The 45895-nt window shown below is 69.2% G+C and carries 31 protein-coding genes, 1 other RNA gene and 2 pseudogenes; 13 read left to right on the top strand and 21 right to left on the bottom strand.

Going from position 1 to position 45895, the window contains the following annotated elements:
- From ACWCRB_RS28625 to ACWCRB_RS28615, 3 genes and pseudogenes are all read left to right on the top strand, one after another.
- Positions 1-318 (top strand): hypothetical protein (locus ACWCRB_RS28625; protein ID WP_450998782.1); only part of this gene is annotated, 318 nt, incomplete at its 5' end.
- Positions 315-2585 carry a UvrD-helicase domain-containing protein gene (locus tag ACWCRB_RS28620; RefSeq protein WP_450998781.1) on the top strand — a complete coding sequence of 757 codons (2271 nt, stop codon included), beginning with the start codon at positions 315-317 and terminating at the stop codon, positions 2583-2585. The genes ACWCRB_RS28625 and ACWCRB_RS28620, both read left to right, overlap by 4 nt.
- Before the next feature lie 143 nt (positions 2586-2728).
- A pseudogene (locus ACWCRB_RS28615) lies at positions 2729-3260 on the top strand (CYTH domain-containing protein); the annotation flags it as partial.
- A 59-nt stretch (positions 3261-3319) separates the two neighbouring features.
- Here ACWCRB_RS28615 and ACWCRB_RS28610 read toward each other — a convergent pair.
- The 8 genes from ACWCRB_RS28610 to ACWCRB_RS28575 form a co-directional block, all read right to left on the bottom strand.
- On the bottom strand, positions 3320-4252 hold the full coding sequence (locus tag ACWCRB_RS28610; RefSeq protein ID WP_450998786.1) for a hypothetical protein: 933 nt from the start codon (positions 4250-4252) through the stop codon (positions 3320-3322).
- Between the two features lie 31 nt (positions 4253-4283).
- A complete protein-coding gene (locus tag ACWCRB_RS28605; RefSeq protein WP_450998780.1) occupies positions 4284-5408 on the bottom strand; it encodes an AAA family ATPase in 1125 nt (374 codons plus the stop codon).
- Positions 5405-6706 (bottom strand): DUF262 domain-containing protein, encoded by a 1302-nt coding sequence (locus ACWCRB_RS28600; protein ID WP_450998779.1) that lies wholly within the window; start codon positions 6704-6706, stop codon positions 5405-5407. Before ACWCRB_RS28600 ends, ACWCRB_RS28605 begins: the two co-directional genes overlap by 4 nt.
- Before the next feature lie 25 nt (positions 6707-6731).
- A complete protein-coding gene (locus tag ACWCRB_RS28595) occupies positions 6732-7919 on the bottom strand; it encodes a hypothetical protein (RefSeq protein ID WP_450998778.1) in 1188 nt (395 codons plus the stop codon).
- A gap of 267 nt (positions 7920-8186) precedes the next feature.
- Positions 8187-11555 carry a type ISP restriction/modification enzyme gene (locus ACWCRB_RS28590; RefSeq protein WP_450998777.1) on the bottom strand — a complete coding sequence of 1123 codons (3369 nt, stop codon included), beginning with the start codon at positions 11553-11555 and terminating at the stop codon, positions 8187-8189.
- Positions 11556-12441: 886 nt separating this feature from the next.
- A complete protein-coding gene (locus ACWCRB_RS28585; RefSeq protein WP_450998776.1) occupies positions 12442-12987 on the bottom strand; it encodes a hypothetical protein in 546 nt (181 codons plus the stop codon).
- Positions 12984-14171 (bottom strand): helix-turn-helix domain-containing protein, encoded by a 1188-nt coding sequence (locus ACWCRB_RS28580; RefSeq protein WP_450998775.1) that lies wholly within the window; start codon positions 14169-14171, stop codon positions 12984-12986. Before ACWCRB_RS28580 ends, ACWCRB_RS28585 begins: the two co-directional genes overlap by 4 nt.
- A 138-nt stretch (positions 14172-14309) precedes the next feature.
- Positions 14310-17543, bottom strand: coding sequence for a DNRLRE domain-containing protein (locus tag ACWCRB_RS28575; RefSeq protein ID WP_450998774.1), 3234 nt, complete (start codon positions 17541-17543; stop codon positions 14310-14312).
- Positions 17544-18129: 586 nt separating this feature from the next.
- On the opposite strand from ACWCRB_RS28575, the gene ACWCRB_RS28570 reads away from it, so the two are divergent.
- Together ACWCRB_RS28570 and ACWCRB_RS28565 are read left to right on the top strand one after the other, a co-directional pair.
- Positions 18130-26040 carry a ricin-type beta-trefoil lectin domain protein gene (locus ACWCRB_RS28570; protein ID WP_450998785.1) on the top strand — a complete coding sequence of 2637 codons (7911 nt, stop codon included), beginning with the start codon at positions 18130-18132 and terminating at the stop codon, positions 26038-26040.
- Between the two features lie 78 nt (positions 26041-26118).
- Positions 26119-26736, top strand: coding sequence for a hypothetical protein (locus ACWCRB_RS28565; protein ID WP_450998773.1), 618 nt, complete (start codon positions 26119-26121; stop codon positions 26734-26736).
- 5 nt (positions 26737-26741) lie between these two features.
- On the opposite strand, the gene rnpB is transcribed toward ACWCRB_RS28565, so the two are convergent.
- From rnpB to ACWCRB_RS28550, 3 genes and pseudogenes are all read right to left on the bottom strand, one after another.
- An RNA gene (rnpB, locus tag ACWCRB_RS28560) (RNase P RNA component class A) lies at positions 26742-27173 on the bottom strand.
- 67 nt (positions 27174-27240) lie between these two features.
- A pseudogene (locus ACWCRB_RS28555) lies at positions 27241-28071 on the bottom strand (DMT family transporter); the annotation flags it as partial.
- Positions 28068-28934, bottom strand: coding sequence for a helix-turn-helix domain-containing protein (locus ACWCRB_RS28550; RefSeq protein WP_450998772.1), 867 nt, complete (start codon positions 28932-28934; stop codon positions 28068-28070). The pseudogene ACWCRB_RS28555 and the gene ACWCRB_RS28550, both read right to left, overlap by 4 nt.
- An 88-nt stretch (positions 28935-29022) precedes the next feature.
- Here ACWCRB_RS28550 and ACWCRB_RS28545 point away from each other — a divergent pair, with 88 nt between their 5' ends.
- Positions 29023-29784 carry a MerR family transcriptional regulator gene (locus ACWCRB_RS28545; RefSeq protein ID WP_450998771.1) on the top strand — a complete coding sequence of 254 codons (762 nt, stop codon included), beginning with the start codon at positions 29023-29025 and terminating at the stop codon, positions 29782-29784.
- On the top strand, positions 29781-30401 hold the full coding sequence (locus ACWCRB_RS28540; protein ID WP_450998770.1) for a hypothetical protein: 621 nt from the start codon (positions 29781-29783) through the stop codon (positions 30399-30401). The genes ACWCRB_RS28545 and ACWCRB_RS28540 overlap by 4 nt, the downstream gene beginning before the upstream one ends.
- Here ACWCRB_RS28540 and ACWCRB_RS28535 read toward each other — a convergent pair.
- Positions 30352-31839, bottom strand: a complete 1488-nt coding sequence (locus tag ACWCRB_RS28535) for an RNB domain-containing ribonuclease (RefSeq protein ID WP_450998769.1) — start codon at positions 31837-31839, stop codon at positions 30352-30354. The two genes, ACWCRB_RS28540 and ACWCRB_RS28535, sit on opposite strands and share 50 nt — an antisense overlap.
- A gap of 88 nt (positions 31840-31927) precedes the next feature.
- Between ACWCRB_RS28535 and yaaA the strand changes: the two genes are divergently transcribed.
- Together yaaA and eda are read left to right on the top strand one after the other, a co-directional pair.
- A complete protein-coding gene (yaaA, locus tag ACWCRB_RS28530; RefSeq protein WP_450998768.1) occupies positions 31928-32710 on the top strand; it encodes a peroxide stress protein YaaA in 783 nt (260 codons plus the stop codon).
- A 168-nt stretch (positions 32711-32878) separates the two neighbouring features.
- Positions 32879-33520 carry a bifunctional 4-hydroxy-2-oxoglutarate aldolase/2-dehydro-3-deoxy-phosphogluconate aldolase gene (eda, locus tag ACWCRB_RS28525; protein ID WP_450998767.1) on the top strand — a complete coding sequence of 214 codons (642 nt, stop codon included), beginning with the start codon at positions 32879-32881 and terminating at the stop codon, positions 33518-33520.
- Here the strand turns inward: eda and ACWCRB_RS28520 are convergent.
- From ACWCRB_RS28520 to ACWCRB_RS28510, 3 genes are read right to left on the bottom strand one after another with little or no spacing between them, the layout of a single operon-like run.
- On the bottom strand, positions 33506-34768 hold the full coding sequence (locus ACWCRB_RS28520) for a bifunctional RNase H/acid phosphatase (protein WP_450998766.1): 1263 nt from the start codon (positions 34766-34768) through the stop codon (positions 33506-33508). The two genes, eda and ACWCRB_RS28520, sit on opposite strands and share 15 nt — an antisense overlap.
- Positions 34769-34804: 36 nt before the next feature.
- Complete coding sequence (locus tag ACWCRB_RS28515) at positions 34805-35548, bottom strand: zinc ribbon domain-containing protein (RefSeq protein WP_450998784.1); 744 nt, start codon at positions 35546-35548, stop codon at positions 34805-34807.
- On the bottom strand, positions 35545-36450 hold the full coding sequence (locus ACWCRB_RS28510) for a Nif3-like dinuclear metal center hexameric protein (RefSeq protein ID WP_235479531.1): 906 nt from the start codon (positions 36448-36450) through the stop codon (positions 35545-35547). The genes ACWCRB_RS28515 and ACWCRB_RS28510 overlap by 4 nt, the downstream gene beginning before the upstream one ends.
- Before the next feature lie 199 nt (positions 36451-36649).
- Here ACWCRB_RS28510 and ACWCRB_RS28505 point away from each other — a divergent pair, with 199 nt between their 5' ends.
- Both ACWCRB_RS28505 and ACWCRB_RS28500 read left to right on the top strand, forming a co-directional pair.
- Positions 36650-37822 carry a hypothetical protein gene (locus tag ACWCRB_RS28505; protein WP_450998765.1) on the top strand — a complete coding sequence of 391 codons (1173 nt, stop codon included), beginning with the start codon at positions 36650-36652 and terminating at the stop codon, positions 37820-37822.
- Positions 37823-37918: 96 nt separating this feature from the next.
- Positions 37919-38086: a hypothetical protein gene (locus ACWCRB_RS28500; RefSeq protein WP_389351094.1), complete on the top strand. Its 168-nt coding sequence runs from the start codon at positions 37919-37921 to the stop codon at positions 38084-38086.
- An 86-nt stretch (positions 38087-38172) separates the two neighbouring features.
- Here the strand turns inward: ACWCRB_RS28500 and ACWCRB_RS28495 are convergent, their stop codons facing one another.
- From ACWCRB_RS28495 to ACWCRB_RS28485, 3 genes are all read right to left on the bottom strand, one after another.
- On the bottom strand, positions 38173-39111 hold the full coding sequence (locus ACWCRB_RS28495) for a 3-oxoacyl-ACP reductase (protein ID WP_450998764.1): 939 nt from the start codon (positions 39109-39111) through the stop codon (positions 38173-38175).
- Between the two features lie 25 nt (positions 39112-39136).
- Positions 39137-40213: a Zn-dependent alcohol dehydrogenase gene (locus ACWCRB_RS28490; RefSeq protein ID WP_450998763.1), complete on the bottom strand. Its 1077-nt coding sequence runs from the start codon at positions 40211-40213 to the stop codon at positions 39137-39139.
- Positions 40214-40341: 128 nt separating this feature from the next.
- Positions 40342-41205, bottom strand: coding sequence for a MaoC/PaaZ C-terminal domain-containing protein (locus ACWCRB_RS28485; protein WP_450998762.1), 864 nt, complete (start codon positions 41203-41205; stop codon positions 40342-40344).
- A gap of 292 nt (positions 41206-41497) precedes the next feature.
- Between ACWCRB_RS28485 and ACWCRB_RS28480 the strand changes: the two genes are divergently transcribed.
- Positions 41498-42829: a sensor histidine kinase gene (locus ACWCRB_RS28480; protein ID WP_450998761.1), complete on the top strand. Its 1332-nt coding sequence runs from the start codon at positions 41498-41500 to the stop codon at positions 42827-42829.
- 5 nt (positions 42830-42834) lie between these two features.
- Positions 42835-43467, top strand: a complete 633-nt coding sequence (locus ACWCRB_RS28475) for a response regulator (protein WP_450998783.1) — start codon at positions 42835-42837, stop codon at positions 43465-43467.
- A 49-nt stretch (positions 43468-43516) separates the two neighbouring features.
- Here ACWCRB_RS28475 and ACWCRB_RS28470 read toward each other — a convergent pair whose 3' ends face one another.
- From ACWCRB_RS28470 to ACWCRB_RS28460, 3 genes are all read right to left on the bottom strand, one after another.
- Positions 43517-44323: a class I SAM-dependent methyltransferase gene (locus ACWCRB_RS28470; protein WP_450998760.1), complete on the bottom strand. Its 807-nt coding sequence runs from the start codon at positions 44321-44323 to the stop codon at positions 43517-43519.
- A 267-nt stretch (positions 44324-44590) separates the two neighbouring features.
- Entirely contained in the window at positions 44591-45427 is an 837-nt protein-coding gene (locus tag ACWCRB_RS28465) for a hypothetical protein (RefSeq protein WP_450998759.1), read from the bottom strand.
- The coding region (locus tag ACWCRB_RS28460; protein ID WP_450998758.1) for a SigE family RNA polymerase sigma factor at positions 45427-45895 on the bottom strand (469 nt) is incomplete at its 5' end. The genes ACWCRB_RS28460 and ACWCRB_RS28465, both read right to left, overlap by 1 nt.

The following is a 45895-nucleotide window of genomic DNA, read 5'->3' as shown; positions in this document are numbered from 1 at the left end:
GAGGAACCGGGGCTCACGGATCTCGCCCACGCGCTGGCCGACGCGGCGGTGCCCGCACCCGAGGACGGCTACGAACTGGACGGCCACGGCTGGCAGGCCGAACTGGCGTGGCCCGCCGCCCGGATCGGCGTGGTCCTCGCCCCCCGCACGGACGGCGACGAGTCCGACTACGAGGCACAGGACCGGGACAAGGCGTTCTCGGCGGCGGGCTGGACGGTCCGCACCGCCGCCGAATGGGACCCGGCGGCGATGATCGCCCGGCTCACGGAACGACGGCACGACAGCGACACCATCAAGGACGGGGAGCCGAAGCGATGAACACCTCGGGCGTCACACTGCGCCTGCTCGACAAGGCCGACAAGGAGATCCTCAAACTCCCCCGCACGGTCAAGGGCGCGTTCTTCGACTTCCAGCACAAGTTCCGGAGCAACCCCCACACCACCGGGCTCAAACTCCAGCAGCTCAAGGGCGACAGCAGGCTCTGGTCGGCGCGCGTCAACGACGAGTACCGGGCACTGCTGCTGCGGCTCGCCGACGACGACTGGCTGATCGTCTCCGTCAAGCACCGCAAGGACGTCTACAACCGGCTGTCGTACGGCGTCAACCAGGTCACCGGCGGCATCGAGTACGTGGACCTGGAGGTGGTCGAGGACAGCGTCCTGCGCCGCCTCCCCACCCCGCCCGCACCGGCCCCCGCGCCCGCTGAACCGGCCGCGCCCGCACAGCCGGAACCCGTGCGGCCGTTGTTCGCCGACTGGTCCGACCAGCAGTTGTCGGACCTCGGTGTCGCCGAACCGCTGCTGCCCGTCATCCGCACCCTCGCCACCGAGGACCAGCTGCTCGGCCTCGTCGAGTACGCCCCGCAGCTCACCGGTGAAGTGCTGCTCGCCCTGTTCGACGGGGCGTCGTACGACGACGTCCTCGACCAGGTGACCCGGCCGGTGGCCGCCACCGAGCCGGTCGACCCGGACGACTTCGAGGCCGCGGCCCAGCGGCCGGCGACGGTCGTCACCACAACGGACGACGCCCTGCGGGAGGCCCTGGAGAGCGGCGACTTCGGCCGCTGGAAGGTCTTCCTCCACCCCACCCAGGCCAGGCTGGTCGAACGGCGCTACAACGGCCCCGCCCGGGTGGGCGGCGGCCCCGGCACCGGCAAGACCATCGTCGCCCTGCACCGGGTGCGGCATCTCGTACGGAAACTTCCCCCGGGCCGGGACAAGCCGGTCCTCCTGACCACGTACAACAAGAACCTCGCCGCCGACCTGCGCTCCCGGCTGCTGGAACTGGGCGGCGAGGAGCTGCTGAGCCGGGTCGAGGTCAGCCACGTCGACCAGCTGGCACTGCGCATCGTCCGCGAGGCCGAACCGGGCAGCGGGAAGCAGGCCATCGACGACAGTCAGGCCGTACGCGAATGGCGTGGACTGCTCGACGAGTTGGGGGAAGACTCCTGGGACGCGGAATTCCTGCACGACGAGTGGACGCAGGTCATCCTCGGCCAGGCCGTCGGCACCCGCACCGACTACTTCCGGGCCCGGCGCGCCGGACGAGGCAGGAGCATCGGCCGCGCCGAGCGCGCCGAGATCTGGCAGCTCGCCGAGCGCTTCACCCAGCGGCTCGACCGGCTCGGGCGGCAGACCTGGGACCAGGTGGCAGAGCGTGCCGCGCGGCTGGAGATGGGCCGCGAACAGCGCATCCAGAACATCGCCCGACAGCGGGAGGAGACGGGCGGCCTCGATAACATCCACCTCCAGGACGGCTCAGGAGGCTGGCTGCGCCACCGGTACCGGCACATCGTGGTGGACGAGGCGCAGGATCTCCGCCCCGCCCACTGGAAGATGCTGCGCGCGATGGCCCCTCGCGGCGCCGACGACCTGTTCCTGGTCGGCGACACCCACCAGCGCATCTACAAGAACCAGGTGACGCTGGGCAGCCTGGGTGTCAACATCCGGGGTCGGTCCTCGAAACTGAGCCTGAGTTACCGCACGACGCGACAGATCCTGCGCTCTGCCCTCGGCGTGCTGGGCGAGACGACGTACGACGACCTCGACGGCAGCGAGGAAACGCTGGCCGGCTACCGGTCGGTGCTCAGCGGTGGGCTGCCGGCCGGGCACGCGTTCCCGGACTGGGCCTCCGAACGGGAAGGCGTGGCCGCGCTCATCAAGGAGTGGGACGCCGACACGGACATGGCCATTCCGCACGAGCAGATCGCGATCTGCGTGCCGACGAATCAGATGGCGGCCGAGGTGGCCTACACGCTCAAGCTGCACGGCATCGACTCGGTGGAGATCCGTTCCGACGGCCCGCACGGTTCCACCGGCGTGCACATCGGCACGATGTTTCGATTCAAGGGGCTTGAGTACCAGCGAATGGTCATCGCGGGCGTAGCAGACGGACTCGTGCCACGCGAAGCCGTCAACAGCCTGCGTGACAGGGACTCTGCCCGTTATCGGCACGAGATTCAGCGGGCTCGATCCCTGCTGTTCGTGGCGGCGACAAGAGCACGCGACAGTGTGGACGTGTTCTGGCACGGGAAGCCCAGTCCGTTCCTGGACCACTCATGGGCAGCCGCAGAATCCGGTTCATGATGCCCATCGGGTCTCGCCGCGTCGGCATCGAGCACTACACCTCACCGAGAACGCTCAGCCGCCACTTCAGCGACCAGTGGCGCGTGCCGTTCCTCGCTGCCCACGTGCCGAATTAACCGCCGAAACGAAGGAACATGGAGCCCATGAAGCACGAGTACGAGGCCAGGTTCCCGACATCGACGTCGCCGCGCTCCAGACCAAGCTCGCCGACCTCGGCGCCACGCAGACCTTCCCCCGCGCCCGTCTCACCTGGAAGATCTTCGAGAACGACGTCCTCGACGCCGGCCAGTCGATCCGGCTCCGCGACGAGGGCACACGCTCCACGCTGACGCTCAAGCACGTCACCGACGCCACGCGCATCGACGGCCCCACCCAAATCGAGACCGAAGTCAGCGACCTGCCCGCCATGGCCGACATTCTCCGTGGCCTCGGCCTGCGAGAGGTCCGCTACCAGGAGAACTACCGCGAGAATGGCACCTGGGCGAGGTCGCCTTCGACTTCGGCACCTGGCCGGACCTGCCCGCCTTCGTCGAAATCGAAGACCCCGACGAAACGTCGGTCCGTGAGGCGGCCGCCCTGCTCGACCTCGACTACACCGCTGCGCGCTTCGGCAGCGTCGACGAGATCTACAAGAGCGAAGCCAGCACCAGCACCGGTCGAGGCTGCGTTGCCGACGCTCCCGGGCCAAGAAGCCGCGGGCGCCGGAGGGGCAGGAGATGCTCTTCCGAGGAAGGTCAGAGATCCGGGCGAATCTTGCCGCCGATGTGCGCGATGCGGATCTTGCCTTCCTCCCCAATCAGCCGGAAGTGGATACGGCCGGCTCCCGGGGTGAAGCGGGCGTGGAGGTGGAAGGTCTCCCATTTCCCGTCCAGGTCCTCGAACCGGCACACGCGCTTGCGTGTCTCGCCCTCAGGCGTCACCTTGCTCTGCCATTCCGGTTCGGGCGTCGCGGCCGGGTCCCACACCGCGGCCGCAGCGTCCAGCCGCTCCAGGCAGCGCCGTACGGGCACGACCCAGCGCGGGTCCAGGTCGGTGAGCTGGGCTTCGGTGCGTGGCAGGAACTGGAGGTGCGGGTACAGGTCGGCCTTGCGTTCCCAGATCTGGCGGCCGGTGGCCGCTCTGGCCAGGCTCGACTCCCGGATCCAGGACCGGTACTCGTCGACATGCGGCTCGGAGGACACGTGCCGGACGTCGACCGTCTCGTGCGCGAACTCCAGGGAGCCGTCGTCGAGTTCGACCAGTTCGCTGCGTTCGAGACCGACTGTCGGCTTCTGCCACTCATGGGCGACCGGAAGGCTGACCGCGATGCCGTCCATGAAGTGCGCGGCGCCCAGGCCCAGGACCTTCTCGCCCTCATGTCGGTATTCGAGGTGGCCATCGGCGTCCGGCGTCGGGTAGACGCTGCGGACCGGCGATCTGTTCTGCAGGCCCAGGAGTCGCTGCCAGCGGGCGTGGTTCTTCGGGCTGCTGCCGATCCACTTGCCGACCGGGTAACCCTCGGCGATCTCCAGTGACTTGAGCTCGGTCTCGCTCACCAAGGAGGTCTCAGCCGGGTCCTCTTTGGCGATGGCACGCACAGCGTCGACGAAGTCGGCCATGGCCCGCTCGGCGCGGGCCGGGTCGCAGGCGGTTGTCCAGGATTTCTCGTTCAGGAACAGCTGTGGCATTTCTCCCCCTTGGTGACCCGTTGGCCCGTCATCAGTCCAGCAGTTGGTCGAGCGAGTTCTCCCACTCGTCGAAGAACCCTTCTGGCCACTGGGCGAGCATGCCGTCCTTGTCGACGCGGGGGGTGATGACTTCGGCGCCGGAGCCGTTGCCACGGAAGAAGTGGATAACGGCGTCGTCCGGCTGCAGGGCCCCTCGTTTGACGGCGAGGCGTACGCCGTTGAGGACGTGATCGCTGTGGGTCTCGACGACCATCTGTGCTCCGGTGGCAGCGGCCGCGGAGATCAGGGCCGCCATCCTGCTCTGCCCCTTGGGGTGCAGGTGGGCTTCGGGGTTCTCCAGCAGGATCAGGCTCTCGGGGGTGGCGCTAAGGCACGCGACCACGATGGGCAGGGCGTACGTGAGGCCGAAGCCAACGTTCGTGGGGCGGCGGCGACGGGTGGCGTTGATACCGGCGGTGCCGCCAAAGCCGTAGGAGAGGCGGACGAAGTCGGTGCCTTCGACGGCGGAAGCCTGGAGATTCACGCCGGGGCAGAGTTCCTGCATCCAGGCGACGGTCTGGTCCAGGAGCTGGGGGGAGGGGGCGTCGGGGTGGCGGAGCGGGCCGTCGGGGACCTCGCGTTCGGCGAAGTGACGCAGGTAGTTGACCGTGTGTTCGCCTCGGACGCCGAGGAATCCGCGGTCGATGGCGACCTGACGGGACCGCGGATACGTGACGGCCGGTGTGATGCGATCAGCGTGAAGGTACTGGAAAGGCGTGTCGAGGAACTGCGGGAGCTCCGACGACACCGACGCCTGCATCACGTCCTCGTCGGGCTCCTCCGAGTCGTACAACGCGACGAAACGGATCGACTCACCTGCTTCGATGACGAGACCCACCACGGGAGCGTCCGAGTCCAGCAGGTCGTCGGCGGGGCCGAAGTCATCGTGCAGGACATCGCGCGCGGTGCCCAGCTCCACCAGCTCACCGTTGAGCAGCAGCCCGGCCACGGCACCCGTCGACCGAGCGTTCTCGAACGACTGGCGCAGCAGGGCGAGGGCCTGGAGAACGCTGCTCTTACCGGACGAGTTCAGGCCTGTGAGCAGGGTCAGCGGTCCCAGGGGGAGCTCGAGGCGAGGGAATGCCTTGAAGTTGACCAGGGTGAGTCGGGTGATCACTGTCGGGCGTCTCCGTGGTCGAGGAGGTCTTCGAAGAGTTCCTGCACGGCGTCGAACCGCTTCCGTACCTTCTTGGGGTCGCCGGTGGCCACGGAGATGGACCGTTCGAACTCCGTGTCCTCCATGAGGTCCGCGAAGGCATCCAGGGCGTCCAGCTCCCGCAGCCTGTTGTGTTGGCCATCGCTGAGCCCTGCCAGATTCACCGCGATGGTCTCGAAGAGGGCTTTGTTGATGGGCGACTTGCGCTGCTGGCCCGCGCGGAACTTACGGAAGGCGTGGCTACCGAAGATCGTCTGAGCCGCCGTCATGGCACTGGTGAACTCGTACCGCAGATGGTCCTCGTCCACAGGCTCCAAGCGGTTGATGCGGTGCATGGCTTCCGCGAGGAAGCCGTCGAAATCACCGGTGCGGTATCCCTCCGGAGGGATCAGCCGGAAGGCCAGGAAGCGCAGCACCATCTCGCGGTCAGCCATACGGTCCCCGACGACGCTGTGGCCGGTGGCTGTGCGGAATTCCTCGGACTCGGCCAGCTCCGCGAGGAGGGCCCTGGCGCGGCCGGGGATCAGCGCATGCCGGATTTCTTGCCGAGTGAGGGGCTCACCACCAGTGTTGATCCGGGCGAAGACGTTGAACATGACCGGCTCTGGGGTACCGCGCCGGATGACATGGACGACGACCTCCGTCTCGCGCAAGCGAATCTGGAGCTTGCCGGAGAGGTCGTGGAAGCCCGCTCCCGCGAAATTGAGAAGGTACTCCAGGCCCTTCAGTCTCAACGGCGGAGCGTTGACAGTCTCAGCATCGAGGAAGCGCGCAATCGAGGTCAGGCGCTGGATGCCATCCACGATGGCCCAGCTGCCGTCCTTCTGCTCGGCGGCGTAGAAGGACGGGATGGGAATGCGCAGAAGCAGTGACTCGATCAGGCGGCTCTGCTTCTCGTCCGTCCAGATGCCGGCCCGGCGCTGGAAGTCGGGGGCGAGGTCGATCATCTCGTTGCGGAGCCTGGAGAGCAGCAGGTCGACCGTGGAGTTGCGGGTCTCGATGTCGATGTGCTCGGGATCGAAGGGCGAGGTGATCTGGTCGACGCCCTCGTCGGTGTCCTCCCGCTCGACGTCGGTGGGCTGACCGTCGGAGGCGGTCTCCCGGAGGAAGAGAGCGTCCACGTCGAGGACGCCCTGGTCCCCCGTCACGTCCTGGTATCGCTCGAACACCGATCGCCGGTCCCGTGTGCGCCCCTGGCTGCTGTCCTCCAGCGCGGCCATGCGTCTCGTCGCCCTCGCCCTCGTGTCGTGCCGGCTCACCCGTCGGTCCTCGTCGTCTCTCACCCTACCGGCCGTGATCCTGCGGTAACGGCTGTGCGGTCGGCGCAGTGGGGCAGGGGGTGCTCGATGCCGGTACCGGTCGATTCGACTCCTCGTCTGTCGGCTCCAGTGCCGCGTTGTCGGTGGGCGAGCCGCCGAAAAGAAGTTCCCTGGCGCGGTGCAGGGCTTCTCGGAGCGGCGGGCAGATCAGGGCGACACTCGCCAGGCCTGCCGCTGCGAGCAGATCCGAGGCGACTCCCCCGCCCGGGAAAAGGACCGCCCCGGCAAGAAGACCCACGGCCACCGCGAGCCTGCCCGCTCCTGCCAGTAGGCGGTTCCTGAGCGGCTCGGTCGCGGCGCCTGCCTCGTCGGGTTCCGGTGTGTCCGCGAGGAGCCGGGGGTCGACGATCACGAGGCTGTCGCGCTGTGCGCGCGGGACGCAGCTGTGGCGCAGGGCGCCGGCGACGAGCCGTGACAGGTCACGTACGGCGGTGCCACGGTCAGGTCCCTCGCCGAAGAGGTAGCGCTGGTTGCCGTCGGCGAGTGCCGCGACAAGGTGTTCCGTGGTCTGTCGTACCCGTGCGCGGGTGGCCGGCGGCATGGTGCGGGTCCCGTGCCGGGCTTGGGCACGCAAGGCGTCGCAGAGTCGTCCGAACAGCTTGCCGTGGACGTCGAGCGCGGAGTCCTGTGCACGGCGTCCGGCCGGGATGAGCAGCATCTCCAGGAAGCGGATCGCCTCCACCGTGAAGGCCCCGGCCGCGTCGGAGACCGCGGCGGCCCGTTCGTCGGCGGCCATGAGCGTGATGGAGACGGCGCCGAAGCCGGCGATCGCAGCGAACATCCAGAAAGGCGTGACCGTGGTCCGGGCAAGCGACGTCGCCCACCAGAAGGGAAGCACGACGGCCAGGAGGGGTACCGCCTGAAGCAGTACGGACACCCACCGACCGGCGACGATGCGGTGCCACCGGTCGAAGAGTTGGTCCCTGTCCGGCCTCTCTTCCGCCGGAACGCCCCTACGCTCCAACTCCGCGAGCAGTGCCTCGGCGCGCTTCTCGCCCGCGCCGCGCCAGATGCGCCGCACACCGGGTATGCGGTACACCCCGTCACCCAGCACACGAGAGCGGGACCGCCACAGTACGGCTATCCACACAGCCTCGAAAAAGGTCCACCAGCCCCAGAGGTATGCGAGGTTTCCGAATTCCGTCCGCGTCATGACGAACAGACTCGCAGACGGCACTGACAGTCACGCCAGGGCGACTTCGCACCAGACGGTCTTGGTGTACGAAGCGCCGCAGCTCATTGCCCTGGTCACCGAACCTGCGCTGGTCACCGGGTTCACCTCCGCCCCGGAAGGCATGCCCTCTCTGTGCGGCAGACGCGTCACCGTCATCAAGATCCGACACACAAGACGGCGTCAGACAGTTCCTCTCGCTGACGGCCTCCCGACGCTCCGCCCATGACACCGGGGCAGGCAGCAGCTCTACGGATCTTGTCGCTTTCTGCGGGACGCCTGCGTGGCACCGGATTTCGTGCTCCTCCGTGGCCGCGTGGGAGCGGCGGCCGGAGAGCCCCTCTCTGCGGTGAGTGGCCTTACGGCATGCGGCTCGCGCGCCTCGATTCCCTCGGTCCCGGGGATGGGGTCGGTCTGTATCGGCGCGGGAGCAGAACGACGGGCGGTTTCCGGGACGGGCAGGACGTTCCGACGCTGCAATTCGGCAACGCTGACGAGCGATGCCATGAGAACCCGGTCGAGCAGCTCGTTCTGAGCTGACTGCAGCTCGACCAGATGCCACAGGACGGCCAGCACGTACTGGAGTTCCTCGCTCCAGGCGGGTAGCCACCGCTCGGGCCGGATGCGGTCCAGCTCGCTGACGGCCCTGCGGGACCTCGGCCCCGTCCGGCGTCTCAACCAGCCGTCGAGAACGTTCTGTCCGCTGACCTGATAGTCCCGCATCTCTTGAGTCACCGGCCCGAAAACGCCTTGGCCGAAGTGGAGTTCGAGACGGTCGGGATCGTGGACGAAGCTCTCGGGCAATTCGTCCCTGCCGACCTGTCTCCGATACGTGATCGCCGGCTGTGCGGTCGTCCAGACCTCTTGGGGCGTACCGGGCCTCCCGGCCACCGGGTCCACGAGCCTCTCTCCGAAGGTGGACGCCCAGATCACCTTCCGCCCGATGTGCAGCGCCTCCGACCACAGGGCGGCGTCGCCGGTGAGTGGTATGCGGACGCCGTTGGTGGTGAGTTCGTCGTCAAAGCGGGACCGGAAACCGGGGTGGGCCGTGATCGCGGCGATGTACGCGAGCAAGTCCTCGGCGGATACAGGCAGACCACCGAAGGAATTACGAAGGTGCTGGAGAAGGCCGGGGGTCACATTGGGGCTGCCGTCCTTCTGCAGGAAGGGGATCACCCTGCCGCCACCCCAGCCGGCGAAGTGGTGCATGTCCGGCATCAGCGCGGTGAACAGAGTGGCGGGACCGTCACCGAACCGTTCGGAGTGCAGCTCCACGATGTGTATCTGGCCCTCGGCCCGGTTCTCCCACAGCTCCGGCGAACATCTGTCGAGGACCCTGTTGTCCGGGATGATCCACTGCCGATCGAAAGGGCGGAAGGCCACTGGCACCGGTTCCGGACACTCGGGACCTGCCTCCAGCATCGACCGCCTTCGCTGTGCGGAGCCCGGTAGCGGCTTGACCGGCAGGTCGACGGTACGGCCGCCCTTGGTCTCCCTGAACAAGGCACGCTTCTCGGTGATATCCGTCTCGGCGGTCAACCTCCGCCACCGGGAACGCAGCATGTCGGGGTCCGGGGAGTAGACCCACGTCCGCTTGGGCAGGATGCCGGGCACTGTCCATGGCAGCAGATCATTCAAAGCGGGATACGTGTCCCACGCTCCGAGTGCCGCGGGCGTGAACGGGGCGTGGGCGTCCTGTCGCACCGGACGCCACTGGTCGCTGTCCGGCCCAAGAGCCTCGAGCTGCGCGTACTTCTCCTCACGAGTGCTGCCGTCCAGGGCTACGTACCTGATGTGGGCAGGTTCGGTGTCGGCCCTGCTGCGAACGAACACGGCGATCGCCAGTTGCTGCTGAACGCCCTCGAAGAGGCGTGTCCGCAAAGGCGGCTGGATACCCTCCGGACTGAGGTCGATGATCCAACCCTCGGAACAAGTCTCACGCAGGTACTTCCTCATCCCTCGGAATCCGGGCCCGCTGAGGAAGCCCGCGGTACTGATGAAGGCGACGATTCCGCGGTCCGACTCGGAACGGTGCTGTTCGAAGACCTTGAAGGTGGCCCAGCGCCAGAAGTAGACGTACAGGTTCTTGAGCTTGTTCTCGTGCACTCCGTTTCTGCCACCGAGGCGGAAGGCATCGAGCAGAGGTGCTTTGTCATCCCCCACACAGCCTTTCTCTACCCAGCCGCCCTCCCCCTCGGCTCTCTCCCGGTCCGGCGGGTTGCTGATCATGACGGTGACCTTCTGCTCGCGCTTGATCCAGTCCGCCTTGCGGGTGTTCTCGACCAGAGGATCGCCATCGGGCAGGAACGTGAAGAGCGTGGCCCTCTCGTAGGGGTCTGCGAGGGTGTCGGCGAGATGGAGCCGCAGATCGCCGAGTTGAGTGTCGGTGACCTGCTTGCGGAGGGTCTGGGTGATCCTCATCTGGGCGACCGCATAGGCGGCCATCTGACGCTCGAAGCCGATGAGCCGACCCGCCAGCTGTTCCACCGCTTCGCCGCGGAAACCTTCCCCGCGGCGGGAACGTTCTTCGGCGACCCTGTCGATAATCTCGCTCAGGAATGTGCCGGTGCCCATGGCAGGGTCGACAATCGTCACCTGCTCGTCCGCGAAGCCCTCCACGCAGCCCAGGCGGGTGCGCAGGACGGCGTCAGTGAAGCGGACCATCTCCTTCACCAGACGGGGCGGGGTGTAATACGTGCCGGAGCGTTTACGCAGCTCACGGTCGTATTCCTGGAGGAAATCCTCGTAGAGATGAACGTGGGCATCGGGCGTCCGGGCTCGGATCGCCTCCCAGTCGACAGCATCGATAACCTGCACGAGCGTGTCGATGCGGCGGGCGAACTCGGCGTCCACCGTCTCCGTCAGCAACTGCAGGGCTCGGCCCATGACCGTGTTCTCGGCCTTCAACTCACGTGCAACGTCAACGAAGTTGCGGTCGGCGAGCGGTACGTTCTCGATACGGGCCAGCAGCAGGGCGAAGGCGATCGTCTGGGTGTAACGGTCGGCGAAGAGGTGGTCGGGGTCTTGTCCATCGGTTGACGGGAAGAGCACCTTGCTCCAGTGGTGCGCCAAGGCGGTGAAAGGCTTGGGCGCCCGCCGCCGGCTGCGAGGACCGTCTGGCGTTCTACGTTCGAGAGCAAGCTGCTCCAGTACCTCCTCTCGCAGGTACTGGCACAGCGGAGCGATGGACGACACCAACTGGCTGACGGTGGTGACGCGTTTGGGCTGCCACCCGAGAAATTCCCGCAGTAGATCCCGAAACGCCGCTCCGTCGGCATCGCCGGGACGCAACCGGTTGCCGGACCGGTACAGATCACCTTCGAAACGAACCGTGCGAAGAGGCCGCGAACCGCCTCGGTACAGGCACCAGGTGTGACCGTTGCTGTACAGCACGTTGGGCAACCGCCGCATCAGCTCCCACTGCTCACGGTCCCGCTTCGTGAAGCCGTCGGGCGTGACGTCGTGCCTGGGGGCCTTCAGCTCGAGGAAGCCGGTGATGCGCCCCGAGGTCTCCACCGCGAAGTCCGGACGCACCCGGGACTCGGGCAAGGAATACTCAGGATGAAGGCGAGGACTCAGCTTCCAGCGTGCCCCGAAAGCCTCCACCAGCTTCGCCACCGGCGGGCTGATGGACGCCTCTGTGTCACTGACCCGCAGGCGCTCCCTGCACTCGGAACCAAAGTCCGCCACGAGAGCCCGTATCCACTCCTCCGGCATCTTGTCCCCCTCCAAGCTGTGGACGCGGACGGTGGATCACCACAGCCACAGCTTGTTGGAGGCGAAACGACCGGCTCAGTGCGCAAGGGGGGCGCGCGAGGGGCACAGACGGCGCATTCCGTGACCACTGGGAAACCAGGGGCGGGTGTTGGCCGGGAAGAGACAGCTATGGCCGAAGTTGACCTTGCCCGTTACCGAGGCGTCGTAGTGGAAGTGCACACGGGACGCAACGGGGTTGCACTCGCCGACACGCCGGAGCGCCTTCATATACACGAACTTCAACGGGTCGGCCTCAGGCGGGAAAGCGCGCTCGGCGCGCCCCTTCCGATTGCTACCGACGTGCTGGAACTCCCTCATTCATTCCTCAACGCAGCGATTCACGGTGTGCGAATCACCGAGGCGAGCGGACCCCGCTGCCCCACCTCTCAAAAGCGCATACAGGTGCCTGCCGCCATCCGAAGAAACCCAACTGCCGGGAGTCAGTACCGTCACGGAAACTCTCGTGGCAGCACAGGCATGATGACCTAGAGGCCATCACTCCGCTTCTTGAGAGAACAGGCTGCCCCTCCTCACCCTGGGGAACTACCGCCTGTGCTTCCCCTCGCATCGGGGAGTCCGTGACTACTGGAGTTCGCCGACGTCCTGGACCATCCCATGTTCAAGGTCGAGACGACCGTATCCCGTCGAGGTCGGCCGGATCGGATCGCGCAGAACTCCGGCGCCCGAGGCACTGTGCTCGGCGGCGCCCAGGAGGCGGAGGCGAGAGCCAGTACCTGCAGGGCCCGCCTCAGCGCAACAGGTCCTCCGCCCTGTGCGGAACCCCCCGCAGGTGACGTCCAGCCTGCTCCATCCCCAGGAGAAGGCGGTGACCATCGTCCGCCATGACAAGTCCCCCCACGACCGCCTCCCGCACGAGATCGACGGTGTCCTTGACGCAGATCCCCTTGCGCCGCGCATAGTGGCCAGCTTCGCCGTCGTCAGTGATCCACACAGAGTTTCCGAACCCGCTGCGATGCTCGATGACGACCAGTGTCTCCGCCTCACCCAGGTGCTGCAGGGGCCGGGTCGGAGACCCCGCGAAGACGACGCGGCGGATGCGGTCCACCAGGACGGTTTCGGCCGGGTCGTCGATCTCGATGGGCTCGCCGAGCCATCCGTCGGCTAGCACTTGGCTCAGCTTCGGCCAGTACCGTTTCGACTGCTCGGCCTCGGCCGCGACAGCCTGGGTCCAACGGCCGCGGCCGTCGAGAACCTTCTCCAGAAGGCTGAGGCGGTCGACGGCGGAAAAATTGCACAGCACGGTGTTGTCGGGAAACCAACAGTGGCGCGTCATGGCTGGAAGACCAGGTCCCCTTCGCCCACGTCCGTATCCGTAGTGGATGTCGCGCCCTCTGGTGGAACCGGTTCGGGTTCGAGCAGCTCGCGCATCCTGTCCACGTCCACGCCTGTGTACGCGGCCAGCGGGCGGAGGGTGGTGTCGCCGGCGAGGTATGCCTCATACAACAACTGTGCGGGGCGGAAAGGCAGTCGTCTGGCCAGGGCCCACGTCTTGTTGGCCTCGAAGAGGTCGCTCTGTCCGGTGAGCCAGTGGCAGGTCTGGGTCGTCAGGCCACGCAGTTTGTTCGCCGTCTCCGGTGCGATGACGCCCAACTGCACGAGCCGTGCCGCGAGAGCGCTGGGTGACACCTGGAAGTGCACAACCAGTGTGGTGAGTTGCTCGTCCGTGAGGTCGCCTTCCTGCACCGCGGAGCTGATTTCGCTCCGGGGCATCAGAAGGTTGGCGGCGAACACGTTGGCGCGTACTTCCGTCAGGTCCTTCTGGTGTCCCGGGGACAGGTGCGTCTCCGTCAGCAGGTCCTGGGCGTCCCTGGCCAGAATGTGCCCGAGCTCGTGGGCAAGAGTGAAACGCTGACGCGTCGGCACATCGGTTCGGGCGATCATGACGAGCCGGAATCCGTCTGCCTGCCAGGCAGCCCCGTCGATTCCCTCCGGCAGACCGATCTTCGCCACGTCGACACCGAAGGCGTGCTCCATGGCCTGGAGCAGATCGGCGGTGTCCAGGCCACCGACGGCGGACGACCCGGTGGCGGCTAGTCGGGCGAGTGCGTCCTCAGCGAGGGCCACGCCCTGATCGACGTAGCGCTTGAGGTCCGAGCGGACCGAGGGCAGCTCCGGCAGTTCGGGCGAAAGACCCAGGAGGTCGATCACCTCGTGTGCCGTGGTGAACCTTTCGACGAGGTCCTTGAGTCTTCCTCGGCCATGCTCGTCGACTGCTGGTGCGCTGGTACGGGCCGCGATGATGGGGCGCAGCGGTTCTCTGCCGGTCAGCAGCCAGTCGACTGTGGTGCCGCCGAACTCGGCGATCCGGGCGAGGTCGAGAGACGTGAACCTGCGAACGCCACCGAGGGACTTCGACAACTTGTCGGGGGTCAGCCCGATGGTCTCGGCGAATGCCGCCTGACTGACCGAAGCCGCTGCCATGACTTTGCGTACACGATCGGTCACAGACTCAGCCATGCGTTCACCATATGGGCCAGATGCGAAAATCGCAACACGTCAGCGGATTGACGTCGAGAAGCCCATGAAAGGGGCGAGCCCCCGGCGCCACACAGCAGCGCCAGAGGCTCACTCGTTCACGCCGGAAGGCGGATCAGCTCACCCGAAGGCCAGCTTGTCGTTCCACCCCGACCCAATAACGGTCTTCACCGGAGCGTTGGTGTTGGTCGTGGACGGGTGATAGACGGACATGTGCCCGTCAGAAGCAAACCGAGCCCAAATATCCGGAATCCCATCCTCGTTGATGTCCGGAACCCCAACAGCGGCATTCACATTGGCCTCAGTCCAACTGGTCCCGAACGCCTCATCCCCGTTAACGGCGCTAGCCGCAAGCATCAGCGAGTTGAGATCAACGCTCCCCGCCCCCGCAGCCCCCACCTTCCCCCGCCGCAGATACATGCTCCCGTTGTCCAGGTTCCGCCACAGCAGGTCCGCGATCCCGTCCTTGTTCATGTCCGCGAGGTTGACCACGTCCCGTCGCGCCCACGCATCCGCGTTCATCAGCGTCGCCGTCTGAACACTGCCCCCCGTATACCCGGACAGCACCCAGAACCCCGCAGCCGTACGCAGCACCAGGTCCGGCAACTTGTCCCCAGTTACATCCCCCAAAGCCTTCAGCTGAGTCCAAGTAGAAGGAGCCGGCGCATTAGACGGCAGCCGGATCTTCATCCGCTGCCCCACGTCGAACGAGCCGTACCCATCGCCCGGGTACAACCAGAAGCCGCCGTCCGGAGTACGGGCGAACAGGTCCGTCGTGCCGTCACCGGGGTACGTGTCCTGGTAATGCGCGATCAGCGCCGCCTTGTTGCCCAGCGTCGACGCCGCGTCGTACCAGTGGCCCGGCGGATTGAGTGTCACCGTGCCATTGGCGCTCCTGCTGTACGACGAGATCAGGGAGCCGTACAGCTCGCCGTCCGGCTTCTGGCCCGCGTAGGTCCGCAGGGCGCCGGCCGCGTCGATGACCATCAGGTCGGGGGTGCCGTCGCCGCCCGTGTCGCCGGGGGTGTCGGCGTTCTCCTTCGGGGGGACGTACGTCGTGTAGTCAGTGCGCACGCTCGGGTTGCCCAGGGTGTCGTAGGCGTACACCTGGAGGGTGTTCGGGCCGGCGTTCAGCGGTTGCAGGTCCGGGACCGTGGCGAGCCCGTTCGCGTCGGCGTTGACCGACTTCGGGCTGACCCCGCCCCACGCGTACTGGAATCGCACAGCGCCCGGTGACTCGAACGTGATCGGGCCGGTCGTGCCGAAGTTGACCTTCGCCCAGGTGGTGCCGCTCGAAGTCGCCTCCAGGAACACGTCACTCGTGACCTCGGGCTGCGACGGACCGCTCGGGTCGACCGTGATGCGGCAGGGCTCCGTGCCCGGCGGGTAGTTGGTGGACGTCGCGCCCGCCAGGTCCTCGCCCAGGGCGTCCCAGGAGAACGTCGTGTTGGTCGTGATGTCCTTCAGGCGGGCGTCGGTGACCGGGATGGTCAGCGAGGCAGTGCCGCCGGACGCGCCGATGGTGACGTATGTGCCCGCCGGGACCGTGCCGCCCGTCTTCCAGAAGCGGAAGCGGACCTTGCTCATGTTGTTGTCGGGGTCCTTGGCGGTCACCGACAGCGTGATGTTGGTCTTGCCGACGGTGATGCCCGCGCCCGGTCCGGGTGTGCAGGCGCCGCCGGGCTTCGAGGCGCCCTTGGTGGGCTCGGACGGCGGGCGGTTGTAGACGGCCTCGATGGTCGCCGAGGTCGCCCTGAACTTGCGCCAGGTCTGGGTGTCCGACTCGCTGGTGGCCCGCATGCCGAGGGTGACGGTCGAGTGACCCTTGTCCGTGGCGTACTGGGCGGCGTCCTTCACGTTGAAGGCCTCGTAGTCGTCCGGGCAGGACGACGCCGACCAGCCGTGTGCGAAGGACCTGCGCTGGAGTTCGTCGGACCAGCTCGGCTGCGCGTTCCAGGTCGTGCCCGACGAGATCGAGCCGGTGCGCCAGATCTGGAACTCGCGGTTGGTGCACGACCAGGAGTGGTTGTTGAGCACCTTGAAGGTCGCGCTGGTGATCTCCGCGCCCTTGATGCTGCTGGACCAGTCCATCCGCCAGAAGGAGCGGGCGGTGCCGTTGGTGTCGTCCTCGTGGCCGACGCGGGCGTCGGAGGTGCCGGAGGAGAAGTTGGTGCCGTTGAAGAAGCTGGTGCTGGGGTACGGCTTGTAGGCCACCGTCCACGCGTCCCAGCCGGGGTTCAGGGGCGGGTCGACGTACAGCGGGTACGTGACGCCCTTGCGGTCGGCCAGCCCCGTGGCGGCGAAGCCGAGCTTCAGGCCGGCGGCACCCGTGTTCTCGCCGTCCAGGGTGATCGGCAGCGGCGCCGAGTTGGCGCCCGGCTCGATACCGGTCAGGCCCGACAGCTTCAGCACGTCGGCCGGGGTGGCGACCGACGTACGGTTCGCGGTGCCCGGGGGAAGTTCGGGGTCACGGCCGCTGGAGTCCCACGCGAACGGCGTCGGGATCGAGCCGACCTCCTTGTTCGTTTTGTCCAGGACCTGGACCCTGCTGGCCTTGCGGTCCTGGCGGAACACGGCGGTGTCGGAGCGCAGCCCGTACCTGACGGTCTTCAGCGCCTCCTGCCGTGCGGCCTCGGGGGTCTTGACGATGAGGACCTGTGCCATGCCGCCCTCTTCGCGGGCCACCAGCAGCAGGTCCACGCCGGGCAGCACCTCGGAGTAGAGGGCGCGCGGTCCGTCCAGCACCGGCTCGGGCAGGGCGCCCGGCCAGGTGTACGCGACGGTGTGCTCGCCGAGTTCCACCTCGGCGAGGATCGTCTCGCCGGACGTCTCACCCGACTCGGCGACCTCACTCAGCGCTTCGTCGCGGGCGAACGACCGGTCGGCGCGCGCTTTTTGGGCGGTGCCGCTCGCGAAGCGGACCGGGACGACCGGGTTCGCGGGAGCGACCCCGAGTCCGCGGGGGGCCTTGGCCGTCCGCTTGAGCTTGTTGTCGACGGGGGCCCACTTGCCCTCGGCGTTCTTCGCCCGGGTCGGCGCTGCCGTGATCCGGGTCTTGAACTGTCCGTCGGGCAGTGCCCAGGTCAGCGCGGTGGCCGTGGTCGCCGTGTCGACGAGCACCTGCTTGCCGGTGCGCCTGGCCTGGGCCATCGCGGTGGCCTCGTCACGCGGGCCGGTCGAGGCGCGGGTGACGTCGGTGGTGGTGCCTCCGGCGCGGGTCGGCGGGGTGCCGTCGTCCGGCTGCCACCACGGCAGCAGGGCAGCGGTCAGGGCGGCCAGCACTAGGCCGAGGGTCAGGGACAGCCGTGTGCGGGTGCGCACGAAGGGGCTGAGAAATCGGGGCGGCGCGGTCACGGCGGTCTACTCCCGTGGGAACCAAGCGGATTGAGGACAGCACAAGCAGCCCCGTTCGGCAGGCCGCGGGGCAGGAGGCGGGCACACGATCACACACTCGCCATAGCACGTCCACATTTTATTTAGTTAAGGATTTGTTATGAAAATACTAATCCCATGTGACGGTGTGGCAGTTGTGCCCGATTCAGAGCCTTTTCGGTGCCGCATTGATGCCGATCAGGCGATTCATCCGCTCCACCCCATGAGTCACCGACGGGATGGTCTGACGCGTTTCACCCCGTGACCCAGATCACCCAGCAAGGCTTTTCGGCCCATTGGCCGATCTTGAATTGTGCGGCGGACATGACACAGAGTGCGCACGCACGCGTCTGAGCCGGACGTGTGTTTTTGGTGAATTACCAGGTGGGGGTCGACGCGGATGCGTGCTTCAGGTCGCCTGTCAAGGCTGGGGCCGATACGCCCAGTCCTGACAGACTCACAGAGACGGCGTCGGCGGCGAAACCGCACGGCGACCGTTCTTCTGTTGTCCTCGGTTCTTACGGTGACCAGCCTGGGCGGGGAGGCACTCGCCGTCCCCGGCCCGGACATGAGCCGTGAGAAGTCGATCGCCGAGGTCGACCTCCCGGACCTGCCGGAGGCCACCGAGGTCGACGGCGACGAGGCCGCGGACAAGACCCTCACCCTGGCTCCGCAGAACCCGGTCGTCCCGTACACCCCCGACGCCATCGCGCCGTGGACCTCCGGCACCGGCAGCGCGACCCTCTCCGCGGCCGACGCGCCCGGCACCACCAAGCCGGTCAGCAACAACCTGCCCGTCGCCATCGGCGTCCCGGCGGGCGGCGACCCCGCCGACCTGGCCGGCAACTGGACCGTGGGCGTGGCCCCGCAGACCACCTCGCAGGACGCGGGCGTCTCCGGCATCGTCATGAAGCTGACCCCGCCGGCCACGGTCGACCCGGCCGCCGAGGTCGCGATCAGCATCGACACCACGGGCTTCGCCGACCTCTACGGACCGCAGGCCGCCGACCGCTTCGGTCTGATGCTGCTGCCCGACTGCGTCTACTCCTCGCCCAACGAGGGCGACTGCGCCGACGCCGGCGGTGTGACCACGATGTCCGTCCCCCAGGGGGACAAGGACGTCAGGAACGGCAAGGAGAACTTCCAGCGGCTGCGCAGCACGGTGCGGACCGTGGCGGCCAAGGACGCGCCCACCAACACCACGACGGCCAGGAACGCCAAGACCCGCAAGATCCTCGGCGGCAACATCCCGGTCGCCGGCCTCGTCGGCGAGGGCTTCGTCTCCTCGAAGACGACGAAGGCGTCGCAGGCCTCCTTCCAGGACGGTGTCCAGCCCGCGGTCTCCGCGAACGGCGGCGGCACCGTCGGCGGCCTCGACACCGGCTCGTCGGTGTCCGGTGACTTCACGGCCTCCCCGCTGCTGTCCTCCGGCTCCTGGTCGTCGGGCTCGTCCTCGGGTGCCTTCACGTACTCGTACCAGGCGCAGGTCCCGGAGACCGCCGGCGGTCTGATGCCGAAGGTCAACCTGGCGTACTCCTCGCAGTCCGTGGACGGCCGTACGTCCTCGACGAACAACCAGGCCTCGTGGATCGGTGACGGCTGGGACTACAACGCGGGTTCCATCACCCGTACGTACGCCAACTGCCGTCAGGACTCCAAGAAGGCGGGCTCCAACAACTCCACGCACCGCACCGCGGACCTCTGCTGGGGCTCGGAGAACGCCACCCTCTCCCTCGGCGGCATGACCACCGAGCTGGTGTGGGACGAGACCAAGAGCAAGTGGTTCACGGCCAACGGCGACGGCTCCACCGTCCAGTTGGTCAAGGGCGAGGCCACCGGCAACGGCGCCCGGGACGGCGAGTACTGGGTCGTCACCACCAAGGACGGCATCAAGTACCACTTCGGCAAGAACAAGCTCCCGGGCTGGTCCGACCGCGGCACCGCCGCCGACGACCCGACCACCAACTCGGTGCTCACGGTCCCCGTCTACGGCAACCACTCCGACGAGGACTGCTACAAGGGCCCGACGACCACCGACTGGACCAACTCCTACTGCACACAGGGCTGGCGCTGGGGTCTCGACTACGTCGAGGACGTCCACGGCAACGCGATGTCGCTGTGGTGGAAGAAGGACCAGAACTACTACGCCCGGAACTTCAACTTCAAGGATCCGGTCGTCTACGACCGCGACGGCTGGCTCGAGCACATCGACTACGGCCAGCGCAGCAACACCCTCTACACGCAGACCGCCCCGGCCCGGGTCGACTTCACGGTGGACGAGCGCTGCTACACCGTCGGCGAGGTCACCTGCTCCGAGTCCAACTTCACGTCCAAGGACCCGCGCAACTACCGGCCCTGGTTCGACACCCCGGCCGACCTGCGCTGCGCGTCCGGCAAGAAGTGCTGGAACGCGGGCCCGACCTTCTGGACCCGTAAGCGCCTCGACAAGATCACGACCTCGGCCCAGCGTCGTACCGACACGGCCGCCCGCCAGGTCGTCGACGAGTACCAGCTGAAGCAGAGCTTCGCCAAGCTGAAGACTGGCCCGAACACCGCGCTGTGGCTGGAGTCCGTGCAGCGCACCGGCTACGGCCGCAACGGCACCACCGACGCGAAGGTCACCCTCAACTCGGTGCGGTTCGAGTCCAACGCGGAGGACATGCCCAACCGCGTCAAGGCGGTCAACGCACACCGTCCCGGCTTCTCCCGGCTCCGCATCACCCGTGTGATCAACGAGTACGGCGGCGAGACCATCGTCCGCTACAAGCCGATCGAGGGCGACTGCCTCACCGGCGACCTGCCGCTGCTCGACCAACAGTCCGGCGAGACCCGTGCCCAGGCCATGGCCCGGCTGCAGGGCCAGCTGAAGGGCAACAACCGCCTCTGCTACCCCTCCTTCTGGAACCCCGACCCCGAGGTCGAGGACATCGACTGGTTCCACAAGTACGTCGTGGACACCGTCGAGGAACTCCCGAACATCGACGGCAACTTCACCACCAGGACCGAGTACAAGTACAAGAACCCGGCTTGGAAGCTCGCCGAGGCCGAGTTCACCAAGAAGTCCCAGCGCACCTACTCGCAGTTCGCGGGGGTCGAGCAGACCACGGTCCTGACGGGCCCGGTCAACGACGAGGGCACCGCGGACACCGCCGGCCAGCGCTCCAAGGCCGTCACCCGCTACTTCCGCGGCCTCGGCGACACCGTGTCCGTGAAGGACATCACGGGCGCCGAGATAGCCAAGGACGAGGAGCCGTTCGCCGGCCGGATAGCGGAGGAGCTGAGCTACACCGACTCCACGAAGGCCGACTCCGACTGGCTGACCCGCTCGATCACCAAGCCCGCGGCCACCGAACTGGCCAAGCGCGACCGTGAGGACGGCCTGACCCCGCTGCGGGCCTGGCGGGTCACGGAGCCCGAGGAGATCGCGTACACCAAGTCGTCCGGCACCAACTCGGACGACACGCGCACGGTGCGGCAGGTGAGAACGACGACGACGTACGACCCGACGTACGGGCTGCCGACGCTGGTGGAGTCGGTGGGCGACACCGGGAAGTCCGGCGACGAGTCCTGCACCAAGTCGGAGTACGTGCACCAGACCGACAAGAACCTGATCGGTCTCAGCAAGCAGGTCCTTGCCTCGCCCACCACCTGCGCGGCCGCGAACTGGAGCGACCTCACCACGCTGAGCGGCGTCACCCGCACCGCGTACGACGGCGGGGCCTACGGCGCGGCGCTGTCGGGCTCGACCCGCGGTCTCGCCACCGAGTCGTGGTCGCTGAACGGCACCGGCACCGGGTTCCTGACCAACGGCACCGTGGGCTTCGACGAGGTCGGCCGGGTCGTCCGGCAGACCGACCCGGACGAGCTGGCCAAGCCGGTCCCGAAGGCGTCGACGACCACGTACGCCTCCGTGGGCCCGGCCACCGGCCAGGTCTTCAAGGTCACCTACACCAACGTGCTCGGCCACAGCCAGATCATGGACCTGGAGCCGGGCCGCTCGGTCACCCTCAGGACGACCGACGCCAACAGCCTCGTCAGCGAGGCCGTGTACGACCCGCTGGGCCGGCTGTCCGAGGCCTGGGCCCCGGGCCGCACCCCGTCGGCGTCGTCGGTGCCGGACTTCCGCGCGGTCTACACCGTGCCGCCGGAGGAGACCGACTCCGAAGACCCGAACATCAAGATCCGCAAGCCTCCGTACGTCAGCACCTACACGCGGGGCTACGAGAACCGCGTCGAGACCTCCGTCACCCTCTACGACGGCCTGGGCCGCGAGCGGCAGACGCAGGAGGAGGCCGACAACGACTCCGGCTGGCTGATCACCGACACGCTGTACAACAGCTCCGGCGACGTCTACCAGACCAACAACGCCTACCTGACCCAGGAGGCGAAGCCGGGCGAGCTGTTCACCCCGGTCTCGGACATCGCCGTCCCCAACATCACGCGTTACGCCTACGACGGTCTCGGCCGCGTAACGCAGGAGACGCCGTACCTCAAGTGGATGGACCCGATCACCAAGGAGTCGTTCTCCAAGGCGTACGAGGACCGGGCCACCAAGTACGAGTACGGCGAGGACTGGTCGAAGGTCGTCAACCCGAAGGGTGACTCCTCCTACCGCGTCTACACCGACGCGACGGGCCGGACCGTCCGCACGGACACCTTCAACCCCGCGGCGCCCGGTGGCTTCACCTCGACGCGCTACGCGTACGACGCCAAGGGCCAGCTGGAGAAGGCGACCGCCTCGGCCGACCCGACGCACCCGTGGAGCTGGACGTACGACCACCGCGGCCGGACGGACTCGTCCACCGACCCCGACACGGGCACCACCAGTACCGAGTACGACTCCCGCGACCGCGTCCTGACGACCACCAACGCCCGCGGCGTGAAGATCTGGAACGCCTACGACGAACTGTCCCGGCCGAAGCAGCAGCGGCTGACCGACGTCAACGGCACCCTGCTCGCGAACTTCACGTACGACTCCGCCACGGGCGGCAAGGGCATGCCCGCCACCGCCACCCGCTACACGGACGGACTGGCCTACACCCAGACGGTCAGCGGCTACACCAAGGACTACCAGCCGACCGCGACCACCCTGTCCCTGCCGCAGTCGATCGCCGACACGTGGGGCCTGAAGAAGGACTACAACTACTCCTACTCCTACTCGGACACCGGCGCCCTGGAGGACACCACCCTTCCCGAGATCGGCAAGTTCGGCGCCGAGAAGCTCGTCGTCCGTTACAACAAGGACGGCAAGCCGCTCTCCATCTCCGGCAAGGACTGGTACGGCTCCGAGACGGCCTACTCGCCGTACGGCCAGGTGCTCCGGTCGACCCTGGGCGCCCAGCCCTACCGGGTGTGGACGCAGAGCTCGTACGACGAGAGCAGCGGCGAGCTGCAGGAGCAGGCGGTCTACCGGGAGAAGGCCGACGCGAGCATCGTCGGCGGCAACCTGGTCTCGAACCGTGCCTACGGCTACGACCCGGCCGGCAACATCACCTCCGTCCAGGAGCGGGCCGTCGGCATCGAGGAGCGCCAGTGCTTCGTCTATGACCCGGTGGGTCAGCTGAAGTCCGCCTGGACCGCCAAGGATCCGGCGGCCGAGTGCGCCGCTCCGAAGAAGGCCGACGGCACACTCGACGTCGGCGCGGGCAAGGACGGCTCCGGCTACTGGCAGGAGTACGAGTACGACCTGCTCGGCAACCGCAGCAGGCTGACCGAGAAGGACCTCGCCGGCAACACCGCCAAGGACGCGGTCACCGACTACGCCTACGGCAAGAACGCCGCCAAGGACCAGCCGCACACGCTCACCAAGGTCACGAAGAAGTTCACGACCCCGGCGGGCGCCCAGGTCACGGCCGAGGCCCAGCGGCTCTACGAGCTGACGGGCGAGACCAGGTCGGTCACCTCGGCCGACAACGGCGACAAGCAGGAACTGACCTGGACCCCGGACGGCAAGGTCGACCGGATCACCGGCCAGGGCACGGGCGGCAGGACCCCGTACGTGGGTCTCGGCCAGAAGTGCCTCGATCTCAAGTCCGGTCTCGCGGCCGCGGGCCAGCCGATCCAGCTGTACCAGTGCAACACCACGGTGGCGCAGAGCTGGCACTTCCAGCCGGTCCCGGGCTCGACGCAGACCCCCCAGCCGAACCCCGACCTCGGCACCCTGGAGGTCTACGACACCTGGTGCGTCCAGCCCGCCGCCAACGCCGTGGGCTCCGCGGTCCAGCTGCAGAAGTGCAACGGCACCAGCGCCCAGCACCTGAAGCGCAACGCGTCCGGTCAGCTCATCCACGCCGACTCCACCCTGTGCCTCGCGGTCCAGGGCGCGGCGAACGTGAACGCCACCGCGATCGTGCTGGCCACCTGCGACGCGGCCCAGGCCGCCCAGCAGTGGCTGCCGCAGAACGACACCCGGCACATCTACGGACCCAACGGCCAGCGGCTGCTGACCATCCAGGGCAAGCAGGCGACCCTGCTGCTGGACGAGGCCTCGGTCACCGTCCAGGCGGGCGGGGTCCTGGTCAACACCCAGCGCACCTACGCCGCCCCCGGCGGCCAGGTGATGCGCTACGCCAGCGGTACCGGCTCCGACAACCTGGTCGCCCAGACCACGGACCATCAGAGCAGTGTCTACACCGAGGTCGCGCTCAGCGGCACCATGCCCGTCCGGGTGCGCAAGCAGGACCCGTTCGGCAACCAGCGCGGCGCCGCCACCACGGCGCAGAACCTCCAGAGCCACAAGGGGTTCACGGGTCAGACCCGGGACGACGCCTCCGGCTTCCAGCCGCTCGGCGCCCGCCTGTACGACCCGGTGGTCGGACGCTTCCTGTCCGCCGACCCGCTGCTCGACCTGAACGACCCGCAGCAGACCAACGGCTACACGTACGCGCACAACAACCCGGTGACGTACGACGACCCGAGCGGTCTGGCGATCTCCCTGACCGCCTCGGAGAAGGCCGCGGCCCTCGCCGGCGCGGGTCTGTCGGCGGCTCAGGTCGCCCAGGCGCAGGCCACCATGGGCAAGTCGCTGTCCTCGGTGATCCTCGCGATCGCCTGGGAGACGCTGAAGGACTTCATCGGCATCAACGACGCCATGGCCTGCTTCGGCGGTGACATGTGGTCGTGCGGCAGCATCATCCTGGACGCCATTCCCTGGACGAAGCTGGGCAAGATCCCGTCGGTCCTCAAGGCGATCAACCGCACCATCAACGCCATCCAGGCCTTCAAGGCCGCGAAGAAGGCCGCCGAGGCCGTTCTGAAGGCGGCCAAGGCCGCGGAGGCGGCCGCGCTGCGGGCCAAGAAGGCGGCCATCGAGAAGGCGAAGCGGGAGGCCGCGCAGAGAGCCAAGAAGAAGGCCGCCGAGGCCGCCAGGAGAAAGGCCGACGAGGCGGCCGCGGCGAAGCGGAAGACGGGCAACCCCGCCCAGAAGCAGGCCCAGGCCAAGGCGGCGCCCAAGTCCTCCTCCCACGCCGGCAAGAGCGGCGGCGGAGGCGGCGGGAAGAGCGGCGGCAAGTCCGGCGGCTCCACCCGCAGCAGCGGTGGTACGAGCGGTGGCGGCGGTTCCGGCAGGGCCGACGGTGGCGGCGGCTCCTGCCCGATCAACAACAGCTTCGTGCCCGGCACGAAGGTGCTGATGGCGGACGGCTCCACCAAGCCGATCGAGAAGGTCAGGGCCGGCGACAAGGTGGTCGCGACCGACCCGAGGACCGGGGAGACCCGGATCGAGACGGTCACCGCCGAGATCAAGGGCCAGGGCCTCAAGCACCTCGTTACCGTCACCGTCGACATCGACGGCGGCGCGGGAACGAGGACCGCCGAGATCACGGCGACCGACGGGCACCCCTTCTGGGTCCCCGGGGCCGGCGAGGCCGGCGCGTGGATCGAGGCCACCGACCTCACCTCCGGTCAGTGGCTGCGGACCAGCGCGGGCAGCTACGTCCAGATCAGCTCGATCGAGCGCTGGACCGCCCAGGGCGCCACCGTCCACAACCTGACCGTCTCGAACGTCCACACGTACTACGTCGTGGCGGCGGGTGCCTCGGCCCTCGTCCACAACTGTGGTCCGAGCCGGGACAACGAGGGCGACGGGCTGACGCCGGAGAGCCCCGCGTTCGACGGCGATCCGTACAGCGAGGCGGCGCGCAACGCGCGCAGTGACGCGTGGAACGCCCACTTCGCCAATTACAACGAACTGTCGAGGGACCTCGACAGGCTCGCCCGCAGGGTGGCCAACAACCCGGGTGTCCGGCAGCGGGAAAACTCCCACGGTCTGGACTTCTTCAGGAACGACGGCAACGTGCGGGGCTGGGCAAACTGGGAGAACTCGCCCATCTTCGACGGCGAGAACATCGGTCTCCCGGCGAACAACCAGCTGCGCGTCATGCTGAATGTGCAGACCGGTGAAGTGGCGTGGTTCCCGATCAAGAACGGAAGCCACGACTACAACAGGCCGACGCTCTACCATTACGGACGTCGTAGCTGAGACGCCCTGGGGGGGCGGGCCGTCCGCAAGGACGGCCCGCCCCCTCGTCTTTCAACAGAGAAGAAAGGAAACGCTCGAATGGACGTGGCACAGGAGGCGCTGGACAAGCTCTCCGCCGCCGGGCTCGTATTCCGCGAGGTCATGGGGACGCGGGAGGAGCTGCCGCCTGTCAACGTCGCCAGCTACATGGGGAACCTGGGCTCCGAGAGCGGTCCGCGCGGATTCCTCCTCGGCCATGACGAGAAGGACCTCGGACGCCGTTTCGACCAGGAGTGGGAACAGCTGGCCCGCGACAGCGGACTCTTCTCCACGGGTCCGGACGGCCGACCCGAGTTCCTGCTCGGCGTCGACATCGCGCAGGACCACTCCGAGGACAGCGAGGAGCAGGCCTGGCGCTGGGTCCGCGTGGCGCTCGGCGACCACTGGGACATCGCGGGAGCCGGCTGCGCGAACGGCATCCTGGGGGCGGGCGCCAACAACCCGGCCTTCGTGATGATGTCGCTGGACGCCGATGTCGTGGTGAAGGGCGGCTACTACCAGGACGGCATCGGCGCGAGCGTCCTCCGGCACCCCGGACGCATTTCCGAACTGCACGCCCACGCCCGCCGTATCGCCTTCGAGTTCGACTGGCTGGAGGACGAGGTACGGCAGTGGGCCGAGCACTGGGTGGCACACGTGACCGACGGGGAACCCTGAGGGGGCAGACGAGTCGGGCTGTACGCCGGGTTCTGTGCCGAGGGTCCTCGCGGACGTCTCGGCGACGGCCATCCATCTAGGACCGGCGTTGCCGCCGGCCTCGTGCGGTCTACCCGCGGACTCGGGCGGGCAGCCCTCGAACGTCCGCGCAGGAACGCCGTCCAAATCCTTGGGGACGTTCCCTTTTGACCTTGCTCCGGGTGGGGTTTACCTAGCTGCCCAGGTCGCCCTGGGCACTGGTGGTCTCTTACACCACCGTTTCACCCTTACCGGGGAGCGCCCTCTTTCAAGGACACAGCCCCGGCGGTCTGTTTTCTGTGGCACTGTCCCGCGGGTCACCCCGGGTGGCCGTTAGCCATCACCCTGCCCTGTGGAGCCCGGACGTTCCTCGGGGAGCGCCCCCGAAGGGGAGTCCACGCGGCCGTCCGCCCGGCTCGTCTGCCGTGTCGACCATGCTACCGGGCGTCCGCCCTGACGCGGTCCAGTGGCCGTCGCCAGGACCGATCCCGCCAGGATCAGGGCGAAGGCGGCCAGGATCCCGGCCGTGAGGGGCTCGTCCAGGAACAGGGCGCCCGCCGCCACCGCGACCGCCGGGTTGACGTACGTGAACACCGTGGCCCGCGTCGGGCCGACCTCCTTGATCAGCTCCAGGAACGCCACGAAGGCGAGGGCCGTGCAGATCACGCCCAGGACGGCCAGGGCTGCCAGGACCTCGGCGGACGGGAGTGTGGGTGGGCGGGTGACCACCGCCGCCGGGGCGTACACCAGGGCCGCCAGCGCCAGGCAGGGGGCCGTGAGGTGGAGCGACGGGACGTCCTTCAGGTGGCGGGCCGCTATGAGTGGGGCCGTGGCGTAGCCGATCACCGTCAGGAGGACCTCCGCCAGTGAGCGGGCGTCGCCGCCGGTCAGGTGCGGGACCGTCAGGACCGCCACGCCCGCCAGGCCCAGGGTCAGGCCTGTCAGTCGCCGGGTCCCCAGCCTCTCCGTACTGCCGAAGAAGCGGGCCAGCGCGACCCCCACGATCGGTACCCCGGCGATCAGCAGGCCCGCGGTCGAGCTGGACAGGTGGCGTTCCGCGTCCGTCAGGGTCCACCACGGGCCGATGATCTCGATGACCGCGAAGGCCAGCATCGGGCGCCAGTGCGTGCGGATCGTGCGCGGCAGGCCGCCCTGGCGGATCGCGAAGGGGAGGAGAAGCGCCGCGCCCAGCGTGCAGCGTACGAACACCACCGTGGACGGCGACAGGTCCGCCTCCACCGCCACCTTGATCAGCAGATACGGGATGCCCCAGACCACTCCCATCAGGGAGAACAACAACCAGCCGCGTGCAGTCATGCGGGCAAGTGTCGGCTGCCTCCCCGGTCGTCGTCTTGAACGCTGTTGCGGTACGCCGCCGGGGTCACGCCCATGACCCGCCGGAACCAGCGGGTCAGGTGCGCCTGATCGGCGAAGCCGACCAGCGATGCGACTTCTGCCGGTCGCAGTCCGGTCTCCAGCAATCCCCTGGCCCGGGTCACGCGGTACTGGGCCAGCCAGGCGTACGGGGGTATCCCGACCGTCGTGCGGAAGGCTCGGAGGAGCTGGTAGCGGGAGAGGCCCAGGTCGGTGGCGAGGTCGGCGAGGGAGGGCGGGGTGGTCAGCTCGTCGGCCAGGCGGGTTCGTACCGCGTGGGCTATCCGGTCCGCGCCGGGGATCCGGTCGTCCACCGGGCGGGCCGTGGAGTGGCGGCGGGCCAGTTCCGCCAGGAGCCAGGACAGCCGGGACTCGGCCTCCAACGGGTCGGGGCAGGCGCTGAGTTCGATGTGCGCGATGTGGAAGGCGGCGGCCAGTTCGGGGTCGTCGACGAGCGGCTCGCGGAAGTGCGGGAACCGGCCGTCGAGGGTGCCGTCGCTGAGGAGGGCCGGGTCGGCGTACAGGGCCCGGTAGGAGTACCCGGCGGAGGTGGCGGGGCCTCCGGTGTGGATCTCTCCGGGCTCCAGTACGACCAGGGAGCCGGGGTCGGGGCAGATGCGGCCGCCCCGGTAGTCGATGACCTCGACGCCGCTGGAGCTGACGCCGACCGTGAACTCGTCGTGAGCGTGCGGGGCATAGACGTGGCGGTCGAAACAGGCGGTGAGCAGGTCGAGTGCGGGGCCGCAGCGGCCCAGTCTCGTTCTGGTCCACAGTGCCTGTTCTCGTGTGCCCCCGGTTGCCTTCACGCGTCAACGGTACTTCGCGGACCGTGGCTCACGGAGTGCCGATGTTCCCGCTTGACCCTGCCGCAACGTCAGCGTTTCTACTGGTGCCATGCGGATCGGAGAGCTTGCCACCGCCGTCGGCGTCACGACGCGGACCGTGCGGCACTATCACCACCTGGGGCTGTTGCCCGAGCCCGAGCGGCTTGCCAACGGGTACCGGGACTACACGTTGCGGCACGCCGTCGTGCTCGCCCGGATCAGGCGGCTGACCGAGCTGGGTCTCGGGCTCGCCGAGGTGCGGGACGTGCTCGCGGACGAGGCCGGGCGGGATCTCGTCGAGGTGCTCGCCGAGCTGGACGAGGATCTTGCTCGGCAGGAGGTCGCCATTCGTGAGCGGCGGGTGCGGTTGCGTGCGCTGCTGGATGCGGAGGCGCTGCCCGCCGAGGGGCCCGTCTCGCCCGAACTGGCCGCCATGTTCGCCGAGTTGGCGCACGTCTCCGACTCGCCCATGGCCGCCAAGGACCGCGAGATGCTCGCGCTCATCGAGACCACGGCGGCCCCGGCGGACCGGGAGCGCCTGATGGCCGCGCTGGGCAGTGCCTTCGCGACGCCGGAGGGTGCTGCTCGGGCGCACGAGGTGTACGTGCTGCTCGACGCCCTCGTCGACGCCCCGGCCGACGATCCACGCGTGGCGGAGGCCGCCCGCGCCCTCGCCGACTGTCTTCCCCGCGAACTGCTTCCGGAGGCCGACATCGACCACGACGACAGTTTCCTGCGCGCCCTCTACGCCGACTTCGCGCCCGCGCAGGCCGCCGCCGTGCGCGGTGCGCTGCGGATCGTCACCGGGCAGCGATCCGGGCGGCAGCCATGAGGACCGCGGGCGCCCTGGTACGGCATGAGGTGCGGCTGCTTGTCAGTCTGGTGCTGTGGGTGGGACGGCGTCGGCACGGGACCGGGGATGGCGGGCATGCCTTCGGGTACGCGCGTGGGCAGGGCGCGACCATGTTCGCGTTCGCCTTCGTCTGTGTCGTCGAGACGGTCGCGATGTTCGTGCTGCTGCGGAGCTGGCCGATCGTGCACTGGACGGTGTTCGTCCTGGACGTCTACACGATCGAGTTCGTGATCGGGCTGCACGCGGCCTCCGTCGTCCGCCCGCACGTCCTCGACCTCAACTCGCGCTCCCTGCGGGTCCGTTACGCCGCCCACGTCGATCTGCGCATCCCGCTGGAGAAGATCTCGACCGTACGTCGTGAGCTGCGGACCACGCATCAACGGACCGAGGGTGAACTCTCCCTCGCCATCGGCTCCCAGACCACCATCACCCTCGAACTCACCGAGCCGGTCGCCCACTTCACCTTCTTCGGCCGCCGACGGGACATCCGCCTCGTCCGCTTCCACGCCGACGACGCCGACGCCCTCGTACGGTCGCTGCGGGCCGTCATGCCGGAGCGAACCGCACCCCCGCCGCACCAAGGTCTGCCCTCGTGAGCCGTACCCGCAGCCGTTCGCCCAGCGGCAGCGGAGTGCCGTCGTCGTCCTCGATGCGCGCGACCACCGCCGGAGACTCCAACTGCACTGTCCCGACCGTGGGTTTGCGTTCCTCCACATCCACCACGCACCCCTCGAAGACCTCCCCCACCCGGTCCTTGAGCAGCGCCGCCTCGACGATGTCCAGGCATCCGCGTTCCACCGCGCCCGACCGTCTCCCACCTTCGGCCATTTCCTTGGGGAGCGCGTCCAGGGCAGCCAACACCCAGTCGGGCGGCGGCTGTTGGGCGACGGCGGCGAGGCAGAGCTCCGAGGCGTAACGGTCGGCGAGGCGGCGCAGTGGGGCCGTGCAGTGGGCGTAGGGGGCGGCCACCGCGGAGTGGGTGGTGATCGGAGGGAGGTCGCCGTCCCGGAAGACCGTGTAGCCGGCGCCTCTCAGCAGTGTCGTGCACTCCTGAAGGAAGGCCGCGTGGTGCGGGCGGCGCGGGTCCAGGGAGCGGATCAGGGCCGCGTACGAGACATGGTGCGGCCAGTCGATGCGCAGGGCCTGCGCGGTACGGCGCAGCCGGCCGACCTCCCCCAGTCTCGGCTTCCCTCGACCGGGGGGACCCCCATCGTCCGGGGCGGCGGGAAGGGTGCGGAGCACTCCCGTGCCGTACGTCAGCATCAGCTCGGCCGCCGCCATCCCCGTCAGGAGGGAGATCTGGGCGTTCCAGCCTTCGGCGGGCAGGGGTGCGCGGTAGGTGAGTGTGTACGCGTGATCCCGCTCCACCTCCACGATCTCCTGCTCCGGCACGTTGAGGGAGATGCCGCCGCGTTCGACCTCCAGGCGTTCCCTGGCCTCCCCGATGTCCTTCAGCAGGGCCAGCGACTCCTCCGCCGTACCGGAATCCAGCTGTCGCTGCACGCCCTCGTAGTCGAGTTTGGCGCGGCTGCGGACCAGGGCCCGGTGGACGTCTACGGCGACCGTACGGCCGTCCGCGTCCAGGTCGATCGTCCAGAGTGCTGCCGGTCGGGTCCGGCCCGGGAGGAGGCTGGCCGCGTCCTCGCTGAGGGTCGGCGGGTGCAGCGGGGTCTTCCCGTCCGGGAAGTAGAGGGTCGTCACCCGGCGGTGCGTCTCGGTGTCCAGGGGGCCGTTCGGTACGACGAAGGCGGCGACATCCGCTATCGCGTACCGGACGCGGAAGCCGCCGCCGGGGCGACGGGCGAGGTGCATCGCCTGGTCGAGGTCGGTGGAGGTGGGCGGGTCGATGGTGAGGAACGGGATGTCCGTGGCGTCCGTCGCGGGGAGGTCGGGGGCTTTGGCGCCTCGCTCCGCCTCGGCCTGTGCGGCGGGCGGGAAGCTCTCGGGGACGCCGAGTTCGGTGCGCAGGGCGGTGAGGGCGGCCCGGAGGGGGGCTTCGGGGGCGCCGGTCACGCGGATGTGGCGGCGGGGCATGAAACGAGCGTAGGCACAATCCGGCCCACCCGCCTCGCCACGTAATCTGACGCGAGTCGAGCCCGCGTACCCGTTTGGAGAACTCACCGTGCTTGTCCTGCTGCCTCCCTCCGAAGGCAAGGCCTCTTCCGGGCGCGGCACCCCGCTCAAGCCGGAGTCGCTGTCCCTGCCCGGTCTCGCCGACGCCCGCGAGGCCGTACTCGGGGAACTTGTCGAGCTGTGCGTCGGTGACGAGGACAAGGCTCGTGAGGTGCTCGGGCTCAGTGAGGGGCTGCGGGGCGAGGTCGCCAAGAACGTGGAGCTGCGGACCGCCGGGGCGCGGCCCGCCGGGGAGATCTACACCGGGGTGCTGTACGACGCCCTCGACCTCGCCTCTCTCGACGCCGCCGCGAAGAAGCGGGCGGCGCGGTCGCTGCTGGTCTTCTCGGGGTTGTGGGGTGCTGTTCGGGTCACGGACCGGATCCCCTCGTACCGCTGCTCGATGGGGGTGAAGCTGCCCGGGCTCGGGGCGCTGGCCGCGCACTGGCGGGCGCCGATGGCCGCGGCGCTGCCGGAGGTGGCTGGGGGTGGGCTGGTTCTTGATCTGCGGTCCTCCGCGTATGGCTCCGCCTGGAAGCCGAAGGGGGAGGTTGCTGGGCGGACAGCGACTGTGCGGGTGTTGCATGCGCCGACTCGTAAGGTCGTCAGCCACTTCAACAAGGCGACCAAGGGGCGGATCGTGCGGAGTCTGGTGAGTTCGGGGGCGGTGCCCTCCGGGCCGGGGGAACTGGTGGAGGCGTTGCGGGATCTGGGGTACGTGGTGGAGGTTGCGGTGCCCTCGCGGGCGGGGGTTGCGTGGGCGCTGGATGTGTTGGTGGACGAGGTTCACTGAGCGGGTGGGTTGTGTGTTGTCTGCTGCGCCGTTGTGGCTTGTCGCGCCCACGCGGCGGAGCCGCAAATTGATACAGCCCCGCGCCTCTAGAGGCCGATCATCGCGCCCTCATTGCAACATGCGCAACGCCCTTTGCGCGTGCCGCAAAGCGCGGGCAGGATGTTGCGCATGACCGCCTCTCCCTCCCCCTCCGTTCTTGATCTTGCGCCCGTCATACCCGTGGTCGTTGTCGAGGATCTGGTCGATGCCGTGCCGCTTGCTCGGGCGCTTGTTGCCGGGGGGTTGCCTGCCATTGAGGTGACCCTGCGTACGCCCGTCGCGCTCGATGCCATTCGGGCCATCGCCGACGGGGTTCCGGACGCGGTGGTCGGTGTCGGTACCGTCATCTCGCCCGGGCAGGTGTCCGACGCGTTGGCCGCTGGGGCGCGCTTCCTCGTGAGCCCTGGCTGGACCGACGTACTGCTGGAGTCGATGCGGGCGTCCGGGGCGCCGTTCCTGCCGGGGGTGTCGACCACCTCGGAGGTTGTGGCGCTGTTGGAGCGGGGGGTGCGGGAGATGAAGTTCTTCCCGGCCGAGGCTGCGGGCGGGGCCGCCTATCTGAAGGCTCTGGCCGGGCCGCTTCCCCAGGCCCGGTTCTGTCCTACCGGAGGGGTCGGTCCGGCGAACGCCCCCGAGTATCTCGCGTTGCCCAACGTCGCCTGCGTGGGCGGGAGTTGGATGCTTCCCGCCGATGCCATCGCCTCGCACGACTGGGACCGGGTCGAGGCACTCGCCCGGCAGGCCGCAGGGCTGGGCTCAGCGCAGGTGTGACGTGTCGTTGAACAGTCGTACGCTCGCGTTGCCGTCCGCGTAGTACGCCACCGCCGACAGTGAGGCCGCCGAGAGTTCCATGCGGAACAGGGACTCGGACGGGGCGCCCAGGGCGAGGCGGATGAGGGTCTTGATGGGGGTCACGTGGGTGACCAACAGGACCGTACGGCCCGCGTGGGCCGCGATCAGCTTGTCGCGGGTGACGGCCATCCGGCGTGCGGTCGCCGCGAAGCTCTCGCCGCCGCCCGTCGGTTCGGCCTTCGGGGAGGCCAGCCAGGCGTTCATGTCGTCCGGGTAGCGCTCGCGCACCTCGCCGAACGTCAGCCCCTCCCACGCACCGAAGTCCGTCTCGCGCAGGCCGTCGTCGATCGTCACGTCGAGGCCCAGGCGGGCGGCGACCGCGGCGGCCGTCTCGCGGGTGCGGGTCAGGGGGGACGCGATGATCGCCTCGATCGTGCCTCGCCTGGCCAGGGACTCCGCCACCCGCTCGGCCTGGTCCCGGCCCACGTCCGAGAGGGACGGGTCCGTGCCGCCGCTGCCCGAGAAGCGTTTCTGGGGGGTGAGGGGGGTTTCGCCGTGGCGGAGGAGGACGAAGGTGGCGGGGGCGCCCATGTCTGCGGGGGCCCAACCTGTGCGGGGGGTGGCTACGGTGCGGGCGGCGCTGGCGTCGGCCTCGGCTTTCGCGTCAGCGGTCGTCGTCACAGTTGCGGCCGGTGGGGGCTGGTCGCGCCCGCGCGGCGGAGCCGCATGTGTCACAGCCCCGCGCCCCTTAGGTGGGACGCCTGAGCCTGCGCTGCGAAGTTCCGCCGTCGATTCCCCCGCCGACCACTGTTCGCCGCGCTTGCCCGCGTCCATCGCCTCGTTGGCGAGCCGGTCCGCGTGCTTGTTCTGCTCGCGCGGGATCCACTCGTACGTCACCTGCCCGGCCGTCGGGAACACCTGGGCCGCCTCCGCCGCCAGGGGCTTCATGTCCGGGTGCTTGATCTTCCAGCGGCCCGACATCTGCTCGACGACGAGCTTGGAGTCCATGCGGACGCGGATCTTGGCGGTCGGGTCCAGCTCGCGGGCCGCGCGCAGGCCGGCCACCAGGCCCCGGTACTCGGCGACGTTGTTCGTGGCGATCCCGATGTACTCGGCCGCCTCCGCCAGCGTCTCGCCCGTGGCCGCGTCGATGACGACGGAACCGTAGCCCGCGGGCCCCGGGTTGCCCCGGGAACCGCCGTCGGCCTCGACGATGAACTCCCGCACGCCACAGACTCCTTACTGGCCCACTGGCTAACTGGTCTACAGACCGGACTCTGACGTGCGTACGAGGATGCGGCGGCAGTTCTCACAGCGCAGCACCGCGTCCGGAGCCGCCGCCTTCACCTCGTTGACCTCGGTGATGTTCAGCTCCAGGCGGCAGCCCTCGCAGCGGCGCTGGTAGAGACGGGCGGCGCCGACCCCGCCCTGCTGCGCGCGCAGCTTGTCGTACAGCTTGAGGAGGTCGTCGGGCACCGAACCCGCGATGACCTCGCGCTCCTTCTTCGCCGTGCCCACCTCGCCGTCGAGGGTCTCGTACGCCGCCTCGCGCCGGGCGGTCGCGTCGTCGATCTTGCCCTGGACGGCGCCGACGCGCTCGGTCAGCTCGGCGATGCGCTCCTGTGCGGACTCACGGCGCTCCATGATCTCCAGGACGACGTCCTCCAGGTCGCCCTGCCGCTTGGCGAGGGAGGCGATCTCGCGCTGGAGGTTTTCCAGGTCCTTGGGCGAGCTGACGGCGCCGGAGTCGAGGCGCTGCTGGTCGCGGGCGGCGCGCTGGCGCACCTGGTCCACGTCCTGCTCTGCCTTGGTCTGCTCGCGGGCGCAGTCGCTCTCCTCGGTCGTCGAGGCCACCAGCAGGTCGCGCAGCTGCGTGAGGTCCTTGGTCAGCGACTCGATCTCGGCGTGCTCGGGCAGCGACTTGCGCTTGTGCGTGAGCTGCTGGATGCGTACGTCGAGGGCCTGGACGTCGAGAAGTCGGATCTGGTCGGCGGGCGCGGCGTTCAGTTGGGGGCTCCCAGTGCTTCAGAGGTGGTGGTGGACGCCGCGTGGGCGGTCCAGGGGTCGGTGACCGTCGCGGAGACGTGGACGCGAAGGCCCCATCCGTTCCGGTCGGAGATCTCGTCGAGCTGGGCGGCGGCCAGCTCGCACCAGGGCCACTCGGTGGCCCAGTGCGCGGCGTCGAGCAGCGCGAGGGGCTTGTGGGTGCCGTCTGTGCCACTGCCGTGGGCGCTGTGGGCGCGCGCTTCCGAGGCCGGGTGGTGGCGGAGGTCCGCGGTGAGGAAGGCGTCGACACCGGCCGCGCGTACGTCGTCGAAGAGGCTGTCGCCGGAGCCGCCGCTGACGGCGACCGTACGGACGAGCGCCTCGGGGTCGCCGGCGACCCGGATGCCCTGCGCGGTCGCGGGCAGCCGTTCGGCGGCGCGGGCGGCGAACTCGCGGACGGTCAGCGGGTGGTCCAGCTCGCAGACCCGGCCGAGGCCGCGTCGGCCCGCGGGGTCGGAGGGGTCCGGTACGAGCGGACGTACGACCCGCAGGTCGAGGGCGCCGGCGAGGGCGTCGCTGACTCCCGGGTCGGCGCGGTCGGCGTTGGTGTGGGCGACGTGGAGGGCGATGTCGTGCTTGATGAGGGTGTGCACGACGCGGCCCTTGAAGGTGTCCGCCGCGACCGTGGTCGTACCCCGGAGGTAGAGCGGGTGGTGGGTGACCAGCAGGTCGGCGCCCAGCTTCACGGCCTCGTCGACGATGTCCTGGACGGGGTCCACGGCGAACAGGACCCTGGAGACCTCTTGGTCGGGATCGCCCGCGACGGTGCCGACCGCGTCCCAGGACTCGGCCCGCTCGGGGGGCCAGAGGGCGTCGAGTGCGGCGATGACTTCAGAAAGACGGGGTACGGACAGACGGGGCACGAACGCAAGGCTACCTGGCTGGTCCGTACGGCTGAACCGGTGCGCCCGCCCCACTGACGTCCCCGGCCCCGATCAGCACACCAGCCCCCGTCTCCTCAGGCGAATCGTTACTTGGCCACCCATATGTGTGAAATGGCGGCTGGCCGGTCCCCCGCCTGTACGTGCGAAAACTACTTTCGTCGCCGGAGGTGACCGATCGATGACAGCCTGTGCGATCGAACCAAGCACGGAGGACGGGTTGTCCCCGGCGGCGGAGTGCGTGATCACCGCAGACGGTGCCTACGCGGCCCGGCTCGCGCGGAGCGGCGACTCCTGGTTCCCGGAGCGCTGGACACTCGACGGACCCGAGCCGTACGCCGTACCGCTGCCCGGAAACCAGCCGGAGGAGCCCGGCACGCAGGTGCTGCCGATGGGCGACGGGCGGGTCCTCATCCACCGCCTCGTCGCCGGCCGGCACACCTTCGCGCTGCTCTACCCGACCGGCCCCGGCACCGGCGAACTCCCCCTCGGCGCGGTCGAGTGCCCCGACCCCGGCACCCAGCTGCGGCTGCTGCCCCCGGCTCCGGGCGGCGACCGCGCGTACGCCCTCGCCCTGGGCCGGCGTTCGACGACGGTGTGGCTGGTGGCGGGCGGCGCCTTCGGGCCCGAGTACGTCACGGAGGTCCCCGGGCGCTGCTCGGGCGGGGTCTGGCTGGACCGTACGGGCCGGCTGCTCGCCCTGGACCGGGAGGTCGCGGGGCGGACGAAGGCGGTCGTGGTCGATCTGGAGCGCGACGGCGAGGTGTCGCCGCTGCTCCAGATCTCGGCGGAGAGCAACGACCGGCTGCTCCTCGCGGACGCGGACAGCGGGCTGCTGCTGATCGGCTCGGACGCGCCCTCGCCCGGCGGGCCCGAACGGCTGGGCTGGGGAGTGCTCGGCAGCACTCTGCCGGTGCGGTTCCCGGAGTGCCTGCGCGTCGAGGGGTGCGCGCTGACTCCGTTCGCGATCCAGCCGGGGCAGGTGCTGACGCCGGAGGGGTGTGGCGTGGCGCTGCGGGTCGACGGCCCGGCGGGGAGCTGGGTGGGCGTGTGGCGGCCCGCCGGGCGACAGGTGCGGCACCTTCCGGCACCGGAGGGGTGGCTGCGGGGAGTTGGGCTGTGGAGCAGGGACGGGGAGCTTCAACTCCCGTACGCGACGGGGGAGGTGCCGTGCGGGGTGGCCCGGGTACGGGACGACGCGCGGGACGAGGAGGCGGATGAGGAGCCGGAGGAGAGTGCTCCGGCACCCGTCGTCGTGGCGCGGCCGGTGCCGTTGCAACAGGCGCCGCTGGCACGGGTCGTGGCGAAGACCGGGAAGCCCGGTAACGAAGTGACGACGCTTGTAACGAAGTAGTTCCGGTCGGCGTGTGCGGCTCGTGTCACCCCGATGTGTGCCGGTTAAGATCGTCCGGCTGTTAGAAAGATCATGTTGACGGGGTGAACCATTCCGATGAACGACGCAAGCATCACGCAGCCGCTGTCCGCCGATGCCCAGGAGGGCACGGGTCACGGAGGTGGCCACGGCAAGCACCGGGGGCCGGTCTCGGTCCACAACGACGAGGCGACCCCGAACGGCCGTCACCGCAAGCCGTCCGAGCAGGCCGAGAACAGGGCCTGACGGTACACAGGCTGTAATACGGCTCCGCCCTTTTCGTATGGGCGGAGCCGTTGCCGTTTCCCGAGCCGTTCCCGACTCCCTTTTCGCTAGCCGCGCTTGAGGCCGAGCACCTCCGCCGCCGCGAACGTCTCCCCCGTGGGCCGCTGCGCGTAGTGCGGGGTGAGGAGCGCGTCCAGCTCGTCGTAGGTGAAGGTGTCCTGCTTGCTGTCGAACTTGGCGGCCACACGCGGGCGTTCGACGACGGCGACCATGCCGCCGTGGACGACGAGCAGCTGTCCATTGACGTGTTCGGCGGCCGGTGAGGCCAAGTAGCCGACGAGCGGGGCGACATGCTCCGGGGCGAGGGGGTCCAGACCCGACTCGGGTTGGCCGAAGCCCTGGAAGACGTCCTCGGTCATACGTGTCCGGGCGCGGGGGCAGATCGCGTTCGCCGTGACGCCGTACTTGGCGAGGGCGAGGGCCGTGGAGGTGGTCAGCCCGACGATTCCGCCTTTCGCGGCGGCGTAGTTGGGCTGTCCCGCCGAGCCGGCGAGAAACGCCTCCGAGGACGTGTTCACGATCCGCCCGTACACCGGTGCGCCGCTCGCCTTGGACCGCTCGCGCCAATGCGCGGCGGCGAAGTGGGTCGTGTTGAAGTGGCCCTTGAGGTGGACCCGTATGACGGAGTCCCACTCCCCCTCCGTCATGGAGAAGACCATGCGGTCGCGCAGGATGCCCGCGTTGTTGACGAGGACGTCCAGTCTCCCGAACTCGGCGATCGCCAACTCGACGAGTTCACGGGCCTGTTGGTGATCGGCGACGTCCCCGGTGTGTGCGACCGCCGTGCCGCCCGACGCGCGGATCTCGGCGGCGACCTCCTCGGCGGGGGTGGCGGACGCCTCGCCGGAGCCGTCCCGGCCGGGTTGGCCGTAGTCGTTGACGACGACGGCCGCGCCGAGCCGGGCCAGTTCCAGCGCCTCGGCCCGGCCGAGACCGCGCCCCGCGCCCGTGACGATCGCGGCGAGCCCCTCAAGTGGCAGTGACATCAGCGCTCTCAGCCTTTCCGCTCGCTCAGATCTCGATGCACGTACGCAGCGCGGTTCCCGTACGCATCTGGTCGAGGGCCTCGTTGATGCCGGAGAGCGGTACGCGGTGGGTGATGAGGCCTTCGAGGTCGACGCGCCCCGCCCGCCAGAGGGCGATCGTGCGCTCGTAGGACCGCAGGACGTCGCCGCCGCCGTACATGGACGGCAGGATGCGCTTCTCGTCGAAGAACAGCTCGAACATGTTGAGTTGGAGGTTGTCGTCCATGGCGCCCGCGCCGACGACGACCATGGTGCCGCCGCGCCGGGTGGTGTCGTAGGCGGTGCGGGCGGTGGCGGAGCGGCCGACGACCTCGAAGACGTAGTCGAACCCCTCGCCGCCGGTGACCTGTTGCTTGGCGTCGGCCAGTTCCTCCGGCGAAACGGCCTTCGTGGCACCGAACTTGAGCGCGGACTCGCGGCGCGAGACGACCGGGTCGACGGCGACGATCTCGGCGGCGCCCTGGAGCCGGGCACCCTGTATCGCGGAGATGCCGACGCCCCCGCAGCCGATGACGGCGACCGACGAACCGGCTTCCACACCGGCGGTGTTGATGGCGGCGCCGAGTCCGGTGGTCACCCCGCAGCCGATGAGGGCGGCGATGTCGAAGGGCACGTCGTCGGGGATGGGCACGGCACAGCCCGCGTCGACGACGACCTCCTCGGTGAAGGTGCCGGTGCCCGCCATGCCGAAGACATCGCCGCCGGGGCGACGGAAGTTGGGGGTGCCCGCGTTCATGAACCCGGAGAGACACAGTTCGCTCTGCCCGCGCTTGCACGCGGGACACGCCCCGCAGGCGGGCAGCCAGCAGACGACGACCCGGTCACCGACCTTCAAGTGCCCTACGCCGTCCCCGACTTCGAGGATCTCGCCGGCGCCCTCGTGGCCGGGGACGAAGGGCGCGGGCTGCGGCAGTACGCCGTTCATCGCGGAGAGGTCCGAGTGGCACAGCCCGGTGGCCCGTACCCGGATCCTCACCTTGCCGGGGCCGAAGCCCACGGCCTCGACGTCGTCGAGGACGTCGAGCTTGTCCTGCCCGATCTCGTGCAGTACGGCTGCGCGCATGATGCGGCTCCCCTCAGGAATGTGCTCGGCTCAACCCACGGGCGTACGGCTCACGGGCGTGCGACTCACGGACGTGCGACTCACGGACGTGCGACTCACGGACGTGCGACTCACGGACGTGCGGTTGTTCATGCGGAGTGCTCGACGACGGTGTCGGCCAGTACCGGCGCGTCGTCCCGCTCGACGGCGGTGACCGACACCTGGACGCGGTCCGGTTCGGACGTCCACATCCGGATGCGCAGGGTCTCCCCCGGGAACACGACCCCGGCGAAGCGGGTGCGGTACGCGCGGACCCGGCCGACGTCCCCGCCGAGCACCGTGTCGACGACCGCCTTGAGCGTCATGCCGTACGTGCACAGCCCGTGCAGGATGGGCCGTTCGAACCCGGCGCGGGCGGCGAACTCGGGGTCGGCGTGCAGGGGGTTCCAGTCGCCGGAGAGCCGGTAGAGCAGCGCCTGATCCTCGCGGACGGTCCGCTCGACGACCTTCGCGGGCTCACCGTCGGGCACCGGAAGCCGGGTCGAGGGCCCCCGGTCACCGCCCCAGCCGCCCTCCCCCCGTACGAAGATCTGCGCGTCGCTGGTCCACAACGGCCCGTCGGCGTCGGCGACTTCGGTGCGCATGACGAGGATCGCGGCGCTGCCCTTGTCGTACACGGCGGCGATGCTCCCGGTGGCGCGCGCCCTGCCCTCGACCGGGATCGGGCGGTGGACGTCGATGCTCTGGCCGCCGTGCAGGACGTGGGCGAGGTCGACGTCGACACCGGGCATGGAGAGGCCGCTGATCACGTCCGGGGAGTCGTTGCCGGCGACGGTGGCGAAGCTGGGCAGGACGTGCAGCCGGGATTCGAGGGTGTAGCGGAGTTCGCCGGGATCGGTCGCGGGGACGCCGGCGCCGATGCCGAGGTGGTAGAGCTGGACGTCCTTGCGGCCCCAGGCGATCTCTGCGGACCGGGGTTCGGCGGCGACGGCCTTGGCGGCGTCAATGGGCATGGGACTCCTGATCGACTGGCAGAGAACTGACGGCGAGCTCGCGGAACTGAGGCGGAACTGAGACCTCGGTACGGTCGTCCGCACCGTCGGCCGCACCGAGGTCGATACGGGCCGTTCTAGAACGCGTTCCAGTCCGGCGCCCTCTGTTGTATAGCCGAGCGGTCCCGAGTTGTGAAGACTCCTGACACTCCGTCAGCTGTATGCGTGATTCACGGGACCGGGACATTTGTCCTGCCGGAGTCCGTACATCGGCATCTGCCCGGGGCGACGATCGCTTCGTACGCTGATGTCCATGTTCTGGATGCGAGAGGTCGCCTGCCAGGTGAGCGAATGGCAGGCGGAACGGGCGCGGTGGCGAGCGGACGCGGAGCGGTTCAGGGCCGCCCGGCGTGCCGCGCGGAAGTCGGGCGGCACGCTGCCGGAGCCGGAGAACCCGGGCCCGCCGCCCACCGGTTTCGCCCTGCTGCCCTGGCTGCTGATGGGCCTGGGCTCCTTCTCCAACCTCCTCCAGGGCCGCACCCCACAGCCCTGGATCGGCGGCCTGGGCCTGCTCGCCTTCAACTCCCTCTACATCTACGTCACGTTCCGCGCGTTCGCGAAGGAGAAGCGGACCGCGAGGTCGACGCGGGTCGCGCTCGCCCTGATGGGCGTGGTGACCTGCGCGCTGGCGATCGTGTACGGCGGCAGCTGGCTGTACTTCTTCCCGCTGCTCGGGCTGGCCACGGGCGCGGTGATGCGGGGCCCGTGGCTGGGCCGCGCCGGACTCGCGCTCACCGCCCTCGCGGCGGCGGTCTCCGCGGTGCGGGACGGCTGGGACGCGCTGAACGTTGCGTACGGGACGTTCCTGTCGACGATGGTGACGGCGGCGATCCTGTCCCTGACCGAGGCGGTACGTGAACTGCGGGCGGCGCGTGAGGAGTTGGCGCGCCGCGCGATCGAGGAGGAGCGGCTGCGGTTCTCCCGCGACCTGCACGATCTGCTGGGCCACACCCTGTCGGTGATCGTGGTGAAGTCGGAGGCGGCGCGTCGGTTGGCACCGTCGAACATGGACGCGGCCCTCCTCCAGATCACGGACATCGAGTCGGTGGGCCGCCAGGCCCTGACGGAGATCCGCGAGGCGGTGACGGGCTACCGCCAGGGCAGCCTGGCCACGGAGTTGGACCGAGCGGACTCGGTCCTGACGGCAGCGGACATCACCCCGGCGATCCACCGCTCGGGCCCGCCCCTGCCCGCGTCGGCGGAGGCGCTCCTTGGCTGGGTGGTACGGGAGGCGGTTACGAACGTCGTACGGCACAGCGGCGCCGCCCGCTGCGAGATCACGGTGGAGGGCACGGGGGAACGGGTGCGCCTGAGCGTCGCGGACAACGGCGACGGCACCGGCGTACAGCGCACGCCGCCCGCCCGACCGGATGTCGGCGGCACCGGACTGAAGGGCCTCAAGGAACGCCTGACAGCGGCGGGCGGCTCACTGGAGGCGGGCCCGACGCCCCGGGGCGGCTTCCTGGTGACGGCCGAACTACCGACGGAGGCACCCACGGAGGCACCCGCAGAGCAGCCCTCGGAGCTACAGGAGCCGCCTTCCTCCCAGCTCAGCCCCCACCCCCGCCCTACCCTTACCCCGTGAACGAGATGCCCCGGGACCACCGTCCCGCGAAGTCCGTCAGAGTCCTGCTCGCCGAGGACCAGGGAATGATGCGGGGCGCTCTCGCCCTGCTGCTCGGGATGGAGCCGGACATGGAGGTCGTCGCCCAGGTCGGGACCGGGGACGCGATCGTCGACGCGGCCCTCCTGCACCGCCCGGACGTGGCGCTCCTCGACATCGAACTGCCCGGCATGAGCGGCCTGGACGCCGCCGCCCGGCTCCGCGACGAGGCCCCGGACTGCCGCGTACTGATCCTGACCACCTTCGGCCGCCCCGGCTATCTGCGCCGGGCCATGGAGGCGGGCGCCGCCGGTTTCCTGGTCAAGGACGGCCCGGTGGAGGAGCTGGCGGCGTCGATCCGCCGCGCACTGACCGGCGAGACGGTGATCGACCCCGCCCTCGCGGCCGCCGCGCTCAGCGCCGGCCCGAACCCGCTCACGGCCCGCGAGGCCGACGTACTCAAGGCCTCGGTGGACGGCGCGACGGTCGCCGACATCGCCGCCAAACTGCACCTCTCGGAGTCGACGGTCCGCAACTACCTCTCGGCCGCGATCGGCAAGACGGGGACCCGCAATCGGATGGAGGCGGTACGGGAGGCGCGTCAGCAGGGGTGGCTGTAGGGCATGTCCGAGATACGTCCGTCGGCCCGGACGCGGACCCTATGGCTGCCTACCGGCGGAACAGGGCCGTCCACAGGAACTCCTCGCCGAAGCAGGCCGACTCCGCCGGTTCGTCGTACATACGACGCAGTTCGACCTCCGTCAGATCCGAGAAGATCCAGCGCAGGGACTCCGGCGTGTAGGCGATACCCCCATGGAGGCGGGAGTCCCGGTAGAAGTCGGCGTCAGGCAGTTCGGAACCCATCCCCGCGGGTCCCGTCCCGGCGGAGCCCGGCCCGTCCGGCCCCGTCTCCTCCGCCGCGAAGCACGTGAGTGCGAACAGGCCCCCAGGAGCCAGGACCCTGTCGAGCAGGGCCAGGTAACTGACGCGGCGGTGCGGTGGCAGGTGGTGGAAGCAGCCGGAGTCGTAGACCAGGTCGTACGGACCGTCGAGCGCACCATCAGCCAGGGCGAAGGCGTCCCCGCAGAGGAACCGGACGTCGGCCCCGGCCTCGGCCGCTCGCTCCTCCGCCCAGGCAATGGCCGTGGGTGAGAGATCGACGGCGTCCACCCGGAAACCCCGCGCGGCCAGGCGAAGCGCATTACGGCCCGGACCGCAGCCCAGGTCGAGGACTCGACCACCGCTTCCCTCGCGGCTCCCGTCGGCCCCGGCGATCAGGCCCCGGTCCAGGTACGAGACCAGGTTCTCGTCCGGCTTCGCGACGAAGAACGGCACCGGCTTGGCGCGGTCGGCATAGAAGCCGTCCCACCAGGAGGCCGCTTCGGCCGTCCAGCGATCGGCCTCCGGCGCGAACAGGGTGTCCAGGAGCTGAAGTACGTCCTCAATCGTGCGTATGTTCCGGCCCGACCGGTCCATCCGGTCCCCCTTTCCCGATCCGGCGATCGTAGGGTCGGTCTCTGCGAAATCCCAGGTCAGCAGGTATTGGCAAGGGCGGCGAGAGTTCACCACCGGCCGCGTGGCGGGCCAGGGCAAGCCCCCGGGCGGGCGGGTTCCGTGGCCTGCACGAAACACCGCCGACGCGTCCCCCGAAGGCCGTAACAGGCCCTTCCCCGGCTCTGCCGACCGGACTTTCCGGCCCAACGCCTCTCCCTCCCCCGGCCCCCCACTACTCCATGGCACCCGTCACCCCGTCACCTTCGCCGACCCGGACCCCTTCCCCTCGCCTCCCAAGCACACGAACCAAGCGGCCTGTGAACCCTCCACCGGGCGGATCACCGGCTCCTTGCTGTTCACCGCGAAGTTCGCCGGGACCTTGTGGGCGACCGATGTCGTGCCGTCGTCCCAGGTGCAGGTGACCTCGCGGGCCGTGGGAGCCACGTTGCCGATCACCAGGCGGTTCGGGGCGCCGACCACGCCGGAGGTGTCCGGCTCCAGTGGGATCGCGGCCGACTCAAGGTCCGTCCCGGACATGTCGTCGCTCGTGTCGAGCTCGCCCAGCATCACCGTCGACATGTTGTCGCCGATGATCCGCTGCACGAAGAACGAACCCTTGCCGACCAGTTCCGTGGGGGTCTTCGCGTCCGACGGCTCAACCCCGTACCTGCCCATGGACTCGAACTGCCGCGCCGCCTCCGACTCGTTCTTCGGTGCCCCCCAGACATCGATGGTGACCATCCACTGCCTGCCGGCATCCGTGCCCGTCGCGAGTGTCGTGCGCTGCGGCGCGTACACATGGCGTTCCTGCGCCGTCGGTGGCCGGATCGCCACCTGGGTCACCTCGTCGCCGTTTCCGATGCCCGCCAGCGCCAGGGTTCCCGTCGAGGCCGCGATCACCATCGCCATCGCCGTCGCCACCGCCCAGCGGCGGGCCCTGCGGCGTCGGCCACCGCGGACCACCGCCTGGTAGGGGGCTATGCCGATCTCCACCTCGTCCGCCGCATCGGCCAGCAGGAAGGCGATGTCCGCGTGTGCCGTGTCCCCATGTGCCATGCCCTGGTTCGTCTCCCGGTCCGCGCTCATCACTTCCGCCCTCCGTGTGCCACTGTCTCGGCCAGGCCCGGTATGGCGCGGAGTTTCGCGATCCCCTTGGCCGCGTTGCTCTTCACCGCGCCCACCGAGCAGCCCATCGCCTGTGCGGCCTGGGTCTCGGTCAGGTCCTCCCAGTACCGCAGCACCACCGCCTCCCGCTGCCGGGCCGGCAACTGGGCCAGCGCCTTGAGCAGCGCGCCGCGGTCGTCCGCCCGGGCGATGTGGTCGCCGGTGTCGGGCAGCTCGTGCGCCAGCCCCTCGTCGTCCTTCGGCGCCAGGAACTCCTTGAGCCGCCTGCGGTGCTTGCGCGCGTGGGCGTTGATCATCACGCGCCGTACATACGCCTCCGAGTCATCTGCCGAGCCGACTCTCCGCCAGGCCACATAGACCCGTTCGAGCGTCGACTGGACCAGGTCCTCCGCGGCGTGCTGCTCCCCCGTGAGGAGAAATGCCGTACGC

Source organism: Streptomyces sp. NPDC002156, assembly GCF_053593675.1.
The sequence above is the reverse complement of the archived record's forward strand: the minus strand, read 5'-3'. Positions and strand labels throughout refer to the sequence as shown.

Excerpts from the sequence above, each read along its gene's own strand:
- ACWCRB_RS28620 (WP_450998781.1), top strand. The coding sequence starts at position 315 with ATGAACACCTCGGGCGTCACACTGCGCCTGCTCGACAAGGCCGACAAG.
- ACWCRB_RS28610 (WP_450998786.1), bottom strand. The coding sequence starts at position 4,252 with ATGCCACAGCTGTTCCTGAACGAGAAATCCTGGACAACCGCCTGCGAC.
- ACWCRB_RS28595 (WP_450998778.1), bottom strand. The coding sequence starts at position 7,919 with ATGACGCGGACGGAATTCGGAAACCTCGCATACCTCTGGGGCTGGTGG.
- ACWCRB_RS28585 (WP_450998776.1), bottom strand. The coding sequence starts at position 12,987 with ATGACGCGCCACTGTTGGTTTCCCGACAACACCGTGCTGTGCAATTTT.
- ACWCRB_RS28580 (WP_450998775.1), bottom strand. The coding sequence starts at position 14,171 with ATGGCTGAGTCTGTGACCGATCGTGTACGCAAAGTCATGGCAGCGGCT.
- ACWCRB_RS28570 (WP_450998785.1), top strand. The coding sequence starts at position 18,130 with ATGAGCCGTGAGAAGTCGATCGCCGAGGTCGACCTCCCGGACCTGCCG.
- ACWCRB_RS28565 (WP_450998773.1), top strand. The coding sequence starts at position 26,119 with ATGGACGTGGCACAGGAGGCGCTGGACAAGCTCTCCGCCGCCGGGCTC.
- ACWCRB_RS28545 (WP_450998771.1), top strand. The coding sequence starts at position 29,023 with ATGCGGATCGGAGAGCTTGCCACCGCCGTCGGCGTCACGACGCGGACC.
- ACWCRB_RS28540 (WP_450998770.1), top strand. The coding sequence starts at position 29,781 with ATGAGGACCGCGGGCGCCCTGGTACGGCATGAGGTGCGGCTGCTTGTC.
- ACWCRB_RS28535 (WP_450998769.1), bottom strand. The coding sequence starts at position 31,839 with ATGCCCCGCCGCCACATCCGCGTGACCGGCGCCCCCGAAGCCCCCCTC.
- eda (WP_450998767.1), top strand. The coding sequence starts at position 32,879 with ATGACCGCCTCTCCCTCCCCCTCCGTTCTTGATCTTGCGCCCGTCATA.
- ACWCRB_RS28505 (WP_450998765.1), top strand. The coding sequence starts at position 36,650 with ATGACAGCCTGTGCGATCGAACCAAGCACGGAGGACGGGTTGTCCCCG.
- ACWCRB_RS28500 (WP_389351094.1), top strand. The coding sequence starts at position 37,919 with ATGAACGACGCAAGCATCACGCAGCCGCTGTCCGCCGATGCCCAGGAG.
- ACWCRB_RS28495 (WP_450998764.1), bottom strand. The coding sequence starts at position 39,111 with ATGTCACTGCCACTTGAGGGGCTCGCCGCGATCGTCACGGGCGCGGGG.
- ACWCRB_RS28490 (WP_450998763.1), bottom strand. The coding sequence starts at position 40,213 with ATGCGCGCAGCCGTACTGCACGAGATCGGGCAGGACAAGCTCGACGTC.
- ACWCRB_RS28485 (WP_450998762.1), bottom strand. The coding sequence starts at position 41,205 with ATGCCCATTGACGCCGCCAAGGCCGTCGCCGCCGAACCCCGGTCCGCA.
- ACWCRB_RS28480 (WP_450998761.1), top strand. The coding sequence starts at position 41,498 with ATGTTCTGGATGCGAGAGGTCGCCTGCCAGGTGAGCGAATGGCAGGCG.
- ACWCRB_RS28475 (WP_450998783.1), top strand. The coding sequence starts at position 42,835 with ATGCCCCGGGACCACCGTCCCGCGAAGTCCGTCAGAGTCCTGCTCGCC.
- ACWCRB_RS28470 (WP_450998760.1), bottom strand. The coding sequence starts at position 44,323 with ATGGACCGGTCGGGCCGGAACATACGCACGATTGAGGACGTACTTCAG.
- ACWCRB_RS28465 (WP_450998759.1), bottom strand. The coding sequence starts at position 45,427 with ATGAGCGCGGACCGGGAGACGAACCAGGGCATGGCACATGGGGACACG.